The 55,471-nt window shown below is 70.7% G+C and carries 54 protein-coding genes and 3 pseudogenes (1 of these 57 only partly in view); 36 read left to right on the forward strand and 21 right to left on the reverse strand.

The window, feature by feature from the left end; all coding sequences use genetic code 11:
• Positions 1-115: 115 nt before the first annotated feature.
• From ychF to DEW08_RS10975, 3 genes are all read right to left on the reverse strand, one after another.
• On the reverse strand, positions 116-1,216 hold the full coding sequence (gene ychF / locus DEW08_RS10965; RefSeq protein ID WP_109327077.1) for a redox-regulated ATPase YchF: 1,101 nt from the start codon (positions 1,214-1,216) through the stop codon (positions 116-118).
• Between the two features lie 91 nt (positions 1,217-1,307).
• Complete coding sequence (gene pth / locus DEW08_RS10970) at positions 1,308-1,880, reverse strand: aminoacyl-tRNA hydrolase (RefSeq protein WP_109327078.1); 573 nt, start codon at positions 1,878-1,880, stop codon at positions 1,308-1,310.
• A 108-nt stretch (positions 1,881-1,988) separates the two neighbouring features.
• Positions 1,989-2,597: a 50S ribosomal protein L25/general stress protein Ctc gene (locus tag DEW08_RS10975; RefSeq protein WP_109327080.1), complete on the reverse strand. Its 609-nt coding sequence runs from the start codon at positions 2,595-2,597 to the stop codon at positions 1,989-1,991.
• 193 nt (positions 2,598-2,790) lie between these two features.
• Here DEW08_RS10975 and DEW08_RS10980 point away from each other — a divergent pair, with 193 nt between their 5' ends.
• From DEW08_RS10980 to rfaD, 4 genes are all read left to right on the forward strand, one after another.
• Complete coding sequence (locus DEW08_RS10980; RefSeq protein ID WP_109327086.1) at positions 2,791-3,156, forward strand: CidA/LrgA family protein; 366 nt, start codon at positions 2,791-2,793, stop codon at positions 3,154-3,156.
• Positions 3,153-3,872, forward strand: coding sequence for an LrgB family protein (locus tag DEW08_RS10985; RefSeq protein ID WP_109327087.1), 720 nt, complete (start codon positions 3,153-3,155; stop codon positions 3,870-3,872). The genes DEW08_RS10980 and DEW08_RS10985 overlap by 4 nt, the downstream gene beginning before the upstream one ends.
• 438 nt (positions 3,873-4,310) lie before the next feature.
• Positions 4,311-6,029: a 2-isopropylmalate synthase gene (gene leuA, locus DEW08_RS10990; protein ID WP_109327088.1), complete on the forward strand. Its 1,719-nt coding sequence runs from the start codon at positions 4,311-4,313 to the stop codon at positions 6,027-6,029.
• Between the two features lie 121 nt (positions 6,030-6,150).
• Positions 6,151-7,137 (forward strand): ADP-glyceromanno-heptose 6-epimerase, encoded by a 987-nt coding sequence (gene rfaD, locus DEW08_RS10995; RefSeq protein ID WP_109327089.1) that lies wholly within the window; start codon positions 6,151-6,153, stop codon positions 7,135-7,137.
• On the opposite strand, the gene tcuB is transcribed toward rfaD, so the two are convergent.
• The 3 genes and pseudogenes from tcuB to DEW08_RS33165 all read right to left on the reverse strand — a co-directional run.
• Positions 7,067-8,254 (reverse strand): tricarballylate utilization 4Fe-4S protein TcuB, encoded by a 1,188-nt coding sequence (gene tcuB / locus DEW08_RS11000; protein ID WP_109327090.1) that lies wholly within the window; start codon positions 8,252-8,254, stop codon positions 7,067-7,069. The two genes, rfaD and tcuB, sit on opposite strands and share 71 nt — an antisense overlap.
• Positions 8,241-8,903, reverse strand: a complete 663-nt coding sequence (locus DEW08_RS33160; RefSeq protein WP_281262057.1) for an FAD-binding protein — start codon at positions 8,901-8,903, stop codon at positions 8,241-8,243. The genes tcuB and DEW08_RS33160 overlap by 14 nt, the downstream gene beginning before the upstream one ends.
• A pseudogene (locus DEW08_RS33165) lies at positions 8,834-9,667 on the reverse strand (FAD-dependent oxidoreductase); the annotation flags it as partial. The gene DEW08_RS33160 and the pseudogene DEW08_RS33165, both read right to left, overlap by 70 nt.
• A gap of 294 nt (positions 9,668-9,961) precedes the next feature.
• Between DEW08_RS33165 and lgt the strand changes: the two are divergent.
• The 5 genes from lgt to DEW08_RS11030 all read left to right on the forward strand — a co-directional run bounded on the left by lgt (position 9,962) and on the right by DEW08_RS11030 (position 14,428).
• Complete coding sequence (lgt, locus tag DEW08_RS11010; protein ID WP_109327091.1) at positions 9,962-10,768, forward strand: prolipoprotein diacylglyceryl transferase; 807 nt, start codon at positions 9,962-9,964, stop codon at positions 10,766-10,768.
• Positions 10,769-10,772: 4 nt separating this feature from the next.
• Positions 10,773-11,891: a class I SAM-dependent methyltransferase gene (locus DEW08_RS11015; protein ID WP_109327098.1), complete on the forward strand. Its 1,119-nt coding sequence runs from the start codon at positions 10,773-10,775 to the stop codon at positions 11,889-11,891.
• Between the two features lie 40 nt (positions 11,892-11,931).
• Entirely contained in the window at positions 11,932-12,699 is a 768-nt protein-coding gene (gene pgeF / locus DEW08_RS11020) for a peptidoglycan editing factor PgeF (RefSeq protein ID WP_109327103.1), read from the forward strand.
• Between the two features lie 154 nt (positions 12,700-12,853).
• Positions 12,854-13,309 (forward strand): bacteriohemerythrin, encoded by a 456-nt coding sequence (locus DEW08_RS11025; protein ID WP_109327104.1) that lies wholly within the window; start codon positions 12,854-12,856, stop codon positions 13,307-13,309.
• Between the two features lie 183 nt (positions 13,310-13,492).
• Positions 13,493-14,428 carry a ribose-phosphate pyrophosphokinase gene (locus DEW08_RS11030; protein WP_109327108.1) on the forward strand — a complete coding sequence of 312 codons (936 nt, stop codon included), beginning with the start codon at positions 13,493-13,495 and terminating at the stop codon, positions 14,426-14,428.
• 106 nt (positions 14,429-14,534) lie between these two features.
• Here DEW08_RS11030 and DEW08_RS11035 read toward each other — a convergent pair whose 3' ends face one another.
• Positions 14,535-15,179, reverse strand: coding sequence for an alpha/beta hydrolase (locus DEW08_RS11035; RefSeq protein ID WP_109329747.1), 645 nt, complete (start codon positions 15,177-15,179; stop codon positions 14,535-14,537).
• 202 nt (positions 15,180-15,381) lie between these two features.
• On the opposite strand from DEW08_RS11035, the gene DEW08_RS11040 reads away from it, so the two are divergent.
• Genes DEW08_RS11040 through DEW08_RS11050 form a run of 3 tightly spaced genes read left to right on the forward strand, consistent with a single transcriptional unit; the run spans position 15,382 to position 17,620 of the window.
• Entirely contained in the window at positions 15,382-16,182 is an 801-nt protein-coding gene (locus tag DEW08_RS11040; RefSeq protein WP_109327109.1) for an SRPBCC family protein, read from the forward strand.
• Positions 16,179-17,354 carry a zinc-dependent alcohol dehydrogenase gene (locus DEW08_RS11045; protein ID WP_109327110.1) on the forward strand — a complete coding sequence of 392 codons (1,176 nt, stop codon included), beginning with the start codon at positions 16,179-16,181 and terminating at the stop codon, positions 17,352-17,354. Before DEW08_RS11040 ends, DEW08_RS11045 begins: the two co-directional genes overlap by 4 nt.
• Positions 17,355-17,365: 11 nt before the next feature.
• Positions 17,366-17,620, forward strand: a complete 255-nt coding sequence (locus DEW08_RS11050) for a hypothetical protein (RefSeq protein WP_109327113.1) — start codon at positions 17,366-17,368, stop codon at positions 17,618-17,620.
• Positions 17,621-17,626: 6 nt separating this feature from the next.
• Here the strand turns inward: DEW08_RS11050 and DEW08_RS11055 are convergent, their stop codons facing one another.
• Positions 17,627-18,349 carry a ThuA domain-containing protein gene (locus DEW08_RS11055; RefSeq protein WP_109327114.1) on the reverse strand — a complete coding sequence of 241 codons (723 nt, stop codon included), beginning with the start codon at positions 18,347-18,349 and terminating at the stop codon, positions 17,627-17,629.
• A 96-nt stretch (positions 18,350-18,445) separates the two neighbouring features.
• Here DEW08_RS11055 and treZ point away from each other — a divergent pair, with 96 nt between their 5' ends.
• The 4 genes from treZ to DEW08_RS11075 all read left to right on the forward strand — a co-directional run bounded on the left by treZ (position 18,446) and on the right by DEW08_RS11075 (position 23,743).
• The gene (gene treZ, locus DEW08_RS11060; protein ID WP_245986574.1) at positions 18,446-20,386 is read left to right on the forward strand and encodes a malto-oligosyltrehalose trehalohydrolase; all 1,941 of its coding nucleotides are present in this window, start codon (positions 18,446-18,448) and stop codon (positions 20,384-20,386) included.
• Positions 20,379-22,436 (forward strand): amylo-alpha-1,6-glucosidase, encoded by a 2,058-nt coding sequence (locus tag DEW08_RS11065; protein ID WP_109327120.1) that lies wholly within the window; start codon positions 20,379-20,381, stop codon positions 22,434-22,436. The genes treZ and DEW08_RS11065 overlap by 8 nt, the downstream gene beginning before the upstream one ends.
• 534 nt (positions 22,437-22,970) lie before the next feature.
• Positions 22,971-23,270, forward strand: a complete 300-nt coding sequence (locus tag DEW08_RS11070; RefSeq protein WP_146214684.1) for a hypothetical protein — start codon at positions 22,971-22,973, stop codon at positions 23,268-23,270.
• Between the two features lie 110 nt (positions 23,271-23,380).
• Positions 23,381-23,743, forward strand: a complete 363-nt coding sequence (locus DEW08_RS11075) for a hypothetical protein (RefSeq protein ID WP_109327133.1) — start codon at positions 23,381-23,383, stop codon at positions 23,741-23,743.
• A gap of 58 nt (positions 23,744-23,801) precedes the next feature.
• Here DEW08_RS11075 and DEW08_RS11080 read toward each other — a convergent pair whose 3' ends face one another.
• Positions 23,802-25,286, reverse strand: a complete 1,485-nt coding sequence (locus DEW08_RS11080) for a polysaccharide deacetylase family protein (RefSeq protein WP_245986575.1) — start codon at positions 25,284-25,286, stop codon at positions 23,802-23,804.
• Between the two features lie 407 nt (positions 25,287-25,693).
• Here DEW08_RS11080 and DEW08_RS11085 point away from each other — a divergent pair, with 407 nt between their 5' ends.
• Both DEW08_RS11085 and DEW08_RS11090 read left to right on the forward strand, forming a co-directional pair.
• Positions 25,694-26,071 (forward strand): DUF2934 domain-containing protein, encoded by a 378-nt coding sequence (locus tag DEW08_RS11085; protein ID WP_109327139.1) that lies wholly within the window; start codon positions 25,694-25,696, stop codon positions 26,069-26,071.
• 72 nt (positions 26,072-26,143) lie between these two features.
• Positions 26,144-26,740 carry an HPF/RaiA family ribosome-associated protein gene (locus DEW08_RS11090; RefSeq protein ID WP_109327142.1) on the forward strand — a complete coding sequence of 199 codons (597 nt, stop codon included), beginning with the start codon at positions 26,144-26,146 and terminating at the stop codon, positions 26,738-26,740.
• Between the two features lie 84 nt (positions 26,741-26,824).
• Here the strand turns inward: DEW08_RS11090 and DEW08_RS11095 are convergent, their stop codons facing one another.
• The gene (locus DEW08_RS11095; protein ID WP_109327143.1) at positions 26,825-28,015 is read right to left on the reverse strand and encodes a L,D-transpeptidase family protein; all 1,191 of its coding nucleotides are present in this window, start codon (positions 28,013-28,015) and stop codon (positions 26,825-26,827) included.
• 449 nt (positions 28,016-28,464) lie between these two features.
• Here DEW08_RS11095 and mepK point away from each other — a divergent pair, with 449 nt between their 5' ends.
• The gene (gene mepK / locus DEW08_RS11100) at positions 28,465-28,968 is read left to right on the forward strand and encodes a peptidoglycan L,D-endopeptidase MepK (protein WP_245986576.1); all 504 of its coding nucleotides are present in this window, start codon (positions 28,465-28,467) and stop codon (positions 28,966-28,968) included.
• A gap of 114 nt (positions 28,969-29,082) precedes the next feature.
• A complete protein-coding gene (locus tag DEW08_RS11105; RefSeq protein WP_109327146.1) occupies positions 29,083-31,380 on the forward strand; it encodes a tetratricopeptide repeat protein in 2,298 nt (765 codons plus the stop codon).
• A gap of 463 nt (positions 31,381-31,843) precedes the next feature.
• Here the strand turns inward: DEW08_RS11105 and DEW08_RS11115 are convergent.
• Positions 31,844-32,102 (reverse strand): annotated as a pseudogene (locus tag DEW08_RS11115) (helix-turn-helix domain-containing protein); the annotation flags it as partial.
• Positions 32,103-32,690: 588 nt separating this feature from the next.
• The gene (locus DEW08_RS11120) at positions 32,691-33,263 is read right to left on the reverse strand and encodes a hypothetical protein (protein ID WP_245986577.1); all 573 of its coding nucleotides are present in this window, start codon (positions 33,261-33,263) and stop codon (positions 32,691-32,693) included.
• A gap of 128 nt (positions 33,264-33,391) precedes the next feature.
• Here DEW08_RS11120 and DEW08_RS11125 point away from each other — a divergent pair, with 128 nt between their 5' ends.
• From DEW08_RS11125 to DEW08_RS11160, 8 genes are all read left to right on the forward strand, one after another.
• Positions 33,392-34,873 carry a dynamin family protein gene (locus DEW08_RS11125; RefSeq protein ID WP_109327147.1) on the forward strand — a complete coding sequence of 494 codons (1,482 nt, stop codon included), beginning with the start codon at positions 33,392-33,394 and terminating at the stop codon, positions 34,871-34,873.
• A 216-nt stretch (positions 34,874-35,089) separates the two neighbouring features.
• On the forward strand, positions 35,090-35,911 hold the full coding sequence (locus tag DEW08_RS11130) for a substrate-binding periplasmic protein (RefSeq protein ID WP_109327148.1): 822 nt from the start codon (positions 35,090-35,092) through the stop codon (positions 35,909-35,911).
• Between the two features lie 99 nt (positions 35,912-36,010).
• A complete protein-coding gene (gene aroQ / locus DEW08_RS11135; RefSeq protein ID WP_109327149.1) occupies positions 36,011-36,460 on the forward strand; it encodes a type II 3-dehydroquinate dehydratase in 450 nt (149 codons plus the stop codon).
• Between the two features lie 23 nt (positions 36,461-36,483).
• Entirely contained in the window at positions 36,484-36,936 is a 453-nt protein-coding gene (accB, locus tag DEW08_RS11140) for an acetyl-CoA carboxylase biotin carboxyl carrier protein (protein WP_109327150.1), read from the forward strand.
• Positions 36,937-36,955: 19 nt separating this feature from the next.
• A complete protein-coding gene (gene accC / locus DEW08_RS11145) occupies positions 36,956-38,293 on the forward strand; it encodes an acetyl-CoA carboxylase biotin carboxylase subunit (RefSeq protein WP_109327151.1) in 1,338 nt (445 codons plus the stop codon).
• A gap of 135 nt (positions 38,294-38,428) precedes the next feature.
• Positions 38,429-38,827, forward strand: coding sequence for a hypothetical protein (locus tag DEW08_RS11150; protein WP_109327152.1), 399 nt, complete (start codon positions 38,429-38,431; stop codon positions 38,825-38,827).
• A gap of 165 nt (positions 38,828-38,992) precedes the next feature.
• Positions 38,993-39,400 (forward strand): response regulator, encoded by a 408-nt coding sequence (locus tag DEW08_RS11155; protein WP_245986578.1) that lies wholly within the window; start codon positions 38,993-38,995, stop codon positions 39,398-39,400.
• Positions 39,401-39,437: 37 nt separating this feature from the next.
• Positions 39,438-39,773, forward strand: coding sequence for a hypothetical protein (locus DEW08_RS11160; protein WP_109327164.1), 336 nt, complete (start codon positions 39,438-39,440; stop codon positions 39,771-39,773).
• 32 nt (positions 39,774-39,805) lie between these two features.
• On the opposite strand, the gene DEW08_RS11165 is transcribed toward DEW08_RS11160, so the two are convergent.
• Complete coding sequence (locus tag DEW08_RS11165; RefSeq protein WP_109327165.1) at positions 39,806-40,417, reverse strand: nitrogen fixation protein NifQ; 612 nt, start codon at positions 40,415-40,417, stop codon at positions 39,806-39,808.
• A gap of 197 nt (positions 40,418-40,614) precedes the next feature.
• Between DEW08_RS11165 and DEW08_RS11170 the strand changes: the two genes are divergently transcribed.
• Genes DEW08_RS11170 through DEW08_RS11180 form a run of 3 tightly spaced genes read left to right on the forward strand, consistent with a single transcriptional unit; the run spans position 40,615 to position 43,566 of the window.
• A complete protein-coding gene (locus DEW08_RS11170) occupies positions 40,615-41,877 on the forward strand; it encodes a hypothetical protein (protein ID WP_146214685.1) in 1,263 nt (420 codons plus the stop codon).
• 35 nt (positions 41,878-41,912) lie between these two features.
• Positions 41,913-42,710: a motility protein A gene (locus DEW08_RS11175; protein WP_109327167.1), complete on the forward strand. Its 798-nt coding sequence runs from the start codon at positions 41,913-41,915 to the stop codon at positions 42,708-42,710.
• Positions 42,697-43,566: an OmpA/MotB family protein gene (locus DEW08_RS11180; protein WP_245986579.1), complete on the forward strand. Its 870-nt coding sequence runs from the start codon at positions 42,697-42,699 to the stop codon at positions 43,564-43,566. Before DEW08_RS11175 ends, DEW08_RS11180 begins: the two co-directional genes overlap by 14 nt.
• On the opposite strand, the gene DEW08_RS11185 is transcribed toward DEW08_RS11180, so the two are convergent.
• The gene (locus tag DEW08_RS11185) at positions 43,484-43,984 is read right to left on the reverse strand and encodes an SRPBCC family protein (protein WP_109327169.1); all 501 of its coding nucleotides are present in this window, start codon (positions 43,982-43,984) and stop codon (positions 43,484-43,486) included. The two genes, DEW08_RS11180 and DEW08_RS11185, sit on opposite strands and share 83 nt — an antisense overlap.
• Positions 43,985-44,090: 106 nt before the next feature.
• On the opposite strand from DEW08_RS11185, the gene DEW08_RS11190 reads away from it, so the two are divergent.
• Positions 44,091-44,513, forward strand: coding sequence for a secondary thiamine-phosphate synthase enzyme YjbQ (locus DEW08_RS11190; RefSeq protein WP_109327170.1), 423 nt, complete (start codon positions 44,091-44,093; stop codon positions 44,511-44,513).
• 111 nt (positions 44,514-44,624) lie between these two features.
• Positions 44,625-45,524, forward strand: a complete 900-nt coding sequence (locus DEW08_RS11195; RefSeq protein ID WP_109327171.1) for an MORN repeat-containing protein — start codon at positions 44,625-44,627, stop codon at positions 45,522-45,524.
• A gap of 9 nt (positions 45,525-45,533) precedes the next feature.
• Here the strand turns inward: DEW08_RS11195 and DEW08_RS11200 are convergent, their stop codons facing one another.
• Both DEW08_RS11200 and DEW08_RS11205 read right to left on the reverse strand, forming a co-directional pair.
• Complete coding sequence (locus tag DEW08_RS11200) at positions 45,534-46,112, reverse strand: ferritin-like domain-containing protein (RefSeq protein ID WP_109327172.1); 579 nt, start codon at positions 46,110-46,112, stop codon at positions 45,534-45,536.
• Positions 46,113-46,183: 71 nt separating this feature from the next.
• Positions 46,184-46,825, reverse strand: coding sequence for a LysE family translocator (locus tag DEW08_RS11205; protein WP_109327173.1), 642 nt, complete (start codon positions 46,823-46,825; stop codon positions 46,184-46,186).
• A 223-nt stretch (positions 46,826-47,048) separates the two neighbouring features.
• Between DEW08_RS11205 and DEW08_RS11210 the strand changes: the two genes are divergently transcribed.
• The 3 genes and pseudogenes from DEW08_RS11210 (at position 47,049) to DEW08_RS11220 (ending at position 50,821) form a co-directional block, all read left to right on the forward strand.
• Positions 47,049-48,593 carry a DegQ family serine endoprotease gene (locus tag DEW08_RS11210; protein WP_109327174.1) on the forward strand — a complete coding sequence of 515 codons (1,545 nt, stop codon included), beginning with the start codon at positions 47,049-47,051 and terminating at the stop codon, positions 48,591-48,593.
• Between the two features lie 113 nt (positions 48,594-48,706).
• Positions 48,707-49,383 (forward strand): annotated as a pseudogene (locus tag DEW08_RS11215) (winged helix-turn-helix domain-containing protein).
• A 10-nt stretch (positions 49,384-49,393) separates the two neighbouring features.
• On the forward strand, positions 49,394-50,821 hold the full coding sequence (locus tag DEW08_RS11220; protein WP_109327176.1) for a sensor histidine kinase: 1,428 nt from the start codon (positions 49,394-49,396) through the stop codon (positions 50,819-50,821).
• 12 nt (positions 50,822-50,833) lie between these two features.
• Here DEW08_RS11220 and DEW08_RS11225 read toward each other — a convergent pair whose 3' ends face one another.
• The 5 genes from DEW08_RS11225 to DEW08_RS11245 all read right to left on the reverse strand — a co-directional run.
• The gene (locus DEW08_RS11225) at positions 50,834-51,970 is read right to left on the reverse strand and encodes a CobW family GTP-binding protein (RefSeq protein ID WP_245986580.1); all 1,137 of its coding nucleotides are present in this window, start codon (positions 51,968-51,970) and stop codon (positions 50,834-50,836) included.
• Positions 51,971-52,051: 81 nt separating this feature from the next.
• Entirely contained in the window at positions 52,052-52,549 is a 498-nt protein-coding gene (locus tag DEW08_RS11230; protein ID WP_109327178.1) for a Fur family transcriptional regulator, read from the reverse strand.
• A 61-nt stretch (positions 52,550-52,610) separates the two neighbouring features.
• Positions 52,611-54,053, reverse strand: coding sequence for a cryptochrome/photolyase family protein (locus DEW08_RS11235; protein ID WP_109327179.1), 1,443 nt, complete (start codon positions 54,051-54,053; stop codon positions 52,611-52,613).
• A 75-nt stretch (positions 54,054-54,128) separates the two neighbouring features.
• Positions 54,129-54,809, reverse strand: a complete 681-nt coding sequence (pdeM, locus tag DEW08_RS11240) for a ligase-associated DNA damage response endonuclease PdeM (RefSeq protein WP_109327180.1) — start codon at positions 54,807-54,809, stop codon at positions 54,129-54,131.
• A 125-nt stretch (positions 54,810-54,934) separates the two neighbouring features.
• Positions 54,935-55,471: the 3' portion of a class I SAM-dependent methyltransferase gene (locus DEW08_RS11245; RefSeq protein ID WP_109327182.1), read on the reverse strand. The gene runs 315 nt beyond the window's last position; the window shows 537 of its 852 coding nt (coding positions 316-852); its start codon lies beyond the right edge, outside the window — the gene reads right to left on this strand; the stop codon is at positions 54,935-54,937.

The raw sequence follows: 55,471 nt of genomic DNA on the forward strand, positions 1-55,471 counted from the left end.
ACGACGGGGCAACGTGTGACAATTAGCGGACAAAAACAATGGGCCGGCCTCTGTGACAAGAGACCGGCCCCGCCATGAATAAAGATCAGCCCGTCGAACAGTCGTTCGCCGTATCTCAGACGTTGAAGCGGAAGTGGAAGATGTCGCCGTCCTGGACGACATACTCCTTGCCTTCCTGGCGCATCTTTCCGGCGTCCTTGGCGCCTTGTTCGCCGCCGAGCGTGACATAGCTTTCGAAGTCGATCGTCTCGGCCCGGATGAAGCCGCGCTCGAAGTCGGTGTGGATGACGCCGGCGGCCTCCGGAGCCTTGGCGCCGCGGCGCACGGTCCAGGCGCGCGCCTCCTTCGGACCGACGGTGAAGAAGGTGATGAGGTCGAGAAGCTGGAAGCCGGCCCTGATCAGCTTGTTGAGGCCGGTCTCCTCCAGCCCCATCGATTCCAGGAACTCGGCCTTCTCGGCCGGGTCGGCGAGCTGGGCGACCTCGGACTCGATGGCGGCGGAGATGACGACCATCCCGGCATTCTCGGCCCTGGCCTTCTCGGCGACCTTGGCGGAGAAGCCGTTGCCGGTGGCGGCCGAGGCCTCCTCGACGTTGCAGACGTAGAGCACGGGCTTGGAGGTCAGCAGCATGAACTGCTTGAAGACCGGCTTCTCCTCCTCGCTCACCTCGACGACGCGGGCGGGCTTGCCGTCCTGCAGGACCTTGAGCGCGCGCTCCATCAGGTCGGCCTTGACCTTGCTGTCCTTGTCGCCGCCCTTGGCCTTCTTCTGGAGGCTGGTGAGCTGGCGCTCCAGGCTTTCCATGTCGGCGAGCATCAGCTCGGTCTCGACCACCTCGGCGTCGCGCAGGGGATCGACGTTGCCCTCGACATGGGTGATGTCGTCATCCTCGAAGCAGCGCAGCACATGGACGATGGCGTCCACCTCGCGGATGTTGGCGAGGAACTGGTTGCCCAGCCCTTCGCCCTTGGAGGCGCCGCGGATCAGCCCGGCGATGTCGACGAATTCGAGCTGGGTTGGGATGATCTTCTGCGACTTGGCGATCTCCGCCAGCTTGTCCAGCCGCGGGTCGGGCACGCCGACGCGGCCGACGTTCGGCTCCTTGGTGCAGAAGGGAAAATTCGCCGCCTCCGCCGCCTGGGTGGCGGTCAGCGCGTTGAACAGGGTCGACTTGCCGACGTTGGGCAGGCCGACGATGCCGCAATTGAAGCCCATGAGGGTGCTCGCCGTCGGAAATGCTGGAAATTGGAGCGCTTTATCCTACGTGGGCGCGCAAAGAGCAAACGGGAAGTGGGGGAGACGGGCGTCACTTCCCCTGCGTCGCCACCGTCACCTTGTTCATGAACAGCTCGGGCTGTCCGTCGACCATCAGGGGCAGGTTGTCGGCGACGGCGTCGATCAGCGGGTCGATCCAGCTCTGGTCGGCCTTGGCGAAGTCGTGCAGCACGTAGCCGCTGACCAGATCCTTGTTGCCGGGATGGCCGATGCCCAGGCGGATGCGCCAGTAGTCCTTGCCGATGTGGCTGTCGATGGAGCGCAGGCCGTTGTGACCGCCATGGCCGCCGCCCTTCTTCACCCGGATCCTGCCGGGCGGCAGGTCGAGCTCGTCATGGATGACGACGACGTTCTCCGGCTTCAGCTTGAAGAACTGCAGGGCGGCGACGACCGACTGGCCGGAGACGTTCATGAAGGTCAGCGGCTCCAGCGCCAGCACCTTCTCGCCGGCGACGGTGCCTTCGCAGGTCTGGCCCTGGAAGCGCTTCTTCCACGGGCCGAAATTATGGCGGCGGGCGATGGCCTCCACCGCCATGAAGCCGATGTTGTGCCGGTTGCGCGCATATTCGGCGCCGGGATTGCCCAATCCGACCAGCAGCAGCATGGGATGCGATCTCCACAGAAGTCCGGGCCGGATCAGGGGAGGCCCGAAAACGAAGCAGGGGGCCGAAGCCCCCCGCTGTAAACACCCGGTCCGGAGGCTCGGAGGGGATCAGCCCTCGGCCGCCGGGGCGGCGGCTTCCTCGGACTTCAGGCCCGACGGAGCGACGATCGTGGCGATCGTGAAGTCGCGGTCGGTGATGACCGACACCGCACCCTCCGGCAGCTTCACCGCCGAGATGTGGATGGAGTCGCCGACATCGAAGCCCTCGCAGGAGATGGTCACCTGCTCCGGGATGCTGTCGGCCGGGACTTCCAGGTCCAGCGAGTGGCGGACGATGTTCAGCACGCCGCCGCGCTTCAGGCCCGGGGACTTGTCCTGCTCGGCGAACTCGACCGGGACATGCACCACGACGCGGGTGTCGCTGGTCACGCGCAGGAAGTCGACATGCAGCGGCAGGTCGGTGACCGGGTGGAACTGCACGTCGCGCGGCAGCACGCGGTGGGCGGTCCCGTCGACGGTCACGTCGTACAGGTGGGTGAAGAAGCCCGGCTGGCTGAGGACGCGGTTGAACTCGAACTTCTCGAGCGAGATGCTGAGAGGAGCCTGCTTGCCACCGTAGATGACGGCCGGAATGCGGCCATCGCGGCGGGTCTGGCGGGCGGTCCCCTTGCCGGCCCGTTCGCGCACCTGTGCGCCGAGCGGAACGATCTTGGTCATGATGTGCTCCTGAAAACAGAAAAGGCGCCGGCCTCCAGGGGTGCCGACGCGGTGGCGCGGTCATAGCTCCCCGGGCGCCCGGCGTCAAGTGCGGGGTAGGGCGCGTTCCCCTGCGCCGATCGCGGCTTGATCCGGTGCGGCACTCTGCGGGACGCTGGCCGGCGACCAACCGGAACCTGTCGGAACCATCCTGATGCTCGGATCCCTGACCATCCTTCTGATTTGCCAGCTCGTCGGCGAGCTGGCCGTGCGGCTGACCGGCCTGCCGGTGCCCGGCCCGGTGCTGGGCATGGTGATCCTGTTCGCCGGCCTGCTGGCGCGCGGCCATGTCCCGCACCCGCTGCAGGACGCGGCGGCCGGGCTGCTGCGGCACCTCTCGCTTCTCTTCGTGCCGGCGGGCGTCGGGGTGATGGTGCATGCCGGCCGGCTGGAGGCCGAGGCGCTGCCCATCGTGATCGCGCTGTTCGGCAGCACGCTGTTCGGCATCGCCGTCACCGCCAAGGTGATGAGCCTGATGCTGCGCCGCCCGGCGCAGGACGACGGGGAGGGCGCGCCGTGAACACCGACCTCCACGTCCTCTGGGTCTATCTGTCGGCGAGCCCGCTCGCCGGGCTGACGCTCACCCTGGTGGCCTATCAGGCCGGGCTGTGGGTGTTCGAGCGGCTGGGGCGCCGCCCGGTCTTCAACCCGGTGCTGATCGCCGTGCTGCTGCTGGCGGTCACGCTGTCGCTGACCGGGGTGGAGTACAAGACCTATTTCGACGGCGCCCAGTTCGTGCATTTCCTGCTGGGTCCGGCGACGGTCGCGCTGGCGGTGCCGCTCTACAACCAGTTCAGCGAGGTGCGGCAGTCGGCGCCGGCCCTGGTGGTGGCGCTGCTGGTCGGCTCGGCCGCCTCGGCCCTCAGCGCGGTGGCGCTGGCCTGGGCCTTCGGCGCCTCCAAGGCGACGCTGCTGTCGCTGGCGCCGAAGTCGGTGACCTCGCCCATCGCCATGGGCGTGTCGGAGCAGATCGGCGGCCTGCCGTCGCTGACCGCCGTGCTGGTCATCCTGACCGGCATCATCGCCGCGACCTTCGGCACCTGGGTGCTGAACCTCGTCCGGGTGAAGGACTGGCGGGCGCGCGGCTTCGGCATGGGGGTGGCGGCGCACGGCATCGGCACGGCCCGCGCGCTGCAGGTCAACGAGGTGGCCGGCGCCTTCGCCGGGCTGGGCATGGGGCTGAACGGGCTGGCGACCGCGATGCTGCTGCCGGCGCTGTACCACCTCTTCTTCTGATTCTTCCGAGGCCGGCCATCTTCCGGAGGAGAGTCCCGGCGGATGTTGCGCTGCGGCGGCCGGACGGGCAATGCGGGCTTGACAGGACCATCCTGCCTGCGCACAGTGCGCGTCATGACCAGCATCGACCGCCAGAACGCCCTTCTTCGACTTATCGACCCGGCGCTGTAAGCGTCCGGGCAGTTGCGCGTTCGTCTTCTTTTTTATCGGTCGAAGTGTCTTTTCCCATGAGCGATCACAGGTTCATCGGCGGATCCGCCGTCTCCCGGGCGACGAGGCCGGGGCTGCGACTTACGGGCGGTCGCTGAGCCCGACCGGCGGCTCAGCGGCTGTAGCGAAAGCCGGCCCGCCCGCATTGCAGACCGCGAGTACGACGCCCCGGCCGAAGACCCTCCGAGAGAGGCCGGACCCGGGGCCAGCAGGAGAGACCAAGGCGCCATGACCCACGTCGCTTCCCCCGCCGCCAGCCGGACCGACCGCAGCGAAGCCGGCCGCAACGGCCACATCAAGTACACGCCCTTCCCGCCGGTAAAGCTGACCGACCGCCAGTGGCCGAACCGTGCGCTGGACAAGGCGCCGATGTGGTGCTCGGTCGACCTGCGCGACGGCAACCAGGCGCTGATCGAGCCGATGGGGCCGGACCGCAAGCGCGCCATGTTCGACATGCTGCTGCGCATGGGCTTCAAGGAGATCGAGGTCGGCTTCCCGGCCGCCTCGCAGACCGATTTCGACTTCTGCCGCGAGATCATCGACGGCAGCAAGATCCCCGACGGCGTCACCATCCAGGTACTGACCCAGTCGCGCGAGGAGCTGATCCGCCGCACCTTCGAGGGCATCAAGGGCGCCAAGCGCGCCATCGTCCACCTGTACAACTCGACCTCCGAGCTGCAGCGCCGCGTGGTGTTCGGGCTGGACCGCCAGGGCATCATCGACATCGCCGTCGCCGGCACCAGGCTGGTCAAGCAGCTGGCCGCCGAGCATCCGGAGACGGAGATCGTGCTGCAGTATTCGCCGGAGAGCTTCACCGGCACCGAGCTGGACTTCGCGCTGGAGATCTGCGAGGCGGTGATGGAGGTCTGGCAGCCGACCCCGCAGAACCGCGTCATCCTGAACCTGCCGGCGACGGTGGAGATGTCGACGCCGAACGTCCACGCCGACCAGATCGAGTGGTTCTGCCGCAACCTGAAGAACCGCGACTGCGCCATCATCTCCCTGCATCCGCACAACGACCGCGGCACCGCTGTGGCGGCGGCCGAGCTGGGCATGCTGGCCGGCGCCGACCGGGTGGAGGGCACGCTGTTCGGCAACGGCGAGCGCACCGGCAACGTCGACGTGGTGACGCTGGCGCTGAACCTGTTCACCCAGGGCGTCGACCCCGGCCTGCAGATCGACGACATCAACGAGCTGGTGCGCGTGTCGGAATACTGCACGCAGCTGCCGGTCCATCCGCGCCACCCCTATGCCGGCGAGCTGGTGTTCACCGCCTTCTCGGGCTCGCACCAGGACGCCATCAACAAGGGGCTGAAGGCGCTGGCCAAGTCCAACACCGGCAAGTGGGAGGTGCCGTACCTGCCCATCGACCCGCAGGATCTGGGCCGCAGCTACGAGGCGGTGATCCGCATCAACAGCCAGTCCGGCAAGGGCGGCATCGCCTATGTGCTGGAGAAGGACTACGGCCTGCAGATCCCGCGCCGCCTGCAGATCGAGTTCTCCAAGATCGTGCAGCGCATCGCCGACGAGACGGGGAAGGAGCTGGCCCCGGCCGACATCCACGCCGCCTTCGTCGCCGAGTATCTGGAGAACGACAAGCCCTTCGCCCTGGTCGAGCACGGCACCGAGCCGCGCGGCCCGAACAGCGGCCCGCGCGCCCTGACCGCCGTGGTGGAGCGCGACGGCAAGCCGCTGACCATCAAGGGCAAGGGCAACGGCCCGATCGACGCCTTCCTGGACGCGCTGCGCCAGGGCATGGGGCTGAACCTGCACGTCGTCGACTACCGCGAGCATGCGGTCGGCAGCGGCGAGGACGCCCAGGCCTGCGCCTATGTCGAGGTGAAGACCGGCGAGGGCAGCACCCTGTTCGGCGTCGGGCTGGACGCCGACATCGTGACCGCCTCGCTGCGCGCGCTGATCAGCGCGGCCAACCGCGCGGCGAAGTAAGGGCGGGGGCTGACGGCCGCGCCCTTTCCCGTGCCCCGGCGGGGCGGGAGAGGGCCGGCTTGCCCCGTCGGGCCGCGGCGCCTATAAGGGCGCCAGCGTCAGGCAACAGCGGACATCCGGCATGATCGTGGTCACCGGCGGGGGCGGCTTCATCGGCTCCAACCTTGTGGCGGCGCTGGCTCAGCGCGGGCTGACCGAGGTGGCGGTGATCGACCGCTTCGAGGACGGCGAGAAATGGCAGAACCTCGCCAAGCGCGAGGTGGCGACGCTGGTGGCGCCCGAGGCGACGCTGGCCTTCCTCGACCAGAACGCGGCGGAGATCGACACCGTCTTCCATCTCGGCGCCATCTCGGCGACGACCGAGCGGGACGTCGACAAGATCGTCGCCAACAACGTCGCGCTGACGCTCGACCTCTGGCGCTGGTGCTCCTGGCGCGGCTGCCGGCTGATCTACGCCTCGTCGGCGGCGACCTACGGCGACGGCTCGGCCGGGTTCGACGACGACGGCTCCTGCGAGGGGCTGGCGCGGCTGCGGCCGCTCAACGCCTATGGCTGGTCCAAGCATCTGGTGGACCGCCGGATCGCCCGCGTGGTCGCCAACGGCGACATCGCGCCGCCGCAGTGGGCCGGACTGAAGTTCTTCAACGTCTACGGCCCGAACGAGCAGCACAAGGGCGACATGATGAGCGTCGTCGCCAAGCTGTATCCGCAGCTTCGTGCCGGCAACCCCGCCCGCCTGTTCAAGTCGCATCTCGACGGCTACGAGGATGGCGGGCAACTCCGCGACTTCATCCATGTCGACGACTGCGTCGCCGTGATGCTGTGGCTCTACGACCATCCGGAGGTCAGCGGCCTGTTCAACGTCGGCACCGGCAAGGCCCGCAGCTTCAGGGATCTGGCGCTGGCGACCTTCGCCGCCATGGGGCTGGAGCCGCGCGTCGAGTATTTCGACATGCCTGAGAACCTGCGCGGCAAGTACCAGTACTACACCCAGGCGAAGACGGAGCGGCTGCGCACCGCCGGCTTCGACCAGCCCTTCACGGAGCTGGAGGAGGGGGTGCGCCGCTACGTGCAGGACTTCCTGTCGCAGCCCGACCCCTACCGCTGACCCGCCGTTCCAGCGCGTCGCGCAGCAGCGCGGCGAGGCGGAAGGGCGCATGCAGCAGCTTTCCGCAGGGCACCGTCAGGAACAGCGCGAGCACGATGCCGAGATGGGCGAGCAGGAGCACGCCCATCGCCGGGCCGTCGCGCAGCGCCAGCAGGACAAGCCCGCTCGCCGCCGCCAGGAAGAGCTGGACCAGCAGGGCGAGGTCCGTCCCCTGCACCTCCTGGGCGACCGGCCCAGGATCGGCCCGCCATTTCAGCGCGGCGAGCCCGGCGGTCCCGGCCATCACGCCGATCCCGCCCGCCGTTCCCAGCAGCACCGGCAGGCTGAGCAGCGGATAGGGCGCCGGCCAGCCGAACAGGTGGTCGTAGATCGTGGCGACCGACGTGGCGGCGAAGCACAGCACCATGCCGCCGGCCATGGCGTGGTGGAAGCGCCGCCGGACGGTCGAGAAGCGCTCCGTCCGGTCGTTGCAGCCGGCCCCGCCGCCGCCGAGATGGCGCAGGCTCACCGCGTCGCGCACCGCTTCCCACAGCGACGGCGCCAGGGCGGCGCGTGGCGCCGGTCCCATGGCGCGCCACAGCGAGGCGACGCTGCATCCCACGGCCAGCACCGCCCAGCCGGCGGCCAGACCGGCGACGCCGGCCATGAGCGGCCAGGGGACGAGGCGGTAGAAGGCGCCCGGCCCGGCATGGCGGGCGAACAGCAGCTCCGCCGGGATCAGCGCCAGGGCGGCCAGCAGCAGGGCGGCGACGAGGGCGGCGGTGAACCCCAGAACCACCTGCCCGTTGCGCCGGAACAGCCGCCCGAGCGGGGCCGGCCGGACATGCCGGGCATAGCTGTCCTGCCGGACGAGGCTGAGGCTGCGCGGCAGGTTGACGGCGAAGCCGTGCGGCGGTGCGTACTGGCAGGCGTGATAGCAGGCCCGGCAGTTGTGGCAGAGGTTGGCGAGGAAGGTCAGGTCGGCCTCGGCCAGGGTCCGCCGCCGCTTCAGCGCCGGGAAGACCGGGCAGTAGCCGTCGCAGAACTGGCAGGCGTTGCACAGCAGCAGGACCCGCCGCGCCTCCGCGGCGTCGGGGCTTTCCCCCGCGGCCGGGGTCGGGGCGTCAGGCGAGCGCATGGGCCGCCGCCTCCCGCCCGGCGATGCGGCCGAACACCGCCCCGATGGTCATGGCGCCGCCGGCGAGGTAGCCGCGGCCGAGGATGTTGGGCGCCATGACGACGCCGGCGGCATAGAGGCCGGGCAAGGGGACACCCGCGGTCGTCAGGATGCGGGTCCGGCGGTCCACCCGCACCCCCTGGTTGGTCGAGGTGATGCCCGGCCGCATCGGGATGGCTCCGAAGGGCGGAGTCGCGAGGGGCTGGGCGAGACGGCTCTTGTCGGGGGCCAGCCCGACCGTGCGGCTGTCCAGCGGGGTGGCGCCCGGGCGGATCGCCGCGTTGAAGGTGCGCACCGTCTCCTCCAGCGTTGCCGGGTCGAGGTCGAGTTGCCTGGCGAGGGCCGCGACGCTGCCGGCGCGGATCGGCGGATAGAGCGGCGGGGCGAAGCGCTGCTCGATCCGGGAATCGAACAGGAGATAGGCCGGCTGCCGGTGCAGCAGGCGCTCCCCCAGGCGGCGAAGCGGGCCGGCCCGGTCTCCGCCCCCTCGTCGGCGAAGCGGTGGCCGCTCCCGTCCACCACGATGCCCTGCGCCATGCCGTCGAGCCGCGTGACGATCCCGCCATCCATGTCCGGCGAACGCGCGTCCACCGCGACCATGTGGCTCCAACCGGGATCGCCGACCGGCGCCGCGCCGAGGTCGAGAAGGGCGCGCAGCGGCCGTCCCGTGGCATGGGGCGTGCCGCGCACCACCAGCGCGTCGGCGGCCTCGCCCCACTGCCGCCGCAGCCAGTCCCGGTCGGCCTGATAACCGCCGGAGGCGACGACGACGGCGCGGGCGGCCAGCCGCCGTTCGGTTCCGCCCTCGCGGACGGTCGCCAGCGGCCGGCCGGCGGCGATCTCCAGCCCCGTCACCTCGCTGCCGTAGCGGATGACGACGCCCGCTTTGGCCGCGGTGGCGTAGAGGGCATTGACCAGCGCCTTGCCGCCGCCGTGGAAGAAGGCGGTCTTGCGGGAATAGGGCAGCAGCCCGTCGTCCGGCGACTGGAAGAGCACGCCATGGGCGGCGAGCCAGTCGACGATGTCGCCGGACTCCCGCACCAGCAGGGCGGCCAGCGCCGCGTCCGTCCGGCCGTGCGTCGCGCGCAGCAGGTCTGTGCGCCAGTCCTCGGCGTCGTAGCGGCCGGGGGTGAAGGGCGTCGGCGCCTCGTGCCGGATCCGCATGTTGCGGGAATGGCGGGCGTTGCCGCCGCGAAGCGCGGGAGGGGCCGCCTCCAGCAGCACGACCACGGCCCCCGCCCGCCGGGCGGAGAGGGCGGCGCACAGGGCGGCGACGCCACCCCCCATCACCACGACGTCGGCCAGGACGTCGGCCAGGACGTCGGCGGGCGTCGCATCGGAGGCCGGGAGAGCGGAGGACGGGAGGACAGCCATGGTCGCCGGGGCGGCCGGAACCGCGGGGCGGCGCCGGGGGAGGGATCGTTCAGTGCTTTGTGTACCATTGTGCCGCCGCGGGCCAGTGTCACGGGATGCCGGTGCGACACCACATCACGCCCGGCAGCCCTGCCGGACGCGCACCGGCGCCCGTACGGCGATGCTTTGACATCGCCTGTCCGGACCAATAGATATCCGGTTCAATAAGATGGAGCGCCCGACTCCGGACGATCGACCGGACGGCTCCACCGTCGGCCGCTTGCCGGCCGTCACCTGGCCGAGGGGGTTTACCGAATGCTCGCCATCCCGTTTCCCGCCATCGATCCGGTGGCGCTGGCCGTCGGGCCGGTGGTGATCCGCTGGTACGCGCTGGCCTATCTGGCGGGCTTCGTGCTGGGCTGGCGCTATTGCCTGTCGCTGGCCCGCGTCACGCCCGGCCGGCCGTCGCCGGAGGATTTCGACGATTTCCTGACCTGGGCGGTGGTCGGCACCATCCTGGGCGGGCGGATCGGCTATGTGCTGTTCTACAACCTGCCTTACTATCTGGAAAACCCGCTGGACGCGCTGCAGGTCTGGCACGGCGGCATGTCCTTCCACGGCGGCATGACCGGCGTGCTGCTGGCGATCTTCCTGTTCGCGCGCAGCCGCGGCATCTCCTTCCTGGCGCTGGGCGACCTGATCGCCGCGGCGGCCCCCATCGGTCTGTTCTTCGGCCGCATCGCCAACTTCATCAATGGCGAGCTGTACGGCCGCCCGGCCCCGGACTTCGCCTGGGCGATGGTCTTCCCGCGCGACCCGCTGCAACTGCCCCGCCATCCGAGCCAGCTCTACGAGGCGGCGCTGGAAGGGGCGGTGCTGTTCGTCATTCTGGCGGTGCTGGCGCGCATGCCGTCCGTGCGCAGCCGGCCGGGCACCATCGGCGGGCTGTTCCTGATCGGCTACGGCCTGTCGCGCATCGTGGTGGAGTTCTTCCGCGAGCCCGACCCGCAGCTCGGCTTCCTGTTCGCCGGGGCGACCATGGGGCAGTTGCTGTCGCTGCCCATGGTGCTGATCGGGCTGTGGCTGGTGCTGCGCGCCCGCCACCAGCCGCTGGCGGTCTGACGCCATGGCCGCCGAGACGCTCGCCCGCCATCTCGCCCGCCGCATCCTGATGGACGGGCCGCTGAGCGTCGCCGCCTTCATGGCGGAAGCGCTGGGCCACCCGCGCTTCGGCTACTACATGCGCCGGGACCCCTTCGGCGTGTCCGGCGACTTCACCACCGCGCCCGAGATCAGCCAGATGTTCGGCGAGCTGGTCGGGCTGTGGTGCGTCGACAGCTGGGCGCGGCTGGGCGGGCCGGCACCGTTCCATCTGGTGGAGCTGGGGCCGGGGCGCGGCACGCTGATGCAGGACGCGCTGCGCGCCGCCTCCGTCGTGCCGGCCTTCCGGCAGGCGGTGCAGGTTCATCTGGTGGAGACCAGCCCGACCCTGCGGGAGCGCCAGCGCCAGACTCTGAGCCAGACGCCGGGCGGGGCCGTGCAGTGGCACGACCGGCTGGAGGATGTGCCCGAGGGGCCGACCCTGCTGATCGCCAACGAGTTCTTCGACGCCCTGCCGGTCCGCCAGGTGCAGAAGACCGGCCATGGCTGGTTCGAGCGGCTGGTCGACCTGGATCCGGCGGGGACCGAAGAGGAGCCGCGCTTCCGCTTCGTGCTGGAGGCCTTCGGCAGTTCCGGCGCCCGGCTGGTGCCGGACCGGCTGCGCGAGGCGCCGGAGGGCAGCGTGGTGGAGGTCTCCCCGGCATCGCAGGCGGTGGCGCGGACGATCGGCGCCCGGCTGGCGGCCCATCCCGGGGCGGCGGTCGCCATCGACTACGGCCATGCCGTCGGCCCGGCGGTCGGCGACACCCTCCAGGCGCTGCGCCGCCACGCCTATGCGCCGGTCCTGGAGTCGCCGGGAGAGGCCGACCTGACCGCCCATGTCGACTTCGCCACCATCGCCGCGGCGGCGCGCGAGGGCGGGGCCGAGGCCTTCGGGCCGGTGGAACAGGGGGAGTGGCTGGTGCGGCTGGGCATCCGGCAGAGGGCGCAGATCCTGGAGAAATCGGCGAGTCCGGCGCAGGCGGCGGACATCCGCGGCGCGCTGGCCCGCTTGATCGAACCCGCCCAAATGGGCACCCTGTTCAAGGTCCTCGCCCTGACCAGCCCGGGGCTGGGACCGCCCGCCGGGTTCGAGACCCCGTAAGAGCTGGACCAAGAGACCATACAAGGAAGGGACCGGGGCAGTGATCACGCTCGGTGCGCTGAACGACATCACCCATATCCGCCATGCCTTCTTCACCCGCACCGGGGGTGTGTCCACCGGCCTCTACGGCTCGCTGAACTGCGGGCTCGGCTCCAAGGACGCGCCGGCCGCGGTGCGCGAGAACCGCGCCCGCGCCGCCGCCCGGATGGAAGTGGCGCCGGAGAATCTCGTCACCTGCTATCAGGTCCACAGCCCGACCTGCGTGGTGGTCGAGACCCCCTGGGCGCCGGAGGAGGCGCCGCAGGCCGACGCCATGGCGACCGCGGTGCCCGGCATCGCGCTCGGCATCCTGACGGCGGACTGCGCGCCGGTGCTGTTCGCCGACAACAAGGCGCGGGTGATCGGGGCGGCGCATGCCGGCTGGAAGGGCGCCAAGGGCGGCGTGCTGGAGGCCACCGTCGCCCGCATGGTGGAGCTGGGCGCCAAGCCCGGCCGCATCGTCGCCTGCATCGGTCCCTGCATCGCCCAGCGCTCCTACGAGGTGGGTCCGGAGTTCCCGACACCTTTCCTCGACGAGGATTCGCGCAACCGCGACTATTTCGCCCCGGCCCGGCGCGATGGCCATTTCCTGTTCGACCTCGCGGCCTATGTCACCCGCCGCCTGGGCGATGCCGGGGTGGAGGTGATCCAGCGCTGCCCCAACGACACGGTGGCGGAGGAGGACCGCTTCTTCAGCTACCGCCGCTCCTGCCTGCGCGGCGAGCCGGATTACGGCCGGGGCCTGTCGGCCATCGTCCTGCAGGGCTGACCGGCGGGAACGCCGCCGCGGAACGTCCGGGACGGGACTGTTCGGTCTCCGAATCGATTGAAGACGAAGGTTATCTGGGCGATGATGACCACCGGTACTTCCATCGGATGATCTCTTCCGGAGCGGTGGCGCCGGGGGAGGGGAGACGGCCGCGATGCTCGAATGGCGCGACGCGATGGCGCTGGACAATGGCGGCCTCGACCGGGACCACCAGGAGGAGATCGCGCTGATCCGCCGCTTCCTCGTCCTTCCGGCCGGGGAGGAGGGCCGTCCCCTGGCCTCCGCCGTCCTGGAGGAGCTGCGCGACCACAGCCGCCGCCACTTCCTGCGCGAGGAGAAGGTGCAGGCGGCCATCGGCTATCCGCATCTGGCCGAACACCGTGCCCAGCACCGCCGGCTGTGCGTGCTGCTCGACGAGATCATGGAGCAGGTGCAGGCCGGGGAGTCCGCCTTCTCCTTCGGCTATGTGAAGCAGAAGGCCGACCAGCTCCTGCCCTTCTGGTTCCTCGACCATTTCGCCAAGGCCGACCTGCGGATGAAGCTCCACATCGCCAAGGCGCAGCTTTCCCCGCGCAACGGCCAGGGGCAGGGCCGGGACGCGGTGCGATGACGCACGGCCGCGGCCATGCTCGTGCCGCAGGGCCGATTTCCCTTCGACGGGTGGGGGACCGTCATCGAACGTTTACATGGGCACGGCCCTTTGTTATGGTCCGCCGCGTTTTCAAGGGGTGCCATCCGGGCCTTGGCCGGGGCGGCTCCTTGAGCCGTTTCCCTGCAGAGAGAGCCGACTGCGATGAAGGTGCTTGCCGGCAACAGCAACCGTCCGCTGGCCGAGGCCATCTCCACTTGTCTCGGCGTGCCGCTGACCAAAGCGAGCGTGCGCCGGTTTTCCGACATGGAGGTGTTCGTCGAAATCCTCGAGAACGTGCGCGGCGAGGACGTGTTCGTCGTCCAGTCCACCTCGTTCCCGGCCAACGACAACCTGATGGAGCTGTTGGTCACCATCGACGCGCTGCGGCGCGGGTCGGCCCGGCGCATCACGGCGGTCATTCCCTATTACGGCTATGCCCGGCAGGACCGCAAGACCGGTCCGCGCACGCCGATCTCGGCCAAGCTGGTCGCCAACCTGATCACCCAGGCCGGCGCCAACCGCGTGCTGACGATGGATCTGCATGCCGGCCAGATCCAGGGCTTCTTCGACATCCCGACCGACAACCTGATGGCGGCCCCGGTGTTCGAGAAGGACATCCGGACCAGCTTCGAGGACGTGAACGAGGTGACCATCGTGTCGCCCGACGTCGGCGGCGTGGTGCGCGCCCGCGCGCTGGCCAAGCGGCTGGACGTCGATCTCGCCATCATCGACAAGCGGCGCGAGCGCGCCGGCGTGTCGGAGGTGATGAACATCATCGGTGACGCCAAGGGCCGCCGCTGCATCCTGCTGGACGACATCGTCGACTCCGGCGGGACGCTGTGCAACGCCGCCGTCGCCCTGATGGAGGCCGGCGCCAAGTCGGTGCATGCCTACTGCACCCACGGCGTGCTGTCCGGCGGCGCGGTCGCCCGCGTCGCGGTGTCGCCGCTGGTCCAGCTCGTCACCACCGACAGCATCCAGGCGACCGAGGCGGTGCGGGTCTCCCGCAATATCCGCCAGCTCACCATCGCCCCGCTGCTCGCCGAGGCCATCATGCGCATCAGCGAGGAGAAGTCGGTGTCGAGCCTGTTCACCTGACGCCTGTCTTCCCGGCTTTACCGGACCGGAACGCCCGCCCTCCACCACCGTGGGGGCGGGCGTTCCGCTTTCCGGACTGGCCTTTCAGGAGCGGGGGGCCGGCCTCTCAAGGATCGATCAGCGTGCGGTCGAGCCACTCCTTGACCTCGCGGCAGACCGCTTCGGCCGTTTCGTCCAGGCAGTGGCTGGAGCCCGGCATCAGCACCAGCTTCTTCGGCTCGCGCGCCAAGCGGTGGATGTGCAGCGAGCAGGCGGGCGACAGGATCTCGTCGGCCTCGCCATGGACCAGCAGGATCGGACAGGCGAGGTCGCGCACCGGGTCGGTGCCGTAGCCCTGGGAGGCTAGCCCGATCACCGTGCAGACCGCCCCGCGGTTCGACGCCGCCGCCTGGATCGCCACCGCCGCCCCGAAGGAGTGGCCGACCAGCGCCACATGGTGGATGCCCTCCCGGCCGAGGAAGCTGAGGCCGCACAACACGTCGTAGACGCAGTCCTCCATGTCGCCCGCCTCGCGGAAGCGCACCCGCAGCGAGGCGACGCCGCGCGCCGCCAGATCCGCCGCCAGCCGGGGATAGAGGCCGCGGGCCGGCGTGTCGAACCCGCCGCCGACGCCGCCGATCCACAGCACCGCCAGACGGGCGTCCGCCGCCGGGTAGTAGCGCGCCGCGACCGGCCCGCGATCGGTCTCCATCACGACCGGGCGATATCCGTCCTCCACCGGGTCTTCGACCTCCGCAGTCAGCAACGGCATCGCCTCCTCCCTCATCCGAGCGTCCTTCCGGTAACACTTCGGGGCGCCGGCTGTTGCCTTGCCCCTCTGCGCCTTCCGGCATGCGAGACGAAGCCCCAGCCCGGCTGTTCCTGCCTGGGATACGCGACGGAGCGGAAACAGCGCCCCGGATGGCGGCCGGACCGATGGGTGGACCGGACCGACGGGCGGGCAAGGAGGGGAGATGACATCCTCGCAGATGGTTTCGCGGGACGGGCGGGACGGCGGCCTGCCGGTGGGGGAGGCCGGGGCGGCGGAGCGCTGGGCGGCGATCCTCGGCGGCACGGCGCTCGGGCTGGCCGGGGCGCGCCGCGGCTCCTGGGCCGGGGCCGCGCTGATGGCGCTGGGCGGCGGGCTGTTCCTGGCGGGGGCCGCCGGCGTTCCGGTCGCCCGCGCCCTGCGCGAGGGGCTGGGCGAGGCGCATCTGCCGGACGGCCTGCGCAGCGGCGTGGCGGGGCTGCTGCCGGTGGCGGAGGAGCCGACGACGACCCAGGCGGTGGTGACCATCGCCGCCCCGCCCGAGACGATCTTCCGCTTCTGGCGCAACGTCGCGAACCTGCCCAGGCTGATGAGCCACCTGGAGCGGGTCGACGTGCTGTCGGAGAAGGACAGCCGGTGGATCGCCCGCGGTCCCGGCGGGGTCGAGCTGTGCTGGACCTCCACGCTCGACAAGGTCGAGGAGAATGCCCTGATCACCTGGCACACGCTGGAGGGGGCGGAACTGCCCCACCGCGGCTCCTTCATGCTGGCGCCGGCGCCGGGCGGGCGCGGGACCGAGGTCCGGCTGACGCTGGTCTACCGCCCCCCGGCGGGGGCGGGCGGTCGCGCCGTGTCCCGCCTGTTCGGCAGCGCGCCGGAGCAGCAGAGCCGCGAGGCGCTGCGCCGGCTGAAGCGGCTGATCGAGACGGGGGAACTGCCGACCATCGAGGGGCAGCCGCACGGCACGCGCGGGACCCGGGGCAGGATGCAGGAGGGGATGGAATGAAGGCGCTCTGCTGGAACGGCGTGAACGACCTGCGGGTCGAGCGGGTCGAGGATCCGCGCATCCTCAACCCGCATGACGTGATCGTGAAGGTCGCCCTGTCCTCGGTCTGCGGGTCGGACCTGCATCTGCTCGACGGCTATGTCCCGACGATGCGGCCGGGCGACATCATCGGCCACGAGTTCCTCGGCGAGATCGTCGAGAAGGGACCGGATGTGCGCTATCTCAACCGCGGCGACCGGGTGATCACCGTGTCGATCATCGGCTGCGGCAAATGCTGGCACTGCGAGAACGGCGACTCCTCGCTCTGCGACAACTCGAACCCCAAGCCGCAGTATTCGGAGGCCGCCTACGGCCATTGCACCGCCGGCATCTTCGGCTACAGCCACGCCTTCGGCGGCTATGCCGGCAGCCATGCCGAGTACATCCGGGTGCCCTATGCCGACTTCAACTGCTTCCGCGTGCCGGAGGGCGTGAGCGACGAGCAGGCGGTCTTCGTCTCCGACGCGGCGCCGACCGGCTACATGGCGGCCGACATGGCGGGCATCAGGCCGGGCGACCTGGTGGCCGTCTGGGGCTGCGGCGGCGTCGGGCAGATGGCGATCCGCAGCGCCTACCTGATGGGGGCGGAACGCGTCATCGCCATCGACCGCTATCCCGACCGGCTGCAGGCCGCCCAGATGAAGGCGGGGGCGGAGCCGCTGGACTACACCCGCGTGGACGTCTTCGACGCGCTGCAGGCGATGACCGGCGGGCGCGGCCCCGACGTCTGCATCGACGCGGTGGGGATGGAGGCCGACGGCTACGACACCGGGCTGGAATACTGGTACGACCGCACCAAGCAGGCCATGGGGCTGGAGAGCGACCGCCCCGCCGTGCTGCGCCAGATGGTGGAATGCTGCCGCAAGGGCGGCACGCTCTCCATCGTCGGCGTCTATGGCGGGATGATCGACAAGTTCCCCATGGGGGCCGCGATGAACAAGGGGCTGACCTTCCGCATGGGCCAGCAGCACGGCCAGCGCTATGCCGAGCGCCTGTTCGAGCACATCCGCAAGGGCGAGCTCGACCCCTCCTACCTGCTGACCCACCGGCTGTCGCTGGAGGACGGGCCGGAGGGCTACGCCATGTTCAAGAAGAAGACCGACCACTGCATGCGGGTCGTGTTCGCACCATGAGGGAGAGCGCCATGCAGCTCATCTATGCGTATCCGGCCGAGAAGGGCCGGGGGGTCGAGGCCGAGATCGTCGGCGTGCTCCGCGACCGGCTGGGCGAGGTCGTCCAGACCGGCCGGGAGGAGCGCGACGCCGAGCGCGGCGACCGCACCGACGTCTTCGTCACGCTGGAGGTCGAGGAGTCCGGCGCCGAGACCGCGCTGAACACCCTGCGCGCGCACCCCGTGGTGATCGACGCGGCGGCGCACAGCTTCGGCGAGCGGGTGTGACGCCCCTCACAGCGGCTCCGGCGGCGTGCTGCGGCGGCCGCGGACGGGGGTGCCGAGATCCGGCGGCCGGGCGGTCCAGCGCACGGCGTTGAGGATCACCCGCCGGATCTGCGGGTGGTGGAAGGTGGGGTAGGTCTCGTGGCCGGGGCGGAAATAGAAGACCCGGCCCAGCCCCCGCCGCCAGCCGCAGCCGCTGCGGAACACCTCGCCGCCCTTGAACCAGCTTATGAAGACGAGATCCTCCGGCGGCGGGATGTCGAAGGGCTCGCCATACATCTCCTCCTGCGGCAGCAGGATGTGGTCCTCGATGCCGGCGGCGACGGGATGGCCGGGATCGACCACCCACAGCCGTTCGGCCTCGCCGGCGACCCGGTGCTTCAGGTAGCAGCCGGTGCCCATCAGCGCCAGGAAGGGCTTGGAGAAGTGGCTGGAATGCAGCGGCACGAAGCCCATGCCGCGCTCCGTCACATGATGCCTCACCCGCCCGGCCAGCGCGTCCGGCAGTTCGGCATGGGCGCGGTGGCCCCACCAGACCAGCGTATCGGCGGCGGCCAGCCGCTCCTCCGCCAACCCGTGCTCCGGCTCGTCGAGCGTGGCCGTCGTCACCTCCAGCCCGGCGGCGCGCAGCGGGGCGGCGAGCGCCTCGTGGATACCCTGCGGATAGACGGCCTTCACGGCCTCCTCCGTCCGGTCCTGGCGATGCTCGCTCCAGACGAGAACGCGGGTCATGCGCTGGTTCCAAACTGACGGGGCGCGATCATAGGGACCGGTTCCTGTTGTTGTGGGCCGAACGGTTCATGCAACAGCCTCACGAGGCCCATCCCCGTGCCGAAGACCGCCGCACAGCCCCGCAGCATATCGGATCCGGCAGGCCGGCGCCGCTGTCCCGTCGGCGTGGAGCTGCTGCCGGACGGGCAGGCGCACGCGCGCGTCTGGGCGCCGAAGGCCCGGCAGGTGGAGCTGGTGCTGGAGCCGGACGGCCGGGCGCTGGCGCTGGCGGCGGAGGCGGACGGCTATTTCGCCGGCGCGGTCGAGGGGATGGCGGCGGGCGCGCTCTACCGTTTCCGCCTCGACGGCGGCGCGACCCTCCATCCGGATCCGGCGTCGCGCTTCCAGCCGGAAGGGCCGCACGGCCCGTCGCAGCTCGTCGACCCCGGAGGCTTCGCCTGGACCGACGGGGGCTGGCCCGGCCGCTCCGTTGCGGGACAGGTCATCTATGAGATGCACATCGGCACCTTCACGCCCGAGGGCACCTGGGAGGCCGCGACGCGCGAGCTGCCGGCGCTGGTCGAGCTCGGCGTCACGGTGCTGGAACTCATGCCGGTCGCCGACTTCCCCGGCCGCTTCGGCTGGGGCTATGACGGGGTGGACCTGTTCGCGCCGACCCGGCTCTACGGCCGTCCCGACGACATGCGCCGCTTCGTCGACCGCGCGCACGGGCTGGGCCTCGCCGTCATCCTGGACGTGGTCTACAACCACCTGGGTCCGGACGGGAATTACCTGACCTGCTTCGCCGACGCCTATGTCACAGACCGCTACAAGAACGAGTGGGGCGAGGCGATCAATTTCGACGGCCCGGACTCCGGCCCGGTGCGCGAGTTCTTCCTGGCGAATGCCGCCTGCTGGATCGACGAATACCATCTCGACGGGCTGCGGCTGGATGCCACGCAGCAGATTTTCGATTCCGGCACGCCGCACATCCTGTCGGAGATCAGCCGCACCGTGCGTGCCGCCGCCGGCGGGCGCGCCACCCTGCTGATCGGCGAGAACGAGCCGCAGCACGCCACCATGGTGACGCCGGTGGAGCAGGGCGGCTGCGGGCTGGACGCCATCTGGAACGACGATCTGCACCACAGCGCGATGGTCGCGCTGACCGGGCGGAACGAGGCCTACTACACCGACTATCACGGCACGCCGCAGGAGTTCGTCTCGGCGGCCAAATACGGCTTCCTCTACCAGGGGCAGTGGTACGCCTGGCAGGGCAAGGGGCGCGGCATGCCGGCCTATGGCCTGTCGCCCGCCGCCATGGTCGGCTTCCTGCAGAACCACGACCAGATCGCCAACTCCGGCAAGGGGCTGCGCGGCCATGCCCTGACCACGCCGGGCCGCTGGCGGGCGATGACCACGCTGCTGCTGCTCGGCCCCGGCACGCCGATGCTGTTCCAGGGGCAGGAGTTCGCCGCGAGCACGCCCTTCCTCTATTTCGCCGACCACAAGCCGGAGCTGGCGAAACTGGTGCTGGAGGGGCGGGCCGGGTTCCTGCGCCAGTTTCCCAGCATCGCCACGCCGGAGGTCGGCCCCTGCCTGCCCGAGCCGCATGACGAGCGGACCTTCGTCCGCTGCAAGCTGGACCACGGCGAACGGGACCGCCATGCCGAAGCCTGGGCGCTGCACCGCGACCTGCTGCGCCTGCGCCGCGAGGATGCGGTGTTCCGCGTGCAGCGGCCCGGCCGGGTGGATGGCGCCGTGCTGGCGCCCGAGGCCTTCGTCCTGCGCTTCTTCGGCGAGGCGGGGGATGACCGGCTGCTGCTGGTCAATCTCGGCCGCGACCTGACGCTGCGGATCCTGCCCGAACCGCTGCTGGCGCCGCCCTTGGGCCAGCGTTGGACGAGGCTGTGGTCGAGCGAGGATCCCGTCTATGGCGGCTGCGGCGCCGCACCGGTGGAGCCGGAGCGCGGCAACTGGCACCTGACCGGCCACGCGGCGGTGGTGCTGCGCCCCGCCGGGCCGACTGCTGAAACGACGAAGAAGGACAGCCATGGCTGACATCGTCCGCACCCTGGGCCGCGACGTGCTGGAGTCCTCGCCGGACGCGGCGGTCACCCGCGAATGGCTGGTGGCGAACGGGCTGGGCGGCTATGCGTCGGCCGCCGTGTCCGGCGCGGTGACCCGCCGCTATCACGGGCTGCTGATCGCTGCCCTGCCGGCCCCGCTGGGCCGCGTGCTGATGCTGAGCCAGCTTCGCGACATCGTCCTCGGCGCCGACGGAACCGAGTATCTGCTGAGCGGCCTCGATCCGGCCGAACCGCCGGCCAATGGCGAGGTGCCGGCCGTGCTGCTGGAGTTCCGCCAGGAGATGGGGCTGCCGATCTGGCGGTTCCGCGCCGGCGACGCGGTGATCGAGAAGCAGGTGGTGATGCCCCACCGGCAGAACATCGTCCACGTCACCTACCGGCTGGTGGAGGCGCCCGGGCGGGTGGCGCTGCGGCTGCGGCCGGTTCTGGCCTTCCGCACGCTGGAGGCGGCGGTGGACGAGCCGCTGGCCCGCGACTATCGGATCACCGCCAAGGGGCGCCGCTACGAGGTCTCGGCCGGGCCGGACCTGCCGGTGCTGAACATGACGATCGAGGGGGCGGAGCCGCCGCTGACGCTGGATGGCGGCATCCGGCAGGAGGTCTTCTACCGGCTGGAGGCGGAGCGCGGCTATGAGGCCCGCGGACCGCTGTGGACACCCGGCTTCTTCAGCGCGACGCTGGAGACCGGGCAGGGGCTGACCTTCGCCGCGGCGACCGAGGCCTGGTGGCGGCTCGACGCGCTGCCGCCGGCCGATGTGCTGAGCTTCGAGAACGAACGGCGCCGCCGGCTGGTGCAGACGGCCCATCCGGCATTGCGGGAGGGAGCGATGGCCGAGCTGGTGCTGGCCGCCGACAGCTTCCTGTTCGTGCCGGCCGGCCGCGTCGCCGACCAGATGCGCGCCCGGGCGGAGGGCGACGAGATCCGCACGGTGATCGCCGGCTACCACTGGTTCACCGACTGGGGCCGCGACACGATGATCAGCCTGGAGGGGCTGACGCTCGCCACCGGCCGGCAGGCGGAGGCGGGGTCGATCCTGCGGACCTTCGCGCACTACATCCGCGACGGGCTGATCCCCAACATGTTCCCCGACGGCAAGGACCGCGGGCTCTACCACACGGCGGACGCCACGCTGTGGTTCTTCCATGCGCTGAACCGCTATGTCCGGGCCAGCGGCGACCGGCACACGCTGCGCATCCTGCTGCCCAAGCTGATGGAGGTGGTCGAGCATCACCGCCGCGGCACCCGCTTCGGCATCGGCGTCGACGCCAGGGACGGGCTGCTGCGCCAGGGGCAGGAGGGCTACCAGCTCACCTGGATGGACGCCAAGGTGGACGACTGGGTGGTGACGCCGCGCCGCGGCAAGGCGGTGGAGATCAACGCCCTGTGGTACAACGCGCTGCGCCTGCTCGCCGGCTGGCTGGAGGAGGAGGGGCGGGAGCCGGAGGCGCGGCCGCTGCGCGAGATGGCCGATCAGGCGCACGGGTCCTTCAACGCGCGCTTCTGGTGCGCATCGGCCGGCCATCTGTTCGACGTGGTGGACGGCGAGCATGGCGACGATCCGGCCTGCCGTCCCAACCAGATCTTCGCGGTGTCGCTGGACAACCCGGTGCTGGACCGCCAGCGCTGGGAACCGGTGGTGGAGACGGTGCGCGCCCGCCTGCTGACCCCGCTCGGCCTGCGGTCTCTGGCGCCGGGCAGCCGGGACTACAAGGCGAAGTACTTCGGCGACCTGCGCGCCCGCGATGCCGCCTACCACCAGGGAACCGTCTGGGGCTGGCTGATCGGCCCCTTCGTCGATGCCTGGCTGAAGCTGCATCCCGACGACCTCGCCGGGGCGCGGCGCTTCCTGGAAGGCTTCCTGCCGCATCTGGACGAGGCGGGCATCGGGACGGTCAGCGAAATCTTCGATGCCGAGGCGCCCTTCCATCCGCGCGGATGCATCGCCCAGGCCTGGAGCGTTGCAGAAATATTGCGATCTTGGGTCAGAACGGAATCGCCCATGGACAGCCGGGGAGTGTAACGCGGCTGTCACATCGGGGGTCGCCCGGAGGTCGCCCCCGTCCGACGTGCTATGTCGTAACGGCCGATCGCCGCTGCGCCAACCACCGATTCGGCCAGTTGTCAACAGGACACCATCGGCGGAAAAGCTGCGGCATTTGACGCCTGGACAGAGATTCCGTTTGACAGATGCACCGGGCCGCGAGTCGCTGGATTTGCTAATTTTCGAGCAAGATCAATGTCTTAACCGAATGCACAAAAAATGGGCAAATATGCCCCGGCCCTTATGGAGTCAGTGCCGAATCGGCTCTGCTCAACCGTTACCAACAAACTTATCCACAGAGTCTGTGGAGAGTATGACAAATCGGTCGCAATTCCGCGTCACGGAGACGTGCGTCCCGCTCCATACCCATAGGAGGTAGCTGCTTTGGGTTTTAGGCCCGTGGCGGTCTCCCACCCTATAGTCGAGTGAGGCTCCTTGGACCCGGCAGGTCCAGACCCGGCGACGGGTCCGGTCGAGGTGCGCTGCCGGTCGGGCGACGGAAGGGAGGTCTTCATGCAGGGTGTCTTCGGACTGCCGTACCAGCCTCCGCGCAACCGCACGCGATCCCCGACTCTATCCGGATTGCGCGTGGCCGGGGGCTTCGTCGCGTCCGTGCTCGGTGCGGTCGTGCTGGCGGCGCTGACCCTGCACCTGCTGACGCAGATGGCCGGCCACCTGTCCTTCCAGGACCCGGTCGGGACGCTGGCCGCCATGGGCGGCATGGCGGTCGTGCTGCTGTTGCTGCTGCCCTTCACCGCGCTCTGCGCCCGGCGGGCCCATTCGGTCTGGGTGCGGGGATCGGAACCGCGCTGATCGCCACTGGCGGCGTGAAAGAGTTGCCCTGTCGCTCCGCGAACGATTAAATCGCCTGAGACCGGCCGCATCGGACCGGCCGGCAAGGCACGTCGTTTGCGGAGCGGAGCATGGGCATCCTCGATTTCCTGAAGGTCACGGTGGCCGACAAGGGCAAGGGCAAGACTCCTGCTCCGGCGCGCAAGGCCGCGGGATCGGTCGTCGAGTTCGACGGCAAGAGCTTTCCCATCGCGGCGATCAATGCCAAGGGCTTCGTCGCCGTCCGGTTCGACGGGTCGCTGGTGACGGGCCAGACCGCCCGCGTCAGCGTCAAGGTGGACGAACCGGGCGGACGCTTCTCCTTCGCCACGACCATCGGCGTCGCGGACACCTCCGGCGGAAAGCTGACGGCCGACTGGAACGTCCTGCCGCCCGAGGTGGAGGACGCCATCCGCAAGCTCGCCCAGCCCCGCAAGGGGGCCGGCGGCCGCTGATCTTCCGAAACAGGCCCCGTAAGCGGACCGGCCGCGGAGCGCCGCCGGTCCCGTCCGCTCAGTTGCGCGCGGCGGCCGGCGGGGTGGCGGCGGCCGGGGCCGGCATGCCGGCATTGACGATCTTCGGCGCGGCGACGGTGCGCGCCCGCTCCAGCCATTCCGACAGCGTGACGAACTCGCAGCCCTTGGCGCGCAGCTCGGCGATCACCCGCGGCAGCGCCGCGACGGTGGACGGGTAGGTGGAGTGCATCAGCAGCACGTTGCCGGTGCCCGCCCCGGCCTTGATGTTCTGCACGATCTTGTCGGCGTCGCGCACCTGCCAGTCGCGCGTGTCGATCGACCACAGCACCGACTGCATCTGCTCGTCGCGGGCGATGGTCAGCAGGTCCGTGGTGTAGCGGCCATAGGGCGGACGGAACAGCACCGGGTTGGCGCCGAAGCCGCGCAGGATGCGGTTGGTCTCGGCGATCTCGAAGCGCTGCGTGTCGGGATTGGCGGCGCGCAGGTCCGAGTGGGTCAGGCTGTGGTTGCCGATCTCGTGCCCGCCGGCGATGAAGTCGCGGATCAGGTCGCCCTGGTTCTGCGCCACCTTGCCGACCGGGAAATAGGTCGCGCGCACGCCCTCGCGGTTCAGCACCTCCAGCACCTGACGCGTATGGACGCGGTGCGGGCCGTCGTCGAAGGTCAGGGCGCAGAGGTTCCAGTTCTCCCGCTTCAGCGTGGCGGGCATCACGTCGATCTGCGAGTCCGGCATCACCGCGCGCAGACGGCCCTTGCTGCGGCTCTTCTGCTCGATGTCCGCCATGGTGCGGGCATCTTCGTCGTTGTAGGTGACGGTGCCTTCCGGCGGCGGATTGCCGATGGTGGCGCTGCGGGGAGGCGCCGGGACCGCCAGCGGCAGGGTGGGGGCGGCGGCCACCTGTTGCAGCGGGGTCACGACCGGTGTCTGGCCGCCGGACTGGCCGCCCTGCTGGCCGCTGGCGGGCTTCGCCTCGGCAACGGTAACCGGCACGGTGACGGAGGGCGCGGCGGCAGCGGCGGACGCCACCGCAGCGGCGGCCGGGGCGGCGGCGCCTGCCGGAGTTTGGGTCTGGGCTTGGGCCTGGGCCTGGGCCTGGGCTTGGGCCTGGGCCGGAGGTGTGGCCGGCTTGGCGGCGGAGGCGGTCGACGGTTCGGCTGTCCGGGCCGGCTGGGGCGCGGCCTCGGCAACGCGGGTGGCCGGGGGCGGAGCGGCTTCCGTGACCAGGCAGCCGAACCCGGCGCCGATCACGCGGCGGCACAGAGCGAGACCGTCGGTTCCGCTGGGGGCCGAGGCGCGCAGGGCGACGCCGCCGCCCTGCGTCCTGGCGTCCAGCATCACCACCGCAGGTGTCAGGGCGGCGACCAGGTCGGGCTGGCGCCGCTGCAGCGTCTGCCACGCCCACCAGGCATCGCCTTCCTTCTGGAACAGGCCGAACTGCAGGGTCGGCCCGGCCGGCGCCTTCTGCTCCGCCGCCTTCGCCTGCTCGGCGGGCTTCGTCGCCGGCTTTGCCGGGGTCGTCACCGTCTTGCTTCCCGCCGCGGCCGGGCCGGGCGGCAGGGTCAGCGACAGCGCTGCTGCACCGCCGAGAAGGAGAAGGGCGAGAACCCGGCGCCGCTGACCGGCGACATGCCGGCGGGTGGCTCCGTCAAGGGCAGAATCTGGCGCGTCCGGAGGCTGGCTGATCAACATCTCGTGTCCCGTGCGTTGGCCCAGCCACAATTTGCGGGACCGCCTGAGGGTTTTGCTCCAATACCACCACGTTGGTACTAATTCAAACGACAAGCGGGTGCGGACGCAATAGAAGGGATGCTTTTTCTCCGGGGCGTTGCGGATGGGAAACGGTCCCGCCGTTTCGGAACCTGAGGGGGCCGGCCATGGTTGAGGGCAAAGGACCGGTCACACGTCAGGGAAAGGAGGGAGCCACCCCGATGGCAGAGGATCTGGAGACCCGTATTCGCCAGCGTGCCTACGAGATCTGGGAGCGCGAGGGGCGACCGGAGGGGCGCCGCCAGGATCATTGGGAGCTGGCCCGCGAGGAAATCGCGATCGAGGACAACTATCGCGGGACGCTCAAGCCCAACCCGTCCCACGGCCCGGACGACACAGCCGAGCACACCGAGCCGGTCGAGCCGGTGCTGAGCATGGCGAGCCAGGGCGAGATGCCGGGCATCGCCGACCAGGGCGAGGAGTTCCAGATCCCCGGCACCGGCGACCGCGAGGCGTGGCCGTCGCCCGATCAGGCGGGGCAGGAAGCCGCCGCGCCCCGCAGCACCGGGCGTGCCCGCCGCTCCCGCAAGGCCGGCTGATCCGCTCCCCCGCAGGAAGACCGCGCCAAGGCAGGACCGATCCCAAAGGGATCATCCTCGAAAAGGATCACCATGGACACGAATCTGGAAATCGCCTTCCACAACATGGACACGGTGCCGGAGGTGGAGACCTACATCCGCGAGCGCGCCGAGAAGCTGGAGACGCTGTTCGACCGGCTGGTCGGCATGCGCGTCGCGGTCGAGAACCAGCACCGCCAGCACAGGACGGGCAACGTCTTCGACGTCCATATCGAACTGATGGTGCCCGGCAACGACATCGTGGTCAGCCGCCAGCCGCAGAAGGCGAAGGAGCGCTACGCCAACCCCGACCTGCGCACCTCGGTGCGCGACGCCTTCGACGCGGCCGAGCGGCAGCTCAAGGAATACAAGGACCGCATGCGCCGCGACGTGAAGGCGCACGATCCCGAGCAGCCGGGGCGCGTCACCCAGCTGTTCCCGGCGGAGGACCACGGCTTTCTGATGACCAACACCGGGACGCAGCTCTATTTCCACCGCAACAGCTGCCTCAACGTGATGCTGGAGGACCTGCAGACCGGCGACCCGGTGAAGTATGTCGAGACGGTGGGCGACACCGGCCCGACCGCCTCGAAGGTCTGGCGCGCCGCCGGCGCCGACACCGAACTGCATGCCAGCCTGCAGCGCGGCTGACGCGCCGGGAACGGCCAGGGGAGGCGGCAGGGGAGGCGGGTGTGATATCCGCTCTATCGCGCCCGCCCCATCAGACCCGCCCCATCAGACCCGCTGCGGCGGCTCGGCGGTGGCGGGGGCCGCCGGCTGGGCGATCTCGTCGTTCAGGTCGTAGATGTCCGGATGCAGGCGGATGCCACCGTCCTCCTCCACCGTCGCGGTCCAGTAGACGAAGCGGACGGGGATGGGCTGGCCGAGCTTCACCCACTGCGGCTCCGGCCGGTTCAGCATGCGCTCGACCCGGTCGGGCATCACGCGTTCCGCCGCCAGCATCATTTCGGCGAGCCGCCGCGCATCCTCCAGCCGCACGCAGCCGGAGCTGATGGTGCGCAGCTCGCGCTCGAACAGCCGGGGCTCGTTCGTGCCGTGCAGGTAGATGTTGTAGGGATTGGTCAGGTTGAAGCGGAAGCGGCCCAGCGCGTTGTGGTCGCCCGGCTGCTGCACGATGCGGACCCGGCCCGGCGACACGGTCGACCAGTCCACCGTCTCCGGCGCCACCGGCTCGCCGTCGAGATAGACCAGGGCGTTCTGGATGCCGGGCGTTCCCTTGGCGCGCAGCAGGGGGAGCTTGTCCTCCTTCAGCACGGTGGGCGGCACGGTCCAGGTCGGGTTGACGATGATGTGGGTGATCCTGTCCTGCAGCAGCGGCGTCTCGCGCGACGGCCGGCCGACGATGGCGCGCATGGTCAGCGCCTCCTCGCCGTCGCGGACGAAGGTGGTGGTCTGGCTCGGCAGGTTGACCAGCAGGACGGTGTCCGGCGCGGTGTCGCGGAAGCTGCGCATCTCCGCCGCGGTGCGGCGCATCTGGGCGGCCGTCTCCTGCGGCGTGCGGTCCAGCGCCGCCCGCGTCCCGGCGCCGACCAGCCCGTCGGGCTTCATGCGCTGGCTCGCCTGGAAGGCCCGCACCGCCATGTCGACCGCCGGGGTGAACTGGTCGCCCGCCTGCTCGGCCGGCAGCAGCCCCAGCTCCGCCAGCCGCTGCGTCAGCCGGGCCACCCGCTCGCCCGACACTCCCTTCTTCAGCGTGGCGCCGGATTCGATGCGCGGCGCGGCCGGCGCGGGGTTCCCCTCCATCTCCGTCGCGGCGGCGTCGAGCCGGTCGGCCCAGCTCGTCAGGGTGTCGCGGTAGGGCGCGGCCTGCGCCGGACGGCCCGCGCCGGCCGAAAGGACGGTCGATACCGCCAGCAACAGGGCGGTGAACGCCCGTGTCGCGAAGTGGGTGGCGGTTGCGGTCATGGTGCTTCCCTCGCTTGCCGGTCCCGAGGCGGGATCGCCGCGCCTAATCTAAGCATCCGGATGCCCGGACGCGAGCAGCACCGCGCGAATCCCCGCCGGGAACTCCCTTCGTGTGACCTTCCTGCCAGCGGAGCTAGGCGCGCCTATGCATTTTGATCACACCCGGGGAAAATTTTCGATTGCCTATGAGCAAGTCATTCCCTATACGGATAACCGCCGGGCGTCACCACACCATAACGGATATGCCCGGCCACCTCCGTGATGACCGGGGACCGACCGTAAGAGTCGGCGCTGGTACCTCTCCGCTCGCCAGACGCATTACAGAGGGTTCGGGAATGCTTTTGCGGGATGACGAGCGCGCCGCGCCCGAAATGGGGCGGCGCGGCTTCCTGGGTTTTGCCGCGGCGGCCTTCGGGTCCGCGGTTTCTGCGACCGCCGTTACGTCTGCCGTGACCGTCGCCCCCGTGCTGCTCGGCTCCTCGCCGGTCGAAGCCGCCCCGCTGGCGGGTGGTGTCCGGCGGCTGTCGCTGCACAACGTCAACACCAACGAACGGTTCGACGGCGTCTACTGGGCCGACGGCCATTACAAGGCCGACGCGCTGAAGCGGCTGGACGTGCTGTTGCGCGACCATCGCGCCAAGCAGGTCTGCAAGTTCGATCCGCGCCTGTTCGACCTGCTTGCCCGCCTGCACCAGACGGTGGATTCGGACGAGCCGTTCCAGGTGATCTGCGGCTTCCGCTCGCGCAAGACCAACGCGATGGCGCGCCGCCGTTCGCGCGGCGTGGCCAAGGAAAGCTACCACATGCGCGGCATGGCGGTGGACATCCGCCTGCCGGACACCGACCTGCGCGGCCTTGCCGGCATCGCCCGCGGCATGCAGGCCGGCGGCGTCGGCTATTATGCGCGCAGCGGCTTCGTCCATGTCGACGTCGGACCGGTGCGGAGCTGGTGATCCGCACCGCGTGACCGGCCGGCTTTCCCTTGCGGCCGGCCTCTGTGCTAGCCTCCCCCCTCCGGCCGGACCGTCCGGCCGGACCATCGGGATCTGGATCGGGATCGGGGGATCATGGCAAGCATCGGCGAAGCGCTTCTGATCGCCCTCGACCATCACCAGTCGGGGCGGGTGGCCGATGCCGAAACCCTCTACCGCCGGATCCTCGAGGTCGAGCCCGGACAGGCCGATGCGCTCCATCTGCTGGGCGTGCTGCGTGGGCAGGAGGGGGACGGCGACGCCGCACGCGGTCTGATCCGCCGCGCCATCACGCTCGATCCCGGCCACCGCGATTACCCTGTCAATCTCGCCAACACGCTGCTCGCCTTCGGCCATGGCGCCGAGGCGGCGGACAGCTTCGCCCACGCCCTGGCGCTCGACCCCGCCAACGGCGAGGTGGCCGCGAAGCTCGCGGCATTGCGGACCCGGCAGGGCGGCAATGAGGCCCGTGCCCTGATCGCCCGCGTCCTCGCCGCCGCCGCATCGGCGGAGACGCTCTACGACCTGGGGCTCGCGGCGCTGGAGCGGGACTGGCTGGACGAAGCGAAGGCGCTGTTCGGCCGGGTGGTGCGGATGGCTCCGGACTCGGTGGTGGCGCAGGCGAACCTCGCCCTTCTGCTGCACCGGACGGGGCAGGTCGCGCAGGCGGAGCGGCACTACAGGCTCGCCCTGATGCTGCGCCCGGCCTTCGCGGAGATGCTGCGCGGCCTGGGGCTGATCGCCTTCGGGCGGCGCGGCGCCGACCGGACGGCGGGACGGCAGGCCGCCGCCTGGCTGGGGCGGGCGGCGCGGATCGTGCCGCTCGACCGCGATACTGCCATCCACTACGCGGTGCTGCTGCTCGACCAGGACCGGGCGCCGGAGGTGCCGGCACTGCTGGTCCCGCTGGTGCGGGCCAATCCACAGGACATCCTGGCCCGCTACAACCTCGCCCTGGCGATGGCGGAGGCGGGGCTCCCCGGCGCGCTCGACCATCTGCGCCGGCTGCTGGCCCTGGCTCCCGACCTTGGCGAGGCGATGAACGCGCTGGGAGCCGGCCTCGGCTCGCTCGGCTACGCGGGGGAGGGGCTGCGCTGGCGCCTGCGGGCCTGCGCGGCGCAGCCCGGCCGGATCGACTGGTGGCGCAACCTGCTGATGGCCCTGCTCTACGTCCCGGGCCTGGACGCGGCCGAGCGGTTCGAGCTTCACCGCCACCTGGACCGCTTCGGCCCGCCGCCCGCCCCGGCGGTCCACCGCAACCGGCCGGATCCGGGGCGCCGGCTGCGCGTCGGCTATCTCACCTCGGACCTGCGGGCCTTCCAGCCGGTGTCGCGCAACATGCTGCCGCTGTACGAGGCGCACGACCGCGATCGGGTGGCGATCCATACCTACGCCGACGTCGCGAAGCCCGATGCGACGACCGCCCGCTTCCGCGCCCTGTCGGACGGCTGGTGCGCCATCGAGGGGATGGACGACGCGGCGGTGGCGGAGCGCATCCGCGAGGACGGGATCGACGTGCTGGTGCTGCTCGCCGGCCGTTTCGACCGCAACCGGCCGCTGGTCTGCCGCCATCGCCCGGCGCCGGTGCAGGTCAGTTTCCTGGATGCCGCGACCTCCGGCCTGTCGGCCGTCGACGGCATCGTCACCGACCGGATCATGACCCCGCGCCACGGGACGGAGCTGTTCACCGAGCGGCCGCTGCGGCTTCCCAGCTATTACCTCGCCGCCATCCCCGCCGACGCGCCGCTGGTCGGGCCGTTGCCGATGCTGGACGACGGACTCGTCCGTTTCGGATGCTTCAACAATCCGACCAAGATCTCCGACGGGACGCTGCGGCTGTGGGCGGCGCTGCTGCGGCGGCTGCCGAAGGCGCGGCTGCTGCTGAAATACATGGAGCGCTACCGCAATCCGCTGGCGCTCGGGCGCATTCGCGACGGCCTCGTCGCCGGCGGCGTCGATCCGGCGCAGGTCGAAACGCGGCTGGAGGCGATGTGGGACCGCGTCGATACGGTTCCCGATCATCTCGCGGTCTATCAGCGGGTGGACGTGGCGCTCGATCCCTTCCCCTTCTCAGGCTCCACCACAACCTTCGAGGCGCTGAGCATGGGCGTGCCGGTGGTTGCGCTGCTGCAGGACACCATCGTCAGCCGCTGGTCGGGGTCGATGCTGCATGCGGTCGGGCTCGGCGAATGCGTCGCGCGGTCGGAGGCGGAGTATCTCGACATCGCCGCCGGTCTGGCCGGCGATCCGGCCCGGCTGGCCGCGCTTCGCGCCGGGCTGCGCGCCCGGCTTGCCGCCTCGCCGCTGTGTGACGGTCGGCTGCGCGCCCGCCAGTTGGAGAGGGTCTATCGCGCCTTGTGGCGGCGCTGGTGCCGGCAACAGGCCGGCACCTGATAAAGGAGTGCCGGCAACAGGCCGGCATTTGCACCAGGACGACGCGGCGGGCCGGAAGCGGCGCCATCCGCGCCGTTCTCCCCCGGTCAGTTGCGCGACGGCGGCTTGTTGTTGCGATAGATGTCGGCGGGGTCCCAGACGGCCCCGTGGCGGCGGCGCGGCTTCTTCGAGTCGGCCGCCTTCACGCGGGGGCTGCGCAGTTTCATCGTGGGCGGCGGCGGCTCGACCACCTCCACCGGACGCTCCGCCGGGGCGGCGGGGATCGCCGGAACCTCGGCCTGCCCCTCCGGCTCCACGATGTGCGGCGAGAGGGAGGAGAGCAGCGACAGCATCTCGTCCGCGATGTTGGACGGGGCGGCGCGCCACAGGCGCAGCAGCCTTGCCTCGCGCCGGCTGATCTGGCTGTCGCTGGGCGAGGACCCGTCATCGTTGCGGGCGGGCCGCTTGCCGGAATGCGGATCGTCGTAGCAGTCGAAGAAAAAACTGACCGGAACGTCAAGAACCTGGCCAAGGCGATAAAGGGTGCCCGCCGAAATACGGTTGGAGCCGCGCTCGTACTTCTGGACCTGCTGGAAGGTCAGGCCGATGGCTTCGCCCAGCTTTTCCTGGCTCATACCCAGTAAGGTCCGGCGCATGCGCACGCGTTGGCCAACATGTGCGTCGACCGACCAGGATTCAGGCGATCCACGCCGCCCTCTTTTGCGCGCCGTTTGGCCAATCATGGTCACGCTACTCCAATGCTTTGGCAGGCAAAACTGCTCTTTGCACGAATGATCGAATTTTTTGCACGTTCTCTGAACGCATTCAAGGGAAATCTTTCGATTACTGGGGATTCCCTGTCATATTCCGATAGGCATGCCGGAGGACGGCAACATCCGGTAGTCTAGGCAGGGTAAGCGAAGAGGAATGTTTCTTTAAGTCTCTTAACGTTTTTCAGAGTTGTCCGTTGGGAATCTGTTCGTTTCGCACGCTGTTTTCGCCAGGGTAAGATTTCGAGCGCTCTGCAGGGATTGAAGTTTTGGCGGGGTCGCGGCACCAAGTACAGGTTCAGGACACGACGTCTTCGCGTCCTTTTGGTTGAGCGGATTCCGTCGCGCAGAAACCGCGTACAAGACCCGCCGTCTGCTGCCGGCGGATGCAAGCCCGATCATCCTGTCACGCGGCGCATAGGCGGTAAAGGAGGGGTCTTTGCCCTTGGTTCAGGTCGTTAACAACTCGTTAACCAGCGTTACGCTGGGGTTACAAGCGAAATTTAACGCCTGATTAACCAGATTCGCCGCGGATGCGTGACGTCCTGTATCGGCCCGGCCTCAGACCTCCCGGCGACCGGGATGCCAGGGTCCGCCGGGGGCGGCGAGGCGCTCGATCTGGTCCCGCAGCTTCTGGATCTGGGGCGGGGTCAGCGCCAGGGCGAAGCGGGACCGCATCACGGCGGCCAGCGCGCCGCGGGTCGGGCGGCTGCCGCCGGCCGCCAGCACGCGGTAGGCGACGAAGCCGCGGGCGAGCTGGCGCAGCCGCTCCGGCCGGCTGCGGAGCTGGGCGGCGCTGGCGGTCGCGGCGCCCTGCAGATACGCCTCCAGCCGGCGCAGCGCCTCGTCGAACGACAGGTCGGGCAGGGCGGCCGGCGGCGGCTCCGCCGCGTCGGGCCGGCCGATGGCGTCCTTGGCGCGGCGGCGGCGCTGGCGCTCCCGGTCGCCGGCGCGCAGCCGGGCGGCATAGTCGGGATCGCTGCGCCGGCGTTCGGTGCGGTTGCGGTTCGCCCGTTCGTTGCGGTCGGCGCGCCGCTCCCGCTCCGCGAGGTCGCGCAGGAGGAAGCTCAGCTCCTCCGCCGTCGGCCGGTGGTCGGGAATGTCGTCGTCCTGCATGACGGCATAACGCGGCAAGCCCGCCGGCGGGTCCGCGCGGGCCGGCCGCATCCCGACGCGGCGGCCTGAAAAACGTTGGGCGCAGGGGTGCCCGCTCGTGCTAGACAGGGGCGCCCTTCCATCGCATCACGGGACCACTGCCGGCCATGACCCCCAGGCAAGCCCTTCAGCAGCGCCTCGCGGCCCTGGACGCGCATCTGCGCGCGGAAAACCCGAACCTGCTGCCCGTCATCCCGACCTTCCGCGCCTTCGACCGGCTGCTGGTCTCGCTGGGGGTGCTCGGCAAGCACGAGTCCCTGACCACCCGCATCCCCTGGTGGCCGATGGTCGCGGTGCTCGGCACCTTCTCGGCCGGCAAGTCGACCTTCCTCAACGGCTATCTCGGCGCGCCGCTGCAGAACACCGGCAACCAGGCGGTGGACGACAAGTTCACGGTGATCTGCCACGGGCCGGAGACGCGGCGCGAGGCGCTGCCCGGAACGGCGCTGAACGCCGACCCGCGCTTTCCCTTCTACCGGATCTCCGACGAGATCGAGAAGGTCGCCCAGGGCGAGGGCAAGCGCATCGACAGCTACCTGCAGCTCAAGACGCTGAGCGGCGAGCGCGCCCGCGGCAAGATCTTCATCGACTCGCCGGGCTTCGACGCCGACGACCAGCGCCGCTCGGTCCTGCGGCTGGTCGACCACATCGTCGAGCTGTCGGACCTCGTTCTGGTGTTCTTCGACGCCCGCCATCCCGAGCCGGGCGCCATGCAGGACACGCTGCAGCACCTGGTCGCCAAGACGGTCAACCGGGCCGACGCGCGCAAGGTCTGCTACATCCTGAACCAGGTCGACACCACGGCGAAGGAGGACAATCTGGAGGCGGTGTTCGGCGCCTGGCAGCGGGCGATCGCCCAGGCCGGCCTCGTCTCCGGCCGCTTCTACGCGATCTACGACTCCGGCTCCGCCGTCGCCATCGAGGACGAGGCGCGGCGCGCCCGCTACGAGGCGCGGCGCGACCACGACCTGAAGGAGATCCACACCCGCATCGCCGAGGTGGAGGTCGCCCGCGCCTACCGCATCGTCGGTTCCATCGACAGCCTGGTGAAGGAGCTGGAGGGCGAGGTGGTGCCGAAGCTGCGCGAGGCCATCGCGCGCTGGCGCCGCCGGGTGCTGATCGCCGACGGCGTCTGGCTGGCCCTGCTGGCCGGGCTGGCCTTCGGCATCCTGGAGATGGCGGGCTCCGGCTCCGCCGCCGCCTTCGCCGACTGGCTGACGGCCTCGCGCCCGGCCTGGGCGGCGGAGCTGCCGGTGCGGGCGGTCGTCGCGGCGGTGCTGGCCGGCGGGCTGTTCCTGGCCGGCCATGTCTGGCTGCGCGCCTTCTTCGCCAGGCGCGTCGCCGCCGGCCTGCCGGAGCGGTTCGGCGACGTGGACCTCAACCTGCGCACGGGCTTCCTGAAGAACACCCGCTTCTTCCGCTCGCTCTTCTCCAAGACCCCGGCCGGCTGGAGCACGCGGGCCAAGAAGAAGATCTTCGCCATCCGCGAGGCGGTGGCGGAGCATGTCCAGCGCATCAACGACCTCTACACCGACCCCGCGGGCCACCGCTCCAAGGCGGCCGAGGCGCCGAGGGTCCCGGCGGAGTGAGGCCGGGAGCGGTCCGGGGCGGCTGTCCGAGTCCGCCTGCCTGTTCCGCCCGTTTGCTCCGCCCGTTTGCTCCGCCTGTTTACAAGGCGGCGAGTGCGTCGCTACACCAGCCCCGTCCATCGGGACGTGACGATTATCGAGACTTGACCAGGACGCTGCCGGTGCCACGGGCGCCGGCGGTCCTCGGGACGGACCCCATGGGGTCGAGGAACGGGCATGGCAGGGCGGCGCGGCATCATCGGACTTGCGGGGCGCTTCACGGCGGCGCTGTGGCTTGCCGCGGCGTTTCCCGGCGCCGCGGCCGCGCAGGTCGCGCCGCTCGAGTCCCCGCTGCAGCTCGTGACCGGCAACGACTTCCCGCCGCTGACCGGCGAGGAGCTTCCCCAGGGCGGGCTGATGAGTGAACTGGTGGTGCGGGCTTTCCGGGCGGTCGGCCTCAACTACGAGGTCCGCTTCATGCCGTGGAAGCGCGGCTACGACGCGGTGGTGGCCGGCCGCTATCTCGGCACCTTCCCCTATGTCCGCACGCCGGAGCGCGAGCGGGAGGTGCTGTTCTCCGACCCGGTGCTGGTGGTGCGGCAATTGGTCTACCTGTCGGTGCGGACCGGCATGCAGTTCCGCAGCCCGGCCGATTTCCGCGGCCGTACCGTCTGCTCGCCGGTCGGCTACGCGCTGCCGGCGGAACTGGCGGTGATGGTGCGCAACGGCGAACTGCAGCAGGACAGCCCGGCCGACCTGAACGCCTGCGCCAGGATGGTGGCGAGCGGCCGAGCCGACGCCTTCGTGCTGGACGAGCACAGCGGCCAGGCCGCGGTGGAGCGGGCCGGCGTGCTGGGCGACATCCGCGTGGCGGACCGGCCCTTCGCCATGGCGCCGCAGCATCTGGTGGTGTCGCGGACCATTCCGGAAGGGGCGGCGGTGCTCGCCGCCTTCAACGCGGGGCTGAAGAAGCTGAAGGACAGCGGCGCCTTCGACGAGATCGTCGCCCGCCACGCACCCCGCCCGGCCCCTCCGCCGGCCCCGCAACCGGTGCGCTGACGGGCCGTCCGGCGCGGCGGGCCTTGCGGTCACCATGGACAGCGCGGTGCTTCGTGCTATAAACGCGCGGACTTGATTTTGGGAAAAGGGGCGCGCTCCGTGGCTATCGACGCTTCGGTTCTGGTCCTGAACGGGCCGAACCTCAACATGCTGGGCGTCCGCGAACCGCAGATCTACGGCTCGATGACGCTGGACGACCTGGAGTCGATGTGCCAGGAGCGGGCCGAGCAGCTCGGCATCCAGATCGACTTCCGGCAGTCGAACCACGAGGGCGAACTGGTTTCCTGGATTCAGCAGGCGCGGACGGAGCATGACGGCATCGTCATCAACGCCGGCGCCTACAGCCACACCTCGGTCGCCATCATGGACGCGCTGATCCTGTCGGAGCTGCCGGTCGTCGAGGTGCACCTTTCCAACATCTACAAGCGCGAACCGATCCGCCACCATTCCCATATCTCCGCCGTGGCGAAGGGCATGATCTGCGGGTTCGGTCCGTACGGCTATCTTCTGGCGCTGGACGCCATCGCGAACATCCTCGACCGCGACTAAGGACAACGGGAACCACTGACATCATGGCGAGCTTCGACATCGACGGCGATCTGGTCCGCAAGCTGGCGGACCTCCTGCGCGAGACAGGCTTGAGCGAGATCGAGTTTGCCGAGGGCGAAAAGCGCATCCGCGTCACCCGGCCCACCGCCGCCCAGACGGTCGCCGTGGCGGCGCCGATCGCCGCTCCGGCCCCGATCGCCGCCGCCGCTCCCGCGGCCCAGCCGGTGAAGCCGGCCAACCACCCGGGGGCGGTGACCTCCCCGATGGTCGGCACCGCCTACCTGTCGCCGGAACCGGGCGCCACCCCCTTCGTGCGCGTCGGCGACGCGGTGAAGGCCGGCCAGACGGTGATGATCATCGAGGCCATGAAGGTGATGAACCCGATCAAGGCGCCGCGCGGCGGCACCGTGACGGAGCTGCTGATCTCCGACGCGCAGCCGGTCGAGTTCGGCGAAGTCCTGATGATCATCGAGTGAGCGGGGCAATCCCTTGGCGATGTTCGAAAAGGTCCTGATCGCGAACCGTGGTGAGATTGCGCTCCGCATTCACCGCGCCTGCCGCGAGATGGGCATCCAGACCGTGGCTGTGCACTCCACCGCCGACGCCGATGCCATGCATGTCCGCCTCGCGGATGAGAGCGTGTGCATCGGGCCCGCGTCGGCGCGCGACAGCTACCTCAACATTCCGGCGATCCTCTCGGCGGCCGCCATCACCAACGTCGACGCCATCCATCCCGGCATCGGCTTCCTGGCGGAGAACGCGCAGTTCGCCGAGATGGTGGAGGAGCACGGCTTCGCCTTCATCGGCCCGACCGCGGACCACATCCGCATCATGGGCGACAAGGTGACCGCCAAGAAGACCGTGATGGACCTCGGCCTGCCGGTGGTCCCCGGATCCGACGGCCCGGTGCCGACGGTCGAGGAGGCGGAGAAGGTCGCCGCCGAGATCGGCTACCCGGTGCTGATCAAGGCGGCGGCCGGCGGCGGCGGCAAGGGCATGAAGGTGGCCAAGCGCCCCGACCAGCTGCGCGAGGCCTACCAACTCGCCCGCGGCGAGGCGCGCGCCGCCTTCGGCAACGACGAGGTCTATATCGAGAAGTACCTCGCCAAGCCGCGCCACATCGAGATCCAGCTCCTGGCCGACATGCACGGCAGCTGCGTGCATTTCGGCGAGCGCGACTGCTCGGTCCAGCGCCGCCACCAGAAGGTGATCGAGGAGGCGCCGAGTCCGGCGCTGAACGCCGAACAGCGGGCCTTCATCGGCAACCTCGCGGCCAAATGCACGGCGGCCATCGGCTACCGCGGCGTCGGCACGATGGAGTTCCTGTACGAGGAGGGGAAGTTCTACTTCATCGAGATGAACACCCGCCTGCAGGTCGAGCACACGATCAGCGAGATGATCACCGGCGTCGATCTGGTGCGCGAGCAGATCCGCGTCGCCACCGGCGCGCCGCTGGGCTACACGCAGGACGACATCCGCTTCGAGGGCCACTCGATCGAATGCCGCGTCAACGCCGAGAACCCGGAGACCTTCATCCCGTCGCCGGGCAAGATCGACGGCTACCATGCGCCGGGCGGCCTGGGCGTTCGCGTGGACTCGGCACTCTATGACGGCTACCGCGTTCCGCCGCACTACGACAGCCTGATCGCCAAGCTGGTCGTCCATGGCACCACGCGGAACGAGTGCCTGATGCGCCTGCGCCGCTCGATCGAGGAGTATGTGATCGGCGGCATCCAGACGACCCTGCCGCTGCATGAGCGGATCATCGCCGAGGCGGACTTCATCAACGGCACCTACGACATCCACTGGCTCGAACATTTGATGTCGAAGTAAAAAGCGCACCCACCCTGCCTTCCGGCTTGACCCTGGCGGATTACGCCCAATGTCAGGTCAGGGGGCAGGGACCGGTCCCGGGGCGGGGCGGTTCCCTCCATGGCCCCCATTATCCCGGGGCAGGGGAGAGGCGGCGTGTTCAATCCGATGACCACGGCCATTGCCGGATGGTCGGCGGCGATCGAGGTGCGTTCCGAGCGGTTCCTGTCCTTCGAGGTCGGAACCGAGCCGGCCGGAGCACCGGTCACCATGCGGCAGCTTCTCGACCGCAACGGCTTCGACCCCGGCGAGAAGACACGGTACCTGATGACCCTGCCGCCGCTCGACGCGGTGGAGGCGCTGGCGGCGATCGTCGGCCGGTGCCGGATCGACGGCAGTCCCTGTCCCGATCCCCTGGCACTGGCCCGCGCCTCGCTCTCCTTCGCCGGGCGGGCGGTGGCCCCGGTCGAAATCCATCCGGAATGGCGCGCGGTCGCGGCCATCGTCGCGACCCTGCGGCGCCTGTTCACCCCGCCACGGTCGCGCGGCGGTTGAGCCCGGGACCGACCGGCAAGCTGTGGCAGGATGCCGCACCCGGGCGCCGTTCCCTCCGAATTCCTCGCGGGTTTCAAGACTGAAACCGCTGTGCGGTTGCCCGGACGGTTTCATGGCTTTATCACTGCGACAGGGGCGCCGCAGGGATTCGACGGCAGGGATTCGATGATGGACAGACCGCAGGTCAACTACGACAGGTTCCGCGTTCTGGTCATCGAGGACCAGCCCTTCGTCCGGCGCACCATTCTGCAGATCATGAACCAGATCGGTTTCCATGACCTGGCGGAGGCCGGCGACGGCGAGACGGGGATGGAGGAGTGCCGCCGCTCGCCGCCCGACCTGATCGTCTGCGACATCGACATGAAGCCGGTCTCCGGCCTGCAGTTCCTGGAACGCCTGCGCGGCAGCGACGACCTCGCCAACCCGCGCACGCCGGTGGTCTTCCTGACCAACCACACGGAATCGGAGATCGTGAAGCGGGCGATGGCGCTGGGCGTCAACGGCTTCGTCGTGAAGCCGCCGACCTTCGCGTCGCTGAAGGACCGGGTGGACCGGCTGCTCGTCGGGCGGTGAGGCGGGCGGTGAGGCGGGCGATGAGGCGGGCGGCGCGATGGCACGAGGGCGACGGCGTCTGATCCTTCTGTCCCTGCTGGCGCTGGCCGGCTGTTCCGGCGAGCCGGCGGAGGGCGACATGCGCACGGTGGTGGAGGCGCACACCCGCCGCGCCCTGGAGCGCCAGGGCAACGCCGCCTTCCGCAGCTTCGACTCCTTCCGCAAGCAGGGCTGCGTCGAGGCCAAGACGGCGCCCGGCAAGTACGACTGCTACTATGCCGCCACCTTCGCGCCGCAGCCGGGCGGCAAGCCGCTGACCGTCAACGGCAAGGGGCGCTTCCACCAGACCGACAAGGGCCTGCAGTTCGAGGACCTCGGCGCGCAACCGCGGTAGCGGCCACCGGATCGTGGCTGTGCGGATCGCAATCACCCCCGCGCGATGCGCGACAGGGTGGCCAGCGGGTCGCCGTCCTCCTGGCCGAAACAGACCTCGACGTCGTCGCACACCTCGCAGTTCGGGGACTTGCACAGCATCATCCCCTCGCGTTCGCAGAGCTGGCGGTAGAAGAACTTCTTCCACTTCATGTCCCCGGCGTTGAGCGCCACCAGGCCGGGGAAATGGCGGGCGAACATGGCGTTCAGCTCGACGCGGCTGGCGAACCCCATGTCCTGCCAGAGATGGTTGGACTCCAGCGAGCGGCGGGCGACGATGGCGGCCAGCCATTCCGGCTCTTCCCCCGCCTCCTGCCCGGCATCCGCGCGATGCTCCAGCAGGAAGGCGCGCAGGTCCGGCTCCTCGATCGAATCCGCGCCGCGATCCTCCGGCAACCCGTCCAGCAGGGCGGTCCGCTCGGGGGCATGGCGGCCAACCAGGCGGGCCAGCGCCGCGCGGTCGAGCCCCAGCAGTCGGGTCAGCGGCCGGTGCGGCACCGCATCGGCGAGGTCGAGGATGCGGCCGAACAGCAGCCGGTCGAGCGCCGGTCCCGCCGGCAGGGCCTCGGCGGGGTCGGTGGAACGCTGGGGGTTGGGCTGATCCATGCTGATCCTCGCCTCCCTCGACCGCTGGTGGGCTATGACCTAGGTCAGGGGTCATCCTGACGGAAAATGCTGCAGGTGCGAAGAGAAATTTGCCGCAGGTCGTGCGGATTTGCGTGTTGCCGGCCCTGGGCCGAGCGGTCAGAATTCCTTTGCATGGCGGATGCCCGGGGAATTCCGTCCGCCACCTGGGTGCATTGATGAGCGAGCAAGCAGTCGGTCAGGCCTTCGTCGCACGGTTGCTCGACCTTCGGGACCGTCCGGAGGCGAAGGTGGCCCTGCTTCTGGACCTCCACGAGGTGGAGCACCACGAGGACACGCGTTTCGCCCTGTCGCTCGACCATTATCTGGAGAGCTGGCTCGGCAGCCAGCCGCGCGAGGTCTTCCCGCTGCCGGGGGCGCGGCTGCTGATCCTGGCGCCCGACGACGCCCGCGGCGCGCTGGAGACCGGGGCCGCCGCCCTGATCCACGTGCTGCGCCATCACGGGTTCGGCACCGCCCATGCCGGATTCTTCGATCTGAAGACCGGGGCCGCCGGCCTGCTGGAGGAGGTTCTGCCGGGGGCCGAGCCCGGCCGGGCGCGCGGTTCGCCCCCGGCACGGCCGGTGTCCTCCGCCACGCTGGGCCGGATGCTGGAAGTGGAGCGCAGCCTGCGCGGCGCCGACGTCGAGGCGCTGCTGCGCGAACAGCCGGTCTGGTCCTTCGCCACGGAACCGCCGTCGACCCTGCTGACCGAACTCGCCATCTCGCTGGAGGAGCTGGAGTCGCGGCTGGAGGTGGAGCTTCGCCGCAACGACTGGCTGCGGCACGAGATCGCCGCGATGCTCGACCGCGGCATGCTGCGCCACATCGCCCGCGACCGCTGGCTGAGCGGGCGGCGCTTCGGCATCGACCTGCATGTGTCCACCGTTCTCGGCGACGAGTTCACCGCCATGATCCGCCCGATCCCGCCGGAGGTGCGCCGCACCCTGGTGGCCGAACTGGCGAGCTGGGAGCTCGGCCTGTCCGGCGACCGCTTTGCCCTGGCGGCGGAGCGGCTGGCCGACCTCGGCTTCGCCGTCGCCGTCGACCGGGTGCCGCTGGAGGCGCTGGCGACGCTCGACCTCGCAGGGGTGGAGCCGGCCTTCGTCAAGGCCGCCTGGACCGCCGGCGCCGGGGCTGCCGGGGCCGGGGAGAGGCTGCGCGCGGCGGTGGAGCGGTTCGGCCCCGACCGGCTGGTGCTGTGGCGCTGCACCTCGCCGGCGGCGCTGGAGGTCGGGCGGGCGGCGGGCCTCACTCTCTTCCAGGGACACGCCGCCGATGCCGCGGCGGAGGCGGCCGTCCTGCCGGCGGAACCGCCGGAGGGCAGCCGGGGGCGCGACCGCGGCGTCGAGACGGCGGCGGACGGGCAGGAGGCGGTGGATCAGGCCGCACCGGCCGCGGCGCCCGGGCTGCTGACCCGCCTGTTCGGGCACGATGACTAATCCACCCCCCTGAAGACAGGCGCAGGAATCGCGACATGGCAACGGCCCGCCGCAAGACACCGGGCGTGATGACCTCGACCGTGCTCGGCATCGCCGGGGCGCTGGTCCTGATCGCCTATATCGGCGTGCAGCACGGCATCCAGGTTCTGTGGAACGGCACCGGCGCGGTGATCGTCGGCGGCGGCGTCATGGTGGCCGGGCTGCTGGCCTTCCGCACCTCGGAACTGCTGGCCGCCCTGCGGTCGCTGCTGGGGATCTTCCGCGAGGACGATCCCATCAAGCAGGACATCGCCGAACTGCTGGACTTCGCCCGCGCCTATCACCGCGGGCTGGTGCGCGAGGCGGAGGCGCGGCTGGCGGCGGTCGGCAGCCCGTTCCTGCGGCTGGGCCTCCAGCTCGTCGTCGACGGCGCGCCGGTGGAGGACATCCTGCACGTCATGAACTGGCGGGTGCAGAAGCTGATGGAGCAGGAGACGGTGGATGCCCGGCTGTTCCGCACGCTGGCGGCGCTGGCGCCCGCCTTCGGGCTGATGGCGACGCTGGTCGGTCTGATCGGGCTGATGGCCGGGCTCGGCACCGCCACCATCGGCGAGGTCGGCGAGCACATGTCGGTGGCGCTGGTCGCCACCTTCTACGGCGTCGTGCTGGCCAACATCGTCTTCAAGCCGATCGCCATCAAGCTGGAGCAGCGCACCGCCCGCCGCGTCGCCCACCTGAACGTGCTGCTGGAGGGGATCCTGCTGGTGCGGCTCGGCCGTTCGCCCTCGGTGGTCGCCGATTCCATGGAGGAGTTCGTGCGGGAGCGGAGGGACGAGCTGCATGGCGCGGACTGACGGGCCGGGGCCGGGGGCGGGCGGTGGCGGCGGGCGTGGGGGGCGTCCGCCCGGTCTGTCGGCTTCCGACATGCCGCCGCCCTGGCAGCGCCGCCCGACCACCTCCACCCTGCCGCAGGGCGACGACGACCAGGAAATCTGGCTGCTCAGCTACTCCGACATGGTGACGCTGCTGTTCGCCGTGTTCGTCATGCTGCTGGCGATCACCACGGTGAAGGACCAGCTCCCCAAGACGCCGCCACCGCCGGCCCAGGACGTCCCGTCGCTGCCGGCCGTCGAGCAGGTCCCCATAGAGCGGGACCTGGTGCCGCCCGATCCGCGCCCGCGCCTGAACCCCGATCAGGTGGCCGTCGAATCGCCCGAGGCGCTGGGCCGGCGCTGGCGCGACCGGCTGACGGCGCTCGGCGTGCCGGAGGGGGTGCGGGTGCGGGTCCAGCAGAACCGGGTGGGGATCGAGATCGGCGATGCCATCCTCTTCGCCTCCGGCCAGGCGGAGCTGTCGCGCGAGGGGCGCTGGCTGCTCGCCCGGCTGGCGCCGCTGATCGTCGCGACGCCGGGCGACCTGCTGGTGGAGGGCCACACCGACTCCGTGCCGATCGCCACCGCCCGCTTCCCCTCCAACTGGGAGTTGTCGGCGGCGCGCGCCGCGTCGGTCGTGCGGCTGCTGGTGGAGGCGGGACTGCCGGCCGGCCGCATCGCCGCCATCGGCTATGCCGACACCCGGCCGGTCAGCCCCGGCAGCGATCCGGCGAGCCGTGCGCGCAACCGCCGCGTCACCCTGTCGATCCAGGCGGAAGAGCCGCCTCCGGCGCCATCCCCGGCGTCACGTGCGACGGGGGCAGGATCTCCGCCGTGAAGCGCTCGAAGAAGGCGCCGATCACCCGGTCGGACTTGGCCTGCACCAGCTTCACCGCCAGCCGGCCGACCGCGCCGCCCAGCGCCGCGGCCAGCGTGTAGGACAGCAGGGTATGGCCGTCGACCTCCTCCAGCGTCACGCGCGCCTCGCCCTTCACCATGCCGGCGAGGCCGCCGCTGCCTTCGGCCAGCAGGACGTAGAAGCGCGGCGCATCCTCCGGCATCAGGCGCAGGCGCCCGGCGAAGCGCGCCTTCAGCGGTCCGACGCTGGCGCGCACGCGGGCGGCGTAGTCGGTCGGCGACAGCCGGTCGATCTCCTCCAGCACCGGGACGCAGCGCAACAGGATCTCCGGGTCGCACAGCGCGGTGAACACGCGGTCGCGCGGGGCGGGGATCCGGTGGGTACCGCTCAACTCCATCGACACACCATTGGACAACTCCTCCAGAGGCACCGATGTGGTATCGCAGGGCCGCATTACCAACCACGGCCGGGCGATGGCCGCGTGAGGACCGGAAGGGAGCGACATGATGAGGCAGGCCGTCACCACCCTGTCCGTGCGCACGGCGGGCGCCGGGCTGGTCGAGATCACCGGGCAGGTCGAGCGCTGGCTGTCCGGCCAGGGGATCGCCACCGGGCTGCTGACCGTCTTCTGCCGCCACACCTCCGCCTCGCTGGTGATCCAGGAGAACGCGGATCCCGACGTCCAGACCGATCTCGTCCGCTTCTTCAAGCGGCTGGTGGCGGAGGACCCGTCGCTCTACATCCACCGGGCGGAGGGGCCGGACGACATGCCGGCGCACATCCGCTCCGCCCTCACCGCCGTCACCCTGTCGGTACCGCTGGTGCAGGGACGGCTGGCGCTCGGCACCTGGCAGGGGATCTACCTGTTCGAGCACCGCGCCCGGCCGCATGACCGGCAGGTCGTCCTGCATCTGATGGGGGAGTGAGCGCGTCAGGCGCGTCACCGGAATTGCTGCAATGCGGGATGCGCGGTTGCCCGGTCCGGCCCGGCTTTCCATCATCGCAGTCCAATCTTCAACCGAACAGGACTGACGGGCATGAAACGCCGCGTGTGGCCAGCCGGCAGCGCGCTGGCCGCCTTGGTGACGGCCGCCCTCATGACCGGTGCGCCGTTCCCGGCCGCCGCCGGCGGGCAGGTGGTGAAGGACACGAACCAGGGCTGTCTCGTCTGGGACCTCTATCCCGACCCGCGCAAGAGCGTGAGCTGGGACGGCCCCTGCAAGGACGGCTATGCCGACGGGCAGGGCGTGCTGTCCTGGTTCACCGACGGCAAGCTGCAGGGCCGCCAGAGCGCCGGCTTCGTCGCCGGACGCGCCCAGGGAGACGGCGAGGTGCAGTGGGAGAACGGCCGCCGCTTCACCGGCAGCTTCAGGGACGGCGTGGCGGAGGGGCGGGGCAGCTTCACCTGGCCCGACGGCCGCCGCTATGACGGGGAGTGGGCGGGCGACCATCGCACCGGCCACGGCACCCTGACCCTGGGCAACGGCGACCGCTATGTCGGCCGCTTCGAGCGCAACCGGCCGACCGGCGAGGGCGAGTATGTCACCGCCGGCGGTGCCCGCTTCACGGCGCTGGTCGACAAGGACTGGACCGTCCGCCCCGGGACGCCGCTCGATCCGGCGAAGCCGGCGCCGGTGGCCGCTCCCGCCCCGGCCATTCCCGCCCCGGCCGTTCCCTCCATTGCCGGCCATGCCGTGCCGAAGCCGCCGGTCGAGGCGAAGCCGGCTCCGCTGGCGGCGCCGGTTCCGGTGAAGACCCCGGCTCCCGCCATGGAACCGAAGCCGCCGGTCGCTGTACCGGCCCCATCCGCGGCCCCCGCCACCGCGGTTCCGGTCGCCGCGGGCGGCGGTGGCGGGGTCGATCCGCGCACGCAGGCCCCGCCGCCGCTGGAGCCGATCTCCGGCACCGTCGGGCGGCCGCTGTCGCTGAAGCAGTAGGCGCGGACGTCAGGCGGCACGCGTCATCCGCACCGTCGCCTCCAGCGCGGCGCGGCCCGCCGCCTCCACGAGGTCGGCGTTGGTGCCGTGGATGCGGGCGAACAGGTCGAAGGCGGCGCCGGTCAGCGTGTCGGTGCCGGTCCGCATCTCCTCCAGCGCGCCGCACACCCAGGCGTAATGGCGCGATTCGTCGGCGGCGTGGCGGCTGAGCAGCTCCGCGACCTGCGGGGCGTGCGGCCGGCCGGCATGGCGGCCGTACTTGGCGCGCGACTGCCACTCGTTCGACTTGAAGGCCAGCAGGATGGCGCGGTCGCCGCCGGGCAGGGCCGCCGCCTGGACCGCCAGCTTGAACAGGCCGGTCGGCAGGTGGGGCAGCGGAAGCGGGATGCCGCCCAGATCGCGGATCAGTGGCGTCAGGGCATCGACATGGCGCTGGTGGTCGTCGCGGAAGGCGGCCAGCGCGTCGCGGTGGTCGCTGCGCTTCAGGGCGGAGATCGCCAGCGAATAGACCGGCAGGGCGTCATATTCGAGCTGCAGGAGATCGACCAGTTCGGCGAGCAGGGAGGCGGTGTCGGGCTGTTCGGTCACGGGCGGCGGCTCCGGCAGTCGGGCGGGGGGCCGCCGGGAAACAGCGCTGTGCCGGAAAGGTCGCGCCGCCCTCACATCCTCTGCTGGTCGGCGATCAGCTTCAGGCCGAAGCCGATCAATACCGCCCCGGTCAGCCGGTCCAGCCCCGCCACCACCGCCGGACGGCGCAGCAGGGCCGACAGCGGGCGCGTCGCCCAGATCAGGGCGGCGAACCACAGCATGCCCTCCACCGCGTGGATGGAGGCGAGCAGCGCGTTGAAGGACACCGCTTCCACCCCCGGCGGCAGGAACTGCGGCAGGAAGGTGACGTAGAAGACGCCGACCTTCGGGTTCAGGATGTTGGTGACGAAGCCGCGGACGAACCAGCCGCCGGGGGAGGTGCCGAACCGGCTGTGGGCATCTGCCGCGGCCTCGCCGAAGCCGCTGCGGGCGTTCAGGATCATGCGGGTGCCGAGATGGATCAGGTAGGCGGCCCCGGCCCAGCGCAGGACGGTGTAGGCGAGTTCCGAGGCCGCCAGCAGGGCGCCTAGACCGAGGGCGGTGACGATCCCCCAGGCCAGGCAGCCGGCGCAGATGCCGGCCCCGGCGAGGGCGGCGCGCCGCGCCCCCTCCACCGCCGCGGTGCGCAGGACCAGCGCGGTGTCCAGCCCCGGCGTCAGGGTGACCAGTCCGGCGGCCAGCGTGAAGGCGATCAGCGACTCGGCGATGGTCACGGCGCGGCTCCGTCTCGGCGGGGAAGGCGCGAGGCTAACGGGTCGGCCGGCGGCCGTACAGCGGGCGGGTGCGCATGGCTACCCTGAAAAACATTTCATCCCGCGGCAAGGCGGTGGTGCGGGCGGGCTTCCTATGTTGAGCCGTGTCGGCCGGTCGATCCGGAAGGACCGGCCTCCTCCAGGACCGCAACAGCCTGCCATGCCCTCTACGGAGCCAGTTTCCATGAGCACCACGACCACTCCCGTCTCCTCGCGCGCCCGCCGGTTCCGCCGGACGGTCGCCGCCGTGCTGCTCGGCACGACGGTGCTGTCGGGTGCCGCGCTCACCGCCCCCTGGACGGATGCCCGCGCCCAGACCGTGCAGCCGCCGGCCGCGGCGATGGAGCAGGGCGCGCCGGCCAGCTTCGCCGACCTCGCCGCCCGGGTCACGCCGGCGGTGGTCAACATCGCCACCACGCAGGAGGTGAAGGCCGAGGCCAAGCGGCCGGCCCTTCCCGGCTTCCCGCCCGGCTCGCCCTTCGAGGAGTTCTTCCGCCGCTTCCAGGAGCAGCAGGGCCAGGGCCCGGACGACGGGGACGAGGGGCCGGCCCAGCCGCGCGGCAAGATGGGCGCGCTGGGGTCGGGCTTCATCATCGACCCCGCCGGCTATGTCGTGACGAACAACCATGTCATCGACGGCGCGCAGGAGATCACCGTAACGCTGCAGGACGGCACCTCGCTGCCGGCCACGCTGGTCGGGCGCGACGCCAAGACCGACATCGCGCTGCTGAAGGTGAAGGCGGAGAAGCCGCTGCCGGCGCTCGCCTGGGGCGACAGCGACAAGGCGCGCGTCGGCGACTGGGTGATGGCGGTCGGCAATCCCTTCGGCCTCGGCGGCTCGGTCACCAAGGGCATCGTCTCGGCCCGCGGGCGCGACATCCACAGCGGCCCCTATGACGATTTCCTGCAGCTCGACGCCGCCATCAACCGCGGCAACTCCGGCGGCCCGACCTTCGACATGAGCGGCCGGGTCATCGGCATCAACACGGCGATCTACTCGCCCAACGGCGGCTCGGTCGGCATCGGCTTCGCCATCCCCTCCAAGCTCGCCAGCGAGGTGGTCGCCCAGCTGAAGGAGCACGGCAAGGTCGAGCGCGGCTGGCTCGGCGTGAAGATCCAGGGCGTCACGCCGGACATCGCCGAGAGCGTCGGCCTGCCGGAGGCGAGGGGCGCGCTGGTCGCCGAGGTGACCGGCGGCAGCCCGGCGGCGCGGGCCGGCCTGCGCCAAGGCGACGTGATCCTCAGCTATGACGGCAAGCCGCTGTCGAGCCTGCGCGACCTGACCCGCGGCGTGGCGGAGACCAAGGCCGGCAGCGAGGTCACCCTGCGCGTGCTGCGCGACGGCCGCGAGACCTCGATCCCCGTGCGCATCGACCGGCTGACCGAGGAGCAGGTGGCCGCGGCCGAGCCGGAGCAGGGCGCCAAGCCGTCGGTCGAGGCGGTGAAGGGCATGAAGCTCGCGCCCCTCGATTCGGCGACGCGCAAGCGCCTGGGACTGCAGGACGGCGTCCATGGCGTGGTCGTCACCGGCCTCGCGCCCAATGCCGGTGAGACGGTTCTGCGCCCCGGCGACGTGATCGAGCAGGTGGCGGGCGACGTGGTGAAGAGCCCGGCGGACGTCTCCCGCAAGGTGGCGGAGGCCGAGAAGGCCGGGCAGAAGGCCGTGCTGATGCTGGTCAACCGCCAGGGCAACGAGACCTTCGTGGCCCTGCGGCTGGGGAAGGCCTGAGCACCCGCCGCCCGGCCGGCCGGGCGGCGGCGGACAGGGCAGGACATGCGGGGCCGGGGTGGGGCGAAAGCCCTGCCTTGGCCCCTGCGCGCGGGAAGACTACACTGATGCACATGAAAGTCCTCGTGATCGAAGACGACCAGCAGGCGGCCAGCTACCTCGCCAAGGGCTGAAGGAGGCCGGGCATGTCGTGGATGTCGCCCAGGACGGCAAGGAAGGGCTCTACCTTGCCGGGGCGGAGCATTACGACGTGATGGTGGTCGACCGCATGCTGCCCGGCCGGGACGGGCTGTCGCTGGTGCAGGTGCTGCGCGCGGCCGGCAACGAGACGCCGGTGCTGTTCCTCTCCGCGCTCGGCAGCGTCGACGACCGGGTGAAGGGGCTGCGGGCCGGCGGCGACGACTATCTGACCAAGCCCTATGCCTTCACCGAGCTGCTCGCCCGGCTGGAGGTGCTGGCCCGGCGCCGCGGGGCCGGCCAGCCGCAGACCAAGCTGGTGGTGGCGGACCTGGAGATGGACCTGCTGTCGCGGACGGTGAAGCGGTCGGGCAAGCCGATCGAGCTGCTGCCCCGCGAGTTCGCCCTGCTGGAGTACCTGATGCGCAACGCCGGCAGCGTGGTCACCCGGACCATGATGCTGGAGCATGTCTGGGACTATCACTTCGATCCGCAGACCAACGTCATCGACGTGCACATCGCCCGGCTGCGGCAGAAGATCGACAAGGACTTCCCGGCCCCGCTGATCCACACCGTGCGGGGCGCCGGCTACAGCCTGCGCGCGCCGGAGTAAGCGGGACGCCGTGCTGAAGAAACTCCTGCGCACCTCCGCCTTCCGGCTGGCGATCCTCTATCTGGCGCTGTTCGTCGTGTCGGTCGGCGTGATCCTGATGGTGGTCTACCGCACCACCGCGGGATTCCTGGAGCAGGAGATCGGCGAGACCATCGCGCTGGAGGTCGCCGGCCTGCAGGACCAGTACCGCAACAACGGGCTGGGCGGGCTGATCGACGTGGTGCGCGAGCGCAGCGCGCTGACCAACAACAACTCGATCTATCTGGTGACGACGCCGACCGGGGTGATCCTGGCGGGCAACCTGTCGGGCTGGCCGGCGGCCGTGCCCAACGCCAGCGGCTGGACCCATTTCAAGGTCTCGGAATATGGCGGGGCCACCGACCGCCCCTCCACCGCGCAGGCCATCAGCTTCACGCTGCCCGGCCATTACCGCCTGCTGGTCGGCCGCGACATGAGCGAGATCGACCAGCTTCGCGACCGCATGGTCCAGTCGCTCGGCTGGATCCTCGGCGTGACCGCCATGCTCGGCCTCGGCGGCGGGCTGCTGGTCGGCCGCGGCGCCATGCTGCGGATCGAGGCGATCAACCGCACCACGCGGCAGATCATGGCCGGCGACCTGTCCGGCCGGGTGCCGCGCCGCGGCGACGGGGACGAGATCGACCGGCTGGCCGGCAACCTCAACGCCATGCTCGACCGGATCGAGCGGCTGATGACCGGCATGCGGCAGGTCGCCGACAGCGTGGCGCACGATCTGCGCACGCCGCTGACCCGTCTGCGCTCGCGCATCGAGCTGGCGCTGATCCAGGAGACCGAGGACCCCGAGGTCTACCGCACCGTCCTGCAGGAGACGATCGCCGAGGCCGACCGGCTGCTGTCGACCTTCGCCGCCCTGCTGTCCATCGCGGAAGCCGAATCCGGCACCCGCCGCGCCGACTTCGCCCCGGTCGACCTGGTGGAGGTCGTGCAGCTCGCCGCCGACCTCTACGAGCCGGTGGCCGAGGAGAAGGGGCAGGTGCTGCGGGCCGAGGCGCGCGGCAACCCGGTCGTGATGGGCAACGGGCAACTGCTGTCGCAGGTGGTGTCGAACCTGCTGGACAACGCGATCAAGTACACCCCGTCCGGAGGCCGGATCACGCTGCTGCTGGAGGGGAGCGGCCCCGGCCGCGCCGCCCGCATCACGGTCGCCGACAGCGGCCCCGGCATTCCGGCCGACCAGCGGCAGAAGGTGCTGCAGCGCTTCGTCCGGCTGGACAGCGCGCGGGCGTCGCCCGGCAACGGGCTCGGCCTCAGCCTCGTCGATGCGGTGGCGACGCTGCACGGCGCCAGGCTGGAGCTGGGCGACAACGAGCCCGGCCTGCGCGTCACCCTGACCTTCCCGAAGGCGGCCGCGGCGAAGAGGGACGGGCAGGCGCGGGCGGAAGGCGCCGCCCGCGCCTGACGGCCGGAGTGGTCAGGCCTTCGGCGCGGCCTCCGGCAAGGCGTCCGGTATCGGGCCCTCTCCCCAGACCAGGGCGTTGAACAGCGGCTCGATCACCGACTGGTCCATGTCGCGGGTGATGAAGACCAGCTTGGTCCGGTGATCGTCGTTCGGCCATTCCTCCAGCCGCACCGGCGGGTGGAACATGTGCTGTACGCCGTGGACGACGACCGGCATGTCGGTCTCCACCACGTTCAGCATGCCCTTGATGCGCAGCAGGTTGTCGCCGCCGCGGGCGATCAGGGCCTCCATGAAGTCCACGAAGCTGTTCCAGGGGACCGGACGCTCCACCACCATGCAGAAGGCGCGGATATGGTCGTCGTGCCGGTTGGCATCGTGATGGTGATGGTCGTGGCCGCAATCGGGACCGCAGGCCTCGCCGTGCTCATGGTCATGCCCGTGATCATGATGGTGATGGCCGTGATCATGATCATGCCCGTGATGCCCGTGCCCATGATCATGCCCGTCATGGCCATCGTGGCCCCGCGCCTGTGCCTCGCGGTAGGCCTCCTCGCGCAGCCAGCGGACGACGTCCGGGCTCTTGGTCTCGGGGTTGAAAAGGCCGGCGTCGAAGAGCGTGGCGGGATCGACCTCGCCATGGGCGGCGGGGATGATCGGGGCGGCCGGGTTGATGGTGCCGAGGCGCCGGCACAGCGCCAGCGTGGCCTGCGGTGTCGCGACGTCGGTCTTGGTCAGCACGATGCGGTCGGCGACGGCGGCCTGCTTCACGCTCTCCGGCTGGCGGTCGAGCTGGCTGGAGCCATGCACCGCGTCCACCGTGGTGATCACCCCGTCCAGCCGGAAGCGGGCGGCCAGCAGCGGGTCGGTCATCAGCGTGTGGATGATCGGGGCCGGATCGGCAAGGCCGGTGGTCTCCACCACCACGCGCTCGAAGTCCGGCACCTCGCCGCGCACCCGCTTCAGGAACAGGTCGCGCAGCGTGTCGACCAGATCGCCGCGGATGGTGCAGCACAGGCAGCCGCTGTCCATCAGCACCATGTTCTCCGACGCCTTGGCGACCAGCAGATGGTCGAGCCCGACCTCGCCGAACTCGTTGATCACGATGGCGGTGCGCGCCATGCCCGGATGCCGCAGCAGCGCCTGCAGCAAGGTCGTCTTGCCGCTGCCGAGGAACCCGGTGAGGACCGAGACCGGCAGGCGGGGAGAGGAGGGGGAACGGGGCTCACGGGATCAGGTCTCCTGACAGGCTTTGCAGACGCCGCGGACCTCGACGGTCGGGCGCTGGATGCGGAAGCCGCGTGCGGCGGCGGAGGTCTGGATGGCCGCCCGGATGCCGGGATCGTCGATCTCGTCGGCATCGCCGCAGCGTTCGCAGACCAGGAACTGGCCGGAATGGACCGCCCCGGGATCGGGGCATCCGACATAGGCGTTGAGGGATTCGATGCGGTGGACCAGCCCTTGCTCCACCAGGAACTCCAGCGCGCGGTAGACGGTCAGCGGCGCGGTGGCCTTGCCGTCCTGCTGGCTGAGATCCTCCAGGATGGCATAGGCGCCGCGGGGGCGGTGGCCGCTCCACACCAGCTCCAGCACGCGGCGGCGCAGCGCGGTCAGCCGCGCCCCCCGCTCGGCGCACAGCGCCTCGGCACGGGTCAGCGCGTCGGCGACGCAGTGGGCGTGGTCGTGTCCATGACCCGGGGCGGGGCTGGCGGTCTCGGCGGTGTCGCTCATTGTGTTACTATATAACGCCCGATGCCGCGGGAGGAAGGGGCGTGTGCGTGCGCCGGACGGATCAGCCCGCCTTGCGCTCCGCATAGAGCGCCAGCGCCCGGTCGCGGGCGGCGCCATGGTCGAGGATCGGGCGCGGATAGTCGCTGCCCAGCCTCACCCCGGCCTGCCGCAGGATGTCGGCCGGCGCCTCCCACGGCTTGTGGATCCAGCGGGCGGGCAGGCCGGCCAGCTCGGGCACGAAGCGGCGGACATAGGCGCCGTCGGGGTCGAACTTCTCGCCCTGCAGCACCGGGTTGAAGACGCGGAAGAAGGGCGCGGCGTCGGCGCCGCAGCCGGCCACCCACTGCCAGTTGCCGGCGTTGTTGGCGTGGTCGGCATCGACCAGCGTATCCCGGAACCACGCCTCGCCCGCCTGCCATGGCAGCAGCAGGTCCTTCACCAGGAAGGAGGCGACGATCATCCGCACCCGGTTGTGCATCCAGCCGGTCTGCCAGAGCTGCCGCATCCCCGCGTCGACGATGGGATAGCCGGTGCGGCCGAGCTGCCAGGCCTTCAGTCCCGCCGGGTCGTCTCGCCAGGGAAAGTCGGCGAAGCGGGGATCCATCGGCCGGGTCGCGAGGTCGGGGAAGGCGTCGAGCAGGGTGTGGTTGAACTCCCGCCACGCGATCTCGCGCAGGAAGGCGTCGATGCCGGCCGCCAGTTCCGGCCGCGCGTCGGCGGCATGGCGGGCGGCGTACCAGACCTGCCGCGGCCCGATCTCCCCGAAGGCGAGATGGGGGGAGAGGCCGGAGGTGCCGTCGCGGTCGGGGCGGTCGCGCTCCTCCGGATAGCGGGCGACCGGGCCGTCGAGGAAGGCGGCAAGCCGGGCGAGCGCGGAGACCTCGCCGGGCGTCCAGGCCTTGCGCAGGCCGCCGGCCCAATCGGGGCAGGTCGGCAGCAGGTGCCAGTCCGCCAGCCGGTCGCCGGCCACCGGGGCGGCCGGCGGGGGCAGCGCATGCGGCGCGCGGGTCGGCGGCGGCGGTGGCGGCATCTGCTGCAGGGCGCGCCAGAAGGGGGTGAAGACGCGGAAGGGGCCGCCGGTCTTCGTGCGCACGGTCCAGGGCTCGTGCAGCAGGGCGGCGTTGTGGCTGTGGACGGCGATCCCGCGGGTCTTCAGCGTCTCCTTGATGCGGCGGTCGCGCGCGATCCAGGCCGGGGCATAGCGGCGGTTCCACAGCACGCTGCGCGCCCCGGTCTCCGCCAGCAGGGCGTCCAGCACGGCGGCGGGAGGACCGCGGCGCAGCACCAGCGGCGAGCCGGTGCGCGCCAGCGCCGTCCCCAGCCGCTCCAGGCTGCCATGCAGCCACCACAGCGAGGCGCCGCCGAGCGGGCGGGGGTCTTCCGGATCCTCCTCCAGGATGTAGAGCGGGATGACCGGGGCGCCGGTCGCGGCGGCGGCGGCCAACGCCGGGTTGTCGGCGAGGCGGAGGTCGTTGCGGAACCAGACGATGACCGGCGGCAGCATGATGATCCGGATGGCAGGTATCGAGTGCCACCCATATAGGTCACGCTCGCGCTCAAGCCATAGCGGGAAGTTGAGTCAGCCGGCATCGGGCGACAGCCGCTCGCGCGGGAAGCGGTAGAGCTTGCCGCGGGCGGCCAGCAGGACCTCGAACCGCCGCTTGAGCAGGCCGGACACCGCCGGGTCCAGCACGTTCAGCCCGCCGGCATAGCTGCCGAAGGCCGGCAGGATCAGCTTGGCGCCATCGGTGGCGAAGCAGCGGTCGCGCACCCGCCGGCCGGGCGGCAGGCTGACCGCGGCGGCGGGGTGCAGGTGGCCGGACAGTTCCCCCACGGCGCCCGGAACCGCCTCGTGCCGGAAGGTCAGCGGGCCGATGGCGACCTCGGCCTCGATCCGGCCGCCGAAGCCGGCCGGCGGCTCCGGATCATGGTTGCCGGTGATCCACAGCCAGTCGGCCCGCGCGGTCAAAGCCCGCAGCCGCTCCACATCGGCCGGGGCCATCCGCTCGGCCGCCCGCCGGTCGTGGAAGCTGTCGCCGAGGCAGAGGACCCGCGCCGGCCGCAGCCGGTCGATCAGCGCCGCCAGCCGGTCGAGTGTCGCCCGCGTGTCGTAGGGCGGCAGCATCCGGCCGCGCGCGGCGAAGGCCGATCCCTTTTCCAGATGCAGGTCGGCCACGGCGATCAGTCCCTGGTCCGGCCAATGGACGGCGCCGGACGGGTCCGCCGCCAGCGTCACGCCGGCGAGGGGGAGGGGAAGCATGGGCGTATCCCGTTGGAGTGCCTGCGGTTCCACGCATTCGGCAGGAACGGTCTCATGCGGTCCGCTCGGGCAGGGACGCCGGGACCGGCTGAAGGCGACGCAGGCGCAAGCCGATGCGGAGCGTCCTACGGGCGCTTCCTCGCAACGAGACCGTACATGAGCGGAATGCGCGGCATGCCCTCCGGCGGGACCATTCGTCGTCCGCCGATGTCGCGCATGCCTTCGAAACCGCGCCACCCGTTGGCAAAGGGGAACTCCTCCATCCTCTCAAGCGTCAGCCCGGCACGGATGAGCGCCGACACCACCTCGCCCACGCCCCAGTAGAACTCGTACGAGTTGTGGGGGTTGCGGAAATCCACCATGCCGGTCTCGTGCTCCCCCGGCGTGAGGCCGGTGCCCGACTCCGCCACATAATCGCCGACGCCATCCTCCTCCACCGGCGCCTTGTCGAAATAATCGTAGAACGGCTGCCACCGTTCATTGAACACCATGGCGAAGGGGTGGAACTCCATGAACACGAACCGCCCGTCCGGCCGCAACACCCTCGCGATGCCGCGCGCCCAGGCATCGAGGTCGGAGAGCCAGCAGATCGTCCCGTACGAGGCGAAGACCCGGTCGAAGGACCGCTGACCGTCGGCCGCCTGCTCGAACCACGCGAACAG

Origin of the sequence: Azospirillum thermophilum, assembly GCF_003130795.1 — a bacterium.
GTDB classification, from domain to species: Bacteria; Pseudomonadota; Alphaproteobacteria; order Azospirillales; family Azospirillaceae; genus Azospirillum; species Azospirillum thermophilum.

Coding starts and splice junctions, on each gene's coding strand:
- ychF (WP_109327077.1), bottom strand. CDS start 1,216: ATGGGCTTCAATTGCGGCATCGTCGGCCTGCCCAACGTCGGCAAGTCG.
- pth (WP_109327078.1), bottom strand. CDS start 1,880: ATGCTGCTGCTGGTCGGATTGGGCAATCCCGGCGCCGAATATGCGCGC.
- DEW08_RS10975 (WP_109327080.1), bottom strand. CDS start 2,597: ATGACCAAGATCGTTCCGCTCGGCGCACAGGTGCGCGAACGGGCCGGC.
- DEW08_RS10980 (WP_109327086.1), top strand. CDS start 2,791: ATGCTCGGATCCCTGACCATCCTTCTGATTTGCCAGCTCGTCGGCGAG.
- leuA (WP_109327088.1), top strand. CDS start 4,311: ATGACCCACGTCGCTTCCCCCGCCGCCAGCCGGACCGACCGCAGCGAA.
- rfaD (WP_109327089.1), top strand. CDS start 6,151: ATGATCGTGGTCACCGGCGGGGGCGGCTTCATCGGCTCCAACCTTGTG.
- tcuB (WP_109327090.1), bottom strand. CDS start 8,254: ATGCGCTCGCCTGACGCCCCGACCCCGGCCGCGGGGGAAAGCCCCGAC.
- lgt (WP_109327091.1), top strand. CDS start 9,962: ATGCTCGCCATCCCGTTTCCCGCCATCGATCCGGTGGCGCTGGCCGTC.
- DEW08_RS11015 (WP_109327098.1), top strand. CDS start 10,773: ATGGCCGCCGAGACGCTCGCCCGCCATCTCGCCCGCCGCATCCTGATG.
- DEW08_RS11025 (WP_109327104.1), top strand. CDS start 12,854: ATGCTCGAATGGCGCGACGCGATGGCGCTGGACAATGGCGGCCTCGAC.
- DEW08_RS11030 (WP_109327108.1), top strand. CDS start 13,493: ATGAAGGTGCTTGCCGGCAACAGCAACCGTCCGCTGGCCGAGGCCATC.
- DEW08_RS11035 (WP_109329747.1), bottom strand. CDS start 15,179: ATGCCGTTGCTGACTGCGGAGGTCGAAGACCCGGTGGAGGACGGATAT.
- DEW08_RS11040 (WP_109327109.1), top strand. CDS start 15,382: ATGACATCCTCGCAGATGGTTTCGCGGGACGGGCGGGACGGCGGCCTG.
- DEW08_RS11045 (WP_109327110.1), top strand. CDS start 16,179: ATGAAGGCGCTCTGCTGGAACGGCGTGAACGACCTGCGGGTCGAGCGG.
- DEW08_RS11050 (WP_109327113.1), top strand. CDS start 17,366: ATGCAGCTCATCTATGCGTATCCGGCCGAGAAGGGCCGGGGGGTCGAG.
- DEW08_RS11055 (WP_109327114.1), bottom strand. CDS start 18,349: ATGACCCGCGTTCTCGTCTGGAGCGAGCATCGCCAGGACCGGACGGAG.
- DEW08_RS11065 (WP_109327120.1), top strand. CDS start 20,379: ATGGCTGACATCGTCCGCACCCTGGGCCGCGACGTGCTGGAGTCCTCG.
- DEW08_RS11070 (WP_146214684.1), top strand. CDS start 22,971: ATGCAGGGTGTCTTCGGACTGCCGTACCAGCCTCCGCGCAACCGCACG.
- DEW08_RS11075 (WP_109327133.1), top strand. CDS start 23,381: ATGGGCATCCTCGATTTCCTGAAGGTCACGGTGGCCGACAAGGGCAAG.
- DEW08_RS11085 (WP_109327139.1), top strand. CDS start 25,694: ATGGCAGAGGATCTGGAGACCCGTATTCGCCAGCGTGCCTACGAGATC.
- DEW08_RS11090 (WP_109327142.1), top strand. CDS start 26,144: ATGGACACGAATCTGGAAATCGCCTTCCACAACATGGACACGGTGCCG.
- DEW08_RS11095 (WP_109327143.1), bottom strand. CDS start 28,015: ATGACCGCAACCGCCACCCACTTCGCGACACGGGCGTTCACCGCCCTG.
- DEW08_RS11105 (WP_109327146.1), top strand. CDS start 29,083: ATGGCAAGCATCGGCGAAGCGCTTCTGATCGCCCTCGACCATCACCAG.
- DEW08_RS11125 (WP_109327147.1), top strand. CDS start 33,392: ATGACCCCCAGGCAAGCCCTTCAGCAGCGCCTCGCGGCCCTGGACGCG.
- DEW08_RS11130 (WP_109327148.1), top strand. CDS start 35,090: ATGGCAGGGCGGCGCGGCATCATCGGACTTGCGGGGCGCTTCACGGCG.
- accB (WP_109327150.1), top strand. CDS start 36,484: ATGGCGAGCTTCGACATCGACGGCGATCTGGTCCGCAAGCTGGCGGAC.
- accC (WP_109327151.1), top strand. CDS start 36,956: ATGTTCGAAAAGGTCCTGATCGCGAACCGTGGTGAGATTGCGCTCCGC.
- DEW08_RS11155 (WP_245986578.1), top strand. CDS start 38,993: ATGATGGACAGACCGCAGGTCAACTACGACAGGTTCCGCGTTCTGGTC.
- DEW08_RS11160 (WP_109327164.1), top strand. CDS start 39,438: ATGGCACGAGGGCGACGGCGTCTGATCCTTCTGTCCCTGCTGGCGCTG.
- DEW08_RS11165 (WP_109327165.1), bottom strand. CDS start 40,417: ATGGATCAGCCCAACCCCCAGCGTTCCACCGACCCCGCCGAGGCCCTG.
- DEW08_RS11170 (WP_146214685.1), top strand. CDS start 40,615: ATGAGCGAGCAAGCAGTCGGTCAGGCCTTCGTCGCACGGTTGCTCGAC.
- DEW08_RS11175 (WP_109327167.1), top strand. CDS start 41,913: ATGGCAACGGCCCGCCGCAAGACACCGGGCGTGATGACCTCGACCGTG.
- DEW08_RS11180 (WP_245986579.1), top strand. CDS start 42,697: ATGGCGCGGACTGACGGGCCGGGGCCGGGGGCGGGCGGTGGCGGCGGG.
- DEW08_RS11185 (WP_109327169.1), bottom strand. CDS start 43,984: ATGGAGTTGAGCGGTACCCACCGGATCCCCGCCCCGCGCGACCGCGTG.
- DEW08_RS11190 (WP_109327170.1), top strand. CDS start 44,091: ATGATGAGGCAGGCCGTCACCACCCTGTCCGTGCGCACGGCGGGCGCC.
- DEW08_RS11195 (WP_109327171.1), top strand. CDS start 44,625: ATGAAACGCCGCGTGTGGCCAGCCGGCAGCGCGCTGGCCGCCTTGGTG.
- DEW08_RS11210 (WP_109327174.1), top strand. CDS start 47,049: ATGAGCACCACGACCACTCCCGTCTCCTCGCGCGCCCGCCGGTTCCGC.
- DEW08_RS11230 (WP_109327178.1), bottom strand. CDS start 52,549: ATGAGCGACACCGCCGAGACCGCCAGCCCCGCCCCGGGTCATGGACAC.
- DEW08_RS11235 (WP_109327179.1), bottom strand. CDS start 54,053: ATGCTGCCGCCGGTCATCGTCTGGTTCCGCAACGACCTCCGCCTCGCC.
- pdeM (WP_109327180.1), bottom strand. CDS start 54,809: ATGCTTCCCCTCCCCCTCGCCGGCGTGACGCTGGCGGCGGACCCGTCC.